Origin of the sequence: Sphaerisporangium fuscum, from assembly GCF_018531465.1 — a bacterium.
Taxonomy (GTDB): Bacteria; Actinomycetota; Actinomycetes; order Streptosporangiales; family Streptosporangiaceae; genus Sphaerisporangium; species Sphaerisporangium fuscum.
Window position 1 is genome coordinate 1 of the sequence record NZ_JAHDTF010000022.1, and the last position, 55,800, is coordinate 55,800.

Below are 55,800 nucleotides of genomic sequence, written 5' to 3' on the forward strand. Positions count from 1 at the left end.
GGGGTGCGCCTCGGGCGCGGGGGGGCCGTGCGGCGCGGCGCGCGCGTGGGCCGCGGCACCGTGACGGCGCCCCCCGCGGGCCGGTCCTCGACGGCCGTCGCGCTCTGCGCGCCGCCGACGTCCGGCGTGTACTCCTTGTCGATGCTCATTCCGGCTCCCGGATCCTCTCTGCCGCCCGCAATCTGGCCGACGCCGCCCGCGGGTTGCGCCCGACCTCTTCCTCGTCTGGGAGCTCCGCTCCCCTCGTCAACAGGCGGAACCGCGGCTGGTGCGCCGGCAGCGGGACGGGCAGCCCTGGCGGGCTGGTGTCCCTGGTTCGCGCCGTGAGGACCTGCTTGCTGAGGCGGTCCTCCAGTGAGTGGTAGGACAGCACCACCACCCGTCCCCCGACCGCCAGAGCGTCGAGGGCCGCGGGCAGTGCACTCTCGAGGGCTGTCAACTCCCCATTCACTTCGATGCGTAACGCCTGGAACGTTCTTTTTGCGGGGTTTCCCCCCGTGCGGCGGGTCGCCGCCGGGATCGCCTCGCGGACGAGCTCCGCAAGACGCTTGGTGGAGGTGACGGGATGCCCCGCGCGCTGGCGGACGATGAGCCGGGCCACGCGGGACGCGAAGCGCTCCTCGCCGTAGTCGCGCAGGATGCGGGTCAACTCCCCCTCGGAGTAGGTGTTGACCACGACCTCGGCGGTGAGCTCCTGCTCAGGGTCCATCCGCATGTCGAGCGGGGCGTCGTAGGAGTAGGCGAAGCCGCGCTCGGCCTCGTCGAGCTGCGGCGAGGACACGCCGAGGTCGAACAGGACGCCGTGGACGCGCGGGAACCCGGCGCGCTCGAGCACCTCGGGGAGCTCGTCGGAGACGGCCCTGACCAGCGTGGTGCGCGCGGCGTACGGGGCGAGACGCAGGGTGGAGCGCTCGATGGCGCTCGGATCCCGGTCGATGCCGACCAGGTGGAGATCGGGGTGGGCGGCCAGCAGCGCCTCGGCGTGGCCTCCCAGGCCGAGGTTGGCGTCGACGAGCACAGGGCCGGGACCGGCGAGCGCGGGAGCGAACAGCTCCAGGACACGCCGCAGCATCACCGGGACGTGCCCGCCCGGCTCGGCATGATTTTCGACATGCATGGTCCAACCCCCTTGCCGCCACGGTCGTGTCTTTTTCGAAACCCCGTGACACGTACCTGCTCGCGGATATGCGGCTTTCGTAGCGTCTTCTCGCCGGCGGCACTCCCCCACCAGGAAAACGGCTCGTCCGGCCAGGTCCCCATCCGCGTCCCCGCTTCACGCCCCGCCACCTGACACCGGGGAAGGTGCATCAGCTGAGCGGGCGCGTGGTGGCGCCGGGTGCGTCCCGGCACCGTGGGAGCGGGTGGAGACCTCGCCGAACGACGTTTTGGACCGACGAGTCGACCGTTTCTCAAAGAACTCCTGGCAGCACCTCCTCCGACAACTCGGAGAACGCCTGCTCTTGTTCGGCCAGGTAGGTGTTCCAGGCCGTCGCGTCCCAGATCTCCAGCCGGGTGTTGGCACCGATGACCACGCAGTCACGGCGGAGACCGGCGTATTCACGAAGACTCTGGGGAATGGTGATCCGCCCCTGCTTGTCGGGCGTCTCGTCGGAAGCACTGGCGAAGAAGACGCGACTGTAATCGCGGACGGCCTTGGCTGTCACGGGCGCCGTACGAAGCGCCTCGGTAATGCGCTGGAACTCCTCTACGGGAAAGACGTAGAGGCACCGCTCCTGGCCCTTGGTGATCACAAGACCCTCCGCCAGCTCCTCACGGTACTTCGCCGGCAGGAACAGTCGTCCTTTCTCGTCCAAGCGCGGTTGATGGGTGCCGAGGAACACCGGCCCCACCTCCCGTGCCTCATGGAACAGCTGGCGCTATCACCCCAGCCCCTCCACTGCGCACCACCATACTCCACTTCTCCCCACCGTCAACTGATTCAAAGCGTGTCGAGGCATGATCCTCTCCGCGTTTCCGCAGGTCAGAGCCGGTGGAGCGGAGTGGAGGGCGCGGGGGGCGGCTCCCACGCGCGCGGGCGTGTCGAAGCCCCCGCTTGACAGGGCCCGGACGGGCGGCGGGGCCGATCCGCCGGAAGCGGGGGAAGCGGGAGGCTCCGGTGGAGGAAAGTGGAGTGCCGCGGGCGGCCGGCATGTGTCACGGGATTCGGACGCGGGCGGCACCTGAACGCGACGCCCGAGAAGAACACTGGGGGCCCACGCCCCAAATATGGCGGAAAGTCGCCCGCGAACTCGCCGCACCGTAGTGTCGGTACGCACAATGAAGAAGGAATCGCAAAGCCCCCGCAATACGACCCCTGGCGTGGGGCTGCCGCACCCTCATGGAGGCCCGGTGGGAATAACCCACGACGTCGGACAGGAGCTGGAAGGTCTGGTCGCCACGGCGCACCGGATCCGCGAGGCGATCGAATCGGTCATCGAGGGAAAGGCCGACGTCGTCCGCCTGACCCTCACCGTTCTGCTGGCGGAAGGGCACCTCCTCATCGAGGACGTCCCAGGTGTCGGCAAGACAATGCTGGCCAAGGCTCTCGCGCGGTCGATCGACTGCCCGGTGCGCCGCGTGCAGTTCACGCCCGACCTGCTCCCGAGCGACATCACGGGTGTCAGCGCCTTCAATCAGCAGTCCCGGGAGTTCGAGTTCAAGCCCGGCCCGGTCTTCGCCAACATCGTCGTCGGCGACGAGATCAACCGGGCGTCCCCCAAGACCCAGTCGGCGCTGCTGGAGTGCATGGAGGAGCACCAGGTCACCGTCGACGGCCGCACCTACCGGCTCGAGGCGCCGTTCATGGTCATCGCGACCCAGAACCCCATCGAGATGGAGGGCACCTACCCTCTGCCCGAGGCGCAGCGCGACCGCTTCACCGCCAAGATCGCGATGGGGTACCCGGAGCCGGCCGCCGAGCTGGAGATGCTCGACGTCCACGGCGCCACCTCCCCGCTCGACAAGCTGCAGCCGGTCGCCACCACCGAGGAGGTCGCCGCGCTGATCGAGGCGGTGCGCGCGGTCTACGTCTCCCAGCCCATGAAGAAGTACGCCATCGACATCGTCACCGCGACCCGGCAGTCCCCCGACCTGCGCCTGGGCGCCTCGCCCCGCGCCACCCTGCACCTGGTCCGTGCCGCCCGCGCCCACGCCGCCCTCTCGGGCCGCGACTACGTCATCCCCGACGACCTGCAGGATCTCGCCGTCCCCGTGCTGGCGCACCGTCTGCTACCGAGCCTGGAGGCCCAGGGCCAGCGCCGCCGGCCCGAGCACGTCCTGACCGAGCTGGTGCGCCGCGTTCCCGTGCCCGAGGGCCGGGAGAGGAAGGGCGACGGGGCGGGAACCCGGTGATCGCCGGGCTGAGAGCGCTCACCTCGCGCGGGCGCTCGTTCCTCGCCTCCGGCCTGGCGGCCATGGTGTGCGCGTTCGCGCTCGGGGAGCACGACCTGCTGCGCGTCAGCGTGCTGATCATCACCCTGCCGCTGTTCGCCGCGCTGGTCGTCGCCCGCACCCGCTACCGGCTCAGCTGCGCCAGACGGCTGGACCCGGCGAGGGTGGAGGTCGGCTCCGACAGCACGGTGACCCTGCGCCTGGAGAACGTCACCCGGCTGCCCACCGGCCTGCTGCTGATCGAGGACACGGTGCCGTACGCGGTGGGCACCCGGCCGCGGTTCGTGCTGGACAGGGTCGAGTCGCGCGGCATCCGCGAGATCGACTACAAGGTGCGCTCCGACCTGCGCGGCAGGTTCCCCATCGGCCCGCTGTCGATACGCATCACCGACCCGTTCGGGCTGGTCGAGCTGACGCGGGCGTTCACCACCACCGACACGCTCATGGTGCTGCCGGAGGTCGTCAAGCTGCCGCACGTGCGGCTGTCGGGCGAGTGGACCGGCGGCGGCGACAGCCGCGCCACCAACGTCGCCGCCGCGGGGGACGACGACATCGGCCCGCGTGAGTACCGTCAGGGCGACGACCTTCGCCGGGTTCACTGGCGCTCCACCGCGCGGTACGGCGAGCTGATGGTCCGCCGCGAGGAGCAGCAGTGGCAGAGCCGGGGCGCCCTGCTGCTGGACACCCGCAGGCACGCCCACCGCGGCGAGGGCCCGCGCTCGTCGTTCGAGGTGGCGGTGTCGGCCGCCGCGTCCATCGGCGTGCAGCTCGCCCGCGAGGGACTCGGGCTGCGGCTGGTCACCGACCAGGGCGCCCACCACCTACCCGACGTGGGCGCGGGCCACGCGCTGCTCGACGCGCTCGCGGTCGTACGGCAGAGCACCTCCCGTTCGCTGGAGACGGGCGTCACGGCCCTGCGCCAGGGCGGCGGGGACGGCCTGATCGTGGCGGTCCTCGGCGACCTCGACGCCGAGGACGCGCAGGCGCTGGCCCGGCTGCGCCACGGCGGCGTCACCGGCGTGGCCGTCATGCTCGACGTGCGCAGCTGGCAGCAGGCCCCGGCCCACCACAGCGGAGGGGACGAGTCGTTCGAGGTCGCGCGGGCCGTGCTCGCCGGTTCAGGATGGCGCGTGGTCCGGCTCCCCGCGGGCGCCTCGCTCGCCGCGGTGTGGCAGGAGGCCGCCCGGAGCGCCCGGTTCACCGGGCCGGGGGAAACGATGACGGCAGGAGACGCGGCATGAGACTCCCGATGGCGGCGGGCCTGGCCACGGCGGCGGTGTCGATCACCCTCTATCCCCTGTTCCGGGGCGGCACGTGGTTCTGGGCCGGCATGGGCGCGATCCTCGTGGTCACCGCCGTGGCGACCCTGACCGCGCGCCACACCGTGCCGCGCTGGGTCGGCCCCCCTCTCGAACTGCTGGCGCTGTCGGTCTTCCTGACCCTGGTCTTCGCCCGCCGCCACAACTGGCTCTCGATCATCCCCACCAAGGACTCGGCGGTGACGCTGGCCCACCTGCTCGGGCGGGGGTTCACCGACATCCAGCGGTTCGCCGCCCCCGTGCCGGCCAACGCGGGCATCGCACTGCTGACCGCCGGCGGCGTCGGGCTGATCGCCGTGCTCGTCGACCTGCTCGCGGTGCGGCTGCGCCGCGCGGCCCTCGCCGGACTGCCGCTGCTCGCCCTGTTCACCGTGCCGGCGGCGGTCCTGACCGACCCGATCGGCTGGCCGGCGTTCATCATCGGCGCCCTGGGGTACGTCGGCCTGCTCGTCGCCGACGGACGGGAGCGCCTCAGCCACTGGGGGCGGGCCGTCCTGGTGCGCCGCTCGCGCAACACGAACGCGCGGTCCCAGACGGACACCGCGCCGCTGACGCTGACCGGCAAGCGCATCGGGTTCGCCGCGATCGCGCTGGCCATCGGCCTGCCGGCCCTGCTGCCCACCCTCCAGCCCAACCCCCTGTTCGGCTTCGGCGTGGGCGCGGGCAACGGCAGGGGCGGCAACACGATCACCATCGGGAACCCGATCGCGAGCCTGCGCGGCCAGCTCACCCAGCCGGCCAACGCGACCGTGCTGACCTACACCAACAACGACAACACCCCCCGCTATCTGCGGGTGTACTCGCTGGACACCTTCGACGGCGAGCAGTGGACGATGTCGCAGCCGGAGGGGCGGGTCGAGAACCGCGTGGCGGACGGCCCGATGCCGCCGGCCCCCGGGCTGTACAACACGATCCCCCTGAAGAACGTCCAGACCCACGTCACGGTGAGCGAAGCGGTCCAGAAGCTCAACTTCCTGCCGCTGCCCTACCCCGCCTCGTCGGTCCGGGCGGAGGGTGACTGGCGCGCCGACGAGAGCACCCTCATGGTGTTCGCCACGCGCGACACGGCGGGCGGCAAGAGCTACGACGTCGTGACCCAGGAGCCGCAGCCGACCGCCGACGACCTGGAAAACCTGGCGGAGCCGGCCGCCGAGGACATCAGGGCCCGCTACCTGCAGCTGCCCGGCGACCTGCCGGCACAGATCCCCGCGCTGAGCGGCCGGCTCGTCCGGGAGAGCGACACGCCGTACCAGAAGGCCGTCAAGCTCCAGCAGTGGTTCGTCAGCAAGGGCGGGTTCGTCTACGACCTTCGCACGCAGGGCAGCGGCAGCCAGGCGCTGCTCGACTTCCTCCGCAACCGCAGGGGCTTCTGCGAGCAGTTCGCCGCCGCCATGGCGGTGATGGCCCGCACGCTCGGCATCCCGGCCCGGGTCGCCATCGGCTACACCGGCGGCGCCAGCATCGGCGGCGAGTGGCAGGTCCGCACCCACGACCTGCACGCCTGGCCCGAGCTGTACTTCCAGGGGGCCGGCTGGCTGCGGTTCGAGCCCACGCCCGCCGGCGGCCTCGGCCAGGCGACGGCCCGCGTCCCCGACTACTCCGTCCCGCCGGTCTCGCCGACCACCCGGAACGACGAGAAGAGCTCGGACCCGACCGCCGGGCCCGACTCCGGCGGCCCCACCGGCAGGCTCCCCGGCAGGAGGCCGGTCAAGGACGACCCGGTCGTGGCCACCGGCCCGATCGTCGTGGACGAAGGACTGACCGTGCCGGCCAAGGTCGGCATCGGCGTCGGCGTACTGCTGCTGGTCGGGCTGATCCCCGCCGCCTGGCGGGCGGCCACCTGGTACCGGCGCAGGCGGATCTGGGCGCAGGTCGCCACGGCCCCGAGCTCTGCCGAGCCGCCGCCGGACGGCGCGGGGGCCCGGCCCGGGCGGCTCGCGGACGAACGCCTCGGGCAGGCCGTCCACGCCACGTGGCGCGAGCTCACCGACACGCTGTACGACCTCGGCCTCGGCCACGAGCCCAGCGAGAGCCCGCGCGCGCTCGGCAGGCGGCTCACCGAGCAGTACGAACTGGACGCCGACAGCGCGGCGTCGGTGGCGAGGATCGCCTCGGCGGAGGAACGGCTGCGGTACGCCCGCACGCCGGGCCCGATCGGCTCTCTGGCCGGCGACATCCGCCGTGTCCGCCGGGCCCTGCGGGCCACGGTGTCGCGCGGGCGGCGGCAGCGGGCCGTCCTGCTGCCGCCCTCGACGCTGCGCAGGCTGCGGAGGGCGGGCGAGAAGGTGCTGGACGGCTTCGACCGCCTGGAGAACCTCCGCCTGTGGCCCCGGCGGCGCGACGGCGGGGCCTCCGCCCCGCAGGCCGAGGAGCGCGTCCTCACCGGCTCACGCCGGTAGCGGCACACCGCCGGCGCCCGTCCCCCGGGCGCCGGCGGACGCACGCACGAATCCACGGTGGGGCGCCCGAACCGCGAGACGACACGCAGGCGCCCCACCGCCGCGCGGGCGGGTGGGGCGCCGGTCGCGATCATCGTGCTGGCGAGCCGTGCCTCGTCACGAGGATGATCGGAAACGACAGCGATGGTCCGGCCACGAAGTCGAAGAGGAGGATCACGGCGAGGGGGCCGCCGTGCCGTGCCCGGATGTCAGCGGTCGTGACCCCTGCGGCGCCAGCGTTCCTCCATGCGCTCCATGAAGCTCTGCCTGGGGGCACGCCGGCGGTCCGCACGCCCGTGGGCGCCGTGCCGGGCGTCGCCGAACCCGTTCATGCGTTTCCAACTGGACAGGCCCCACAGACACGCGGCGAGCATGACCACGAAGCCGCCCACACCGAGCGGGATGATCGGTGCCACGACGCCGACCATCAACAGGACGACACCGAGGACGAAGCCAATGGAGGCTTTCACAAGGCGGCGCTTGTAGTGGTTTCGTGGATCACTGATGCGTACGGTGTTGGCCCACTTCGGGTCCTCGGCGTAGAGGGCCTGCTCGATCTGGTCGAGCAAGCGCTGCTCGTGCTCAGAGAGCGGCACGGCGCCTCCCAAGGACGGCCCCTGGACGGGGAAGACGGCAACGGGCACCACAAGGTGTCCGGACCTCGCGGTCGGTTATCCCCAGAATACGAGGCTGTAGACGTAGGCGAAAGAAAACGTCCAACGCGGACCAAACCGGAGGTGACGTCATAGATCCGTTCCATCGAACGGAGGCCGAACGAGCGAGGCCGGGCGGACCGCCTCCGGGCCGAACCTTCGCATCGCCTTGTCCATCGCCAATTCGGCCTCCCGCCAGCCTGTTTCGCGTTCTCCGAGGCCGAGCTGGCGGGTCGCCGAGCTCGCCGGACGGAGGTTCTCGACCCTCACACCGACCAGCCGGAGCCGTACGCGCGCGAGCCCCGCGGCGCCGTACAGCTCACAAGCAGTGGCATATATCTCTTTCGCAACATCTGTCGGCTCGCGGAGCGTGCGCGACCGATTGATGGTGGTGAAGTCGGCCCGGCGGAGCTTCACGCTCACCGTACGGCCGACGTGACCGCCCGCGCGCAGCCGCGCGGCGACCCGCTCGGACAACCTGAGCAGCTCGCGGCGGATGGCCTCGGGATCGTCGACGTCGTGAGGGAAGGTCTCCTCGGCGCCGATGCTCTTGTCCGGGGTGTGCGGGGTGACCCTGCGCTCGTCACGCCCCCACGCCAGGGCCGCCAGATGCGCTCCTACGGCCCCGAACTCGCGCTGGAGGGTGGAGGGAGGGACCCGGGCCAGATCGCCCACCGTCTTGATTCCCAGCCTCACCAGGGCCTGCTCGGTGCGCTCGCCGACACCCCACAGGGCCGCGACGGGGAGCGGGTGGAGGAACTCCACCACCCCGTCGGCGGGGACGACGAGCAGCCCGTCGGGCTTGCAGTGGCGCGAGGCGAGCTTGGCGACGAACTTGGTGCTCGCGACGCCGACCGAGCAGGTGATGCCGTGGCGCTCGGCCACCTCGGCGCGGATCATCTGCGCGATGCGGGCGGGTGACCCGAGCCGGCGCTGGGCCCCGGCCACGTCGAGGAAGGCCTCGTCGGAGGCGATCGGCTCCACCTCCGGGGTGATGGAGTGGAAGATCTCCATCACGCTGCGGGAGACCTCGGAGTATTTGCCGTGGCTCGGCGGGATGACCACGGCCTGCGGGCACAGGCGGCGGGCGCGGGTCATCGGCATGGCCGAGTGGACGCCGAACCGCCGCGCCTCGTAGGTGGCGCTGAGCACCACGCCGCGGGCGCCCGGCGCCCCGATGATCACCGGCGTGCCCTTGAGCTCGGGACGCTCCAGCAGCTCGACGCTGGCGAAGAAGGCGTCCATGTCGACGTGCAGGATGGGACAGCCGGTGTCGTCGGCCAGGGGCGACGGCCGGGACGCCCGCCCCGGCTCCGACCGCAGGACCTGCTTGCGCGACACGACACCGATCCTATCCGAACAACCGTTCTATCCGAGCCTCCCGCGCCCATGCCCTCGCTCGTGCCTATGGCCTCGCCTTCGCTCGGCGGCGAGGGGCGCGGGGGCTCAGCGGTGGCCGAAGAGGTGGAGTTGGGTGGCTATGTCGCGGAGCACCGGGTGGTCGGCGGCGGCCTGCTCCAGCTCGATGAGCGCCTGCGCCGCCCCCGGCACGCCGTCGAGCAGGCGGCCCGGCACCAGATCGGCGAAGATGCGCACCCCCCTGACCTCTCCGGGGGTGAAGCCCGCCGCCGACAGCAGGCCGGCGAGCGCCTCGCCGCTGAACCGGCGGGGCGTCGGATCGTGCTCGCCCCACCGGCCGGAAGGGTCGGCCAGCGCCTGCCTGGCCTCGTCGAAGTGACCGGTCAGGGAGCGGTGGATCGCGGTCGCCACGGGGTTGGCCGCCAGGACGCTGATCATCCCTCCCGGCCGGAGCAGCCCCGCGACGGCGGCCAGCGCGCTCGCGGGGTCCTCGACGTACTCCAGCACGCTGTGGCACAGCACCAGGTCGGCGCAGCCCGGCTCCAGCAGCTCGCGAAGGTCGGCGGCGTCGCCCTGGATGCCCTTGACGCTCACCCCCGCCTCGGCCGCCCGCCGTTCCAGGGCCGCCAGGGAGTCGGGGCTGGGGTCGACCACGGTGACCCCGTGTCCGAGCTCGGCGAGCGGCACGGCGAAACCGCCGGTGCCACCTCCGGCGTCCACGATGTCGAGCCGCTCACTCCCGGTGGCGTCCGCCCGCTCGGCCAGCGCGGCCCGTAGCGCGTCCCACACCACGGCGGTGCGCACCGCCGGGGAAGTGGCGGCCTGGCGTGTGGCGCCTTCGGTGCGCAATTTCAGCTCGCCTCCCTTGAAGGATGTCGGTCTGGCCCAGCCTACGCCGTACCGCCCGTCCACGGCCGCGCCACCACCGCCGCGGACCCGGGGGCGACGACCCCTACGCGCCGATGCGGCGGCGCACCAGGGCCGAGAGCTGGTCGACGGCGACGACCAGCACCATCACCAGGATGAGGTGGGTGGTCATCTCGTCGAAGCGGAAGAGCTTGATCGACTGGTTGACCAGGAAGCCGATCCCGCCGGCGCCCACCAGGCCGAGCACCAGGGACGAGCGCACGTTGACGTCGAACCGGTAGAGCAGCAGGCCCACCAGCTGCGGCGCCACCGACGGGAGCACGGCGTGCGCGGCGACCTGGAGCCGGGAGGCGCCGTTGGTGCGCAGCGCGTCGCCGGGGCCCTGGTCGATCTCCTCCATCGCGTCGGCCCAAAGCTTGCCCATGACGCCGGTGTTGTGGAAGATCAGCGCCAGCACTCCGGCGAACGGCCCGAGCCCCACGGCGGTGACGAACACCAGCGCGAATACGACGTCCGGCACAGCGCGCAGGAAGGACAGCACCGATCGCGCGGCCTGGTAGACGCCCCGGCCCGGCGTGGTCGTCCGGGCCGCCAGGAGGGCGAGGCCGAGCGCGAAGGGTGCCGACAGTGTCGTGCCGAGCAGGCCGATGGCGAGCGTGACGAGGGTGGCGCCGATCCCGGGGGCCAGCACCCGCGACCAGGACAGGTCGGGCGGGAGGGCTTGCCCGAGGAAGTCCGCCATCCCCCGCCAGCCCTGCACGAGCGCCGCCGGGGAGAAGTCGGTGCCGCGCCAGGCGAGCACGTGGGCGGCCACCAGCGCCACGACGACGGCTGAGGTGACCGGCGAGGGGCGGGGCCGCCTGGGCGGCGCGAGCGCGGGGGCCGGCGGCGCGACGCGGGTGCTCATCGGCGCTCCCGCCCGGCCGTGCCGAGGGCGGCACCCGCCGGAGCTCCCTGGCCGGCACCACGGAGGCCGGGGACGGCCCGGGCCCCCTGATCGCTCCCATCGGGGACCGGGAGCGCCGGGGCCTGCTGACCGGTCCCACCCAGGACCGGGACCGTCCGGGCTTCCTGATCGGTCCCATCGGAGACCGGGAGCGCCGGGGTTTCCTGATCGGTTCCACCGGGGGCCGGGAGCGCCGGGGCTTCCCGTCCGGGGGTGGGGGCGTAGAGGGCCGCCAGGTCCGCCTCGGAGACGGCGCCGGGAGAGGTGTCGACGGCGACGCGGCCGCCGAGCAGGCCGACGAGGCGGTCGGCGTGCCTGCGCGCCAGGTCCGGCTGGTGGAGGACGGCGGCCACGGCGAGCCCCTGCTCGCGGGCCAGGCCGGCCAGCAGGGAGACGACCTGTTCGGCGGCGGCCGGGTCGAGGGCGGAGACCGGTTCGTCCGCCAGCACGACCGTCGCCCGCTGGCACAGCGCCCGGGCGATGGCGACCCGCTGCCGCTGTCCCCCGGACAGGCGCCCGGCGCGCTCGGCGGCGCGGTCGGCCATGCCCACCCTGTCCAGGCAGGCCATGGCCTCCTCCCTCAGCGCCCGGGGGAACAGGACGGGGGCGAGCGAGTGCCGGAGCGGCAGCCGTCCGAGCGCGCCGGCGCAGACGTTGTCGAGCACGGTACGCCGGTGGACCAGGTGGATCTGCTGGAACACCATGGCCGTGCTCCGCCTGACCTGCGCGGAGCGGGCGTCGCCGATCTCGTGCCCGTGGACGCGGATCGTGCCGCCGTCCGGCGTCTCCAGCCCGACGACGCAGCGCAACGCGGTGGACTTCCCGCTGCCGTTGGCGCCGAGCAGCGCGAGGAACTCCCCGGCGCGCAGGTCAAGGTCCAGCCCGGCCAGCACCGTCCTGCCGCCGAAGGACTTGCGCAGCCCCCGGATCGTGAGCGGCGCCTGCGCGAGCGCCGGGTCCGGCGGCACCGGGTGCGCGGAGCGCGACATCGTACTCAGACGTCCTTCTCGGTCAGGTTCATCGCGGCGGCGAGGTCGAACAGGGGCTTGTAGGTGCCGGTGGTGACGGACACGAGGGGGCCGGGCGGGTCCACGTCGAGGAAGGCGCCGACCTTGGCCACGTCGGACGGCGCGAGGCCGAGCAGGGCCTTGGCCACCGCGTCGCGGAACTTCGGGTCGAGCTCGCCGTGCACGGTGATCGGGTCGTTCGGGATCGGCTCGGACTTCCAGATCTGCCGGTACTTCGTCACGTCGATCTTGCCTTCCGCGGTCGCGGTGGCGAGCTGCTGGCTGTTGATCTCCGCGGCGTCGACCTTGCCGTTGACCAGGGCGAGCAGGGCCTCGGGGTGGCCGCCCGCGTAGTCGAGCTTCACCCGCGACTCGGCGAGACCCGCCTGCTTGAGGGCGTAGCGCGGCAGGGCGTCCCCCGAGGCCGATCCCGGGCTGGACAGGGCGAGGGACCGGCCCGCCAGCTGCTCGACCGAGGTGATCGGCGACGAGGCGGGCACCCAGATGCCGCCGGTGTAGGAGGTCAGGGCGCCCTTGGCGTCGGCGAACGAGGCGACGGCCTGCGCGTCCGCCTTCTGGTTGGCGAAGACGTAGCCGAGCGGCCCGAACTCGGCCAGTTCGAGCTGCCCGTTGCGCATGGCCAGCACCTCGGCGGAGTAGTCGTCCACGATCTTCAGCTCGACGGGGCAGTCCAGCTTGCGCTGCAGGGCGGCGGCGAGGACCTCGTAGGCGGGCTTGAGCTTGGCCGGGTCCTCGTACGGCTCGATGCCGAAGCGGATCCTGCCGCCGGGGCAGGTCGCCGAGGCGCCGGCGGAGGCGTCGCCGCCGCAGGCGGTGGCGAGCAGGGGCAGCGCCGAGGCCGCGAGGAGGGCGGCGGTCAGACGTCGTACACGCATGGTGTCTCTCCTGGGAGGGGTCGAGGGGGCGGATCAGCCGAGTCAGGTCAGCGCAGCAGGTCGTCGAGGACGTCGGGGGCCAGGCCGAACGCGGTGGTCATGCCGATGCCGGAGGTCACCGAGACGACGCGGACGCCGGGCATGGGCGTGGCGACCAGGAACGGCCGTCCGGCGGAGGCGTAGACGCCGCGCCAGCGCTCGCGCACCGTCAGGCGGCGGACGCCGAGCAGGCGGGCGGTCTCGGCCAGGACGAGCCGGTCGCGCTCCTCGTCGTTGAAGGGCTCAAGGGTGGTGGCGTAGGCGTGGGTGTCGCCGATGGTGAGGTCGCCGTCGGGGCGCTGGGTGAACATCAGGTTCAGCCCGACGCCGACCAGGTCAGGGTGCTCGGCCTCCAGCCGGGCGCGCAGCGCCGGCAGGGTCGGGCAGACGCCGAAGCCGTCGTACCGCAGGAACGAGTAGTTGGTCAGCACCGCCGGGTCGATCTTGCGGCCGTGCGGGTCGCGCACCCGGAGCATGTGCAGCGCGCAGCGCCGCACCCCGGCCTGTTCGGCGAGGCCGGGGAAGTGGCGGTCGACGTCGTGGCCGACGGCCACCACGACCCGCCCGGCCCGCAGCAGCCCCCGGCTGGTGCCGACCAGGCCGGGCTCGACGGTGTGGACCGTGGTCGCCCAGTGGAACCGCACCCCCTGGGCGGCGAGCAGGCGGGCGATCGCGTGCGCGGCCTCGCGCGGGTCGACGCGCACGTCCAGCGGCAGCAGCGCGCCGCCGGTCACGCCCGGACCGGCGGGCATCCGCTCGGCCACCTCGCGGGCGCCGAGCAGCTCGACCTGGCCGTCCCGGGCGGCCCGGAACTCCTCCAGGACCGCGTACTCGTCGTCGGCGCGGGCCACGACGAGGGTGCCGGTGTCGCGCAGCCAGAACCCGGCCTCGCCGGCCAGCCGCAGCCACTCCTTCCGGGCGGCCATCGCGTACCGCAGCGCGTCGCCGTGCTGGGCGGTGAAGCAGCCGTGCCCGAAGTTGCGCACCGAGGCGCCGGTGGCCCGCTCGTCGCGCTCGACGACGACCACCGACAGGCCACGGCGGACCGCCGCGACGGCGTGGGCCAGGCCGACGATCCCCGCGCCGACGACGACGAGGTCGGCGGAGCCGAGAACCCGCCCGACCGGCGGAGAACTTGTCATGACAAGCACGATGCCGAGCGACGGACGACACCGTCAACAGGCGGCGGCGGAATGTCACCACGCGTTCGCCTGCTGGCCATCTTCCCAGCTACACCGCTACTTCTCGGCGAATGACCCATTCCGTCCGGGTGGGGACTCCTGTATTGTCAAGCCACATGGACGGGCCCATGCACGAACGCATCGCATCCGATCTCCGCCGCCGGATCGCCTCCGGCGAGCTGCCGGTGGGCGCGGCCGTCCCTTCGGAGTCGCAACTGTGCGAGCAGTGGCAGGCGTCCCGGGGACCGGTCCGCCAGGCCCTCGCCGCCCTGCGGGCCGACGGGCTCATCGGCGGCGGGCGGGGCAAGCCGCCGGTGGTGCGCAGCCAGGCGATCTCCCAGCCGTTCGAGACCTTCCTGTCGTTCTCGCGATGGGCCGAGGGCATGGGACGCACGCCGGGTCAGCGCACCGTCGAGATCGCCCGGCGCCCCGCCCCGCCGGAGGCGGCCGACGCCCTCGGGCTCGACGAGGGCGAGCCGGTGGTGCAGCTCCTGCGGCTGCGGCTGCTGGACGGCCTGCCCACGATGATCGAGCGCACGACGTTCACCTGGGCGGCGGGCAGGCTGCTGTTCGACTACGACTGCGATTCGGGGTCGGTGTACGCCTACCTCAGCGGCCGCGGCGTCGACCTCAGCACGGCACGGCACGTGATCGACGCGGTTCCCGCCGACGAGACCGACGCCGCGCTCCTCGGCATCGCCCCCGGCGCGCCCCTGCTGCGCGAGCGGCGCCACGCCGGCTCGGCCCGGGGCGAGCCCGTCGAGTACTCCGACGACCGCTATCGGCCCGACCTCGTCTCCTTCACCATCGAGAACTCCCAGCAGGCGCACCCGTCCCTGCTGCGCAGTCCCAGCCCCGGCGATCCGCCCCGCGCCGACCTCGCGTGGCGGGCCGTCCCCTGATCCCGAGGACATCACCATGATCGAACTGGCGGTTCTGGACATCGCCGGCACCACCATCGAGGAGCACGGCGCCGTCTACGTCGCGCTCGAAGAGGCCGTGCGCGACGCCGGCGGCGACCCCGGTCCCGACGACATCCGGCGCTGGATGGGCTCCGGCAAACGAGAGGCGATCACCGCGCTCCTGGCCGGCGGCTCCGGCGCCGAGCCCGAGCCCGCCCTGGTCGACCGGGCCTTCGCCGGCTTCCGCGCCCGGCTGGAGGCCGCCTACGCCGAGCGGCCGCCCGCCCCGCTCCCCGGAGTGCCGGAGGCGATCGCCGCGCTGCGGGCCGGCGGGGTCAAGGTGGCCCTCACCACCGGCTTCGACCGTGACGTGACCGGCGCCCTGCTGGCGAGGGTCGGCTGGGACGACGGCGTGCTCGACGCCGTCGTGTGCGTGGACGACGTCGCGGCGGGGCGCCCGGCGCCCTACATGATCTTCCGGGCGATGGAGCTCACCGGCGTCCGCGACGTCGGCCGGGTGCTCACCGCGGGGGACACCGTGCGCGACCTGCAGGCGGGCACGAACGCCGGGGCGGCCGTGGTGGCGGGGGTGCTGAGCGGCAGCCAGGACGCCACCGCGCTCGGCGCGGTGCGCCACACCCACCTGATCGGCAGCGTGGCCGACCTGCCCGCGCTGCTGTCGCTCACCCCGGCCTGACGACCCCGGCCCCGGGTCCTCCGCGAAGGCCTCCCGCCCGGCGGGCAGGCCTTCGCTCCCCTGGGGAAGGCCCCCCGGCACGCGGGCAGGCATTCGTTTCCCGGGGAAGACCGCGCGGCACGCGGGCACGCGTTCGCCGCCCCCGGGCTTGGTGTTCCGGCGGAATCCGGGCCTCCCCCGGCCCGCTGACGGCGGTCAGAGGGCCAGGGAGGGCTTCAGCTGCTTGAAACGGGCGAGCAGGCCGTTGACGAACTGGGGTGACTCGTCGGTCGACAGCTCGGAGGCCAGGTGGACCCACTCGCTGATGACCACGGCCTCCGGGACGTCGGGGAGCCACAGCAGCTCGTAGGTGCCGGCCCGCAGCAGGTTGCGGTCGACCGCGGGCATGCGGTCGAGCGTCCACCCCTCGGCGTAGGTCGAGATCAGCTCGTCGATGCGGGAACGGTGCCGGTCCACGCCCTCGACCAGCGTCGAGGTGTACTCGTTGACCGGCGGCTCGGCCCGCTCCACGCGCTCGGCGAGCACGCTGGTCGCGGGCTCGTTACGCAGCTCCGCCTCGAAAAGGATGTCAAGTGCGCGCCTGCGCGCCTTACCCCGTGCGGACACCTCAGGCCCGGCCGAGGTACTCGCCGGTGCGAGTGTCGACCTTGACCTTCTCGCCGGTCGTGATGAACAGCGGAACCTTGATCTCGGCGCCGGTCTCCAGCGTCGCCGGCTTGGTGCCGCCGGTGGAGCGGTCGCCCTGCAGGCCCGGCTCGGTCTGGGAGATGGTGAGCTCGACGGCGGCCGGCAGCTCGACGTACAGCACGTTGCCCTCGTTGACGGCCACGGTGGCCAGGCCGTTCTCGAGGAGGTAGTTGGCGGCGTCGCCGACGGTGGGCCGCGAGACGTGCAGCATGTCGTAGGTCTCGGTGTCCATGAACACGAAGTCGTCGCCGTCCATGTACGAGTACTGCATCTCGCGCTTGTCGACGTTGGCCACCTCGACCTTGACGCCCGCGTTGAACGTCTTGTCGACCACCTTGCCGGAAAGGACGTTCTTCAGCTTGGTGCGGACGAAGGCTCCGCCCTTGCCGGGCTTGACGTGCTGGAACTCCACCACGCTCCAGAGCTCACCACCGTCGAGCTTGAGCACCAGGCCGGTCTTGAGGTCGTTGGTCGTCGCCACTCGTTTTCTCCTGCGTCTTCATGGTCGCGCTCGCTCGGCCGCCGTCCTGTCCCTAGAGGACGAGCAGCTCCTTTGTCGTGCGGGTGAGGAGCTCCGGCCCGCCGGCGCGCGTCACGAGAGTGTCCTCGATCCGGACGCCGCCCCTGCCTGGCAGGTAGACGCCTGGCTCGACGGTGATCGGAACCCGATCCTCAAGTCTACCGGCACCTGAAGAGCGCAGAAACGGGTCCTCGTGGATCTCCAGGCCGACGCCGTGGCCGAGCGGGTGCCCGAAGTGCTCGCCGTGCCCGGCGGCGGCGATCAAATCGCGCGCGGCGGCGTCCACCGTCTCGGTGTCCACGCCGGGGGCGAGCGCGTGCCGTCCCGCCCGCTGGGCCTCGCGGACGAGGTCGTAGAGCTCACGCTGCCAGTCCGCCACCGCGCCGAGGGCCACGGTCCGCGTCATGTCGGCGTGGTAGCCGCCGTACATGGCGCCGAAGTCCATGGTGATCAGGTCGCCGCGCTCCACCGGGCGGTCGGAGGGGGCGTGGTGGGGCACCGCGCCGTTCGGGCCGCTCGCCACGATCGAGTCGAACGCGGGCTTGTCCGCGCCGAGCTCCACCATGCGCGCCTCCAGCGCCTGGGCGATCCGCTTCTCGGTCATGCCGGGCGCGATCGTCCCCACCACGTCGGCGAAGGCGCGGTCGGTGATCTCGCAGGCGGTGCGCAGCGCGTCGATCTCGGCTTCGTCCTTCACCACGCGCAGGCGCTCCACCAGCCGCTCGACGGGGGTGAGGTCACCGCCGAGCCGGTGGTACTCGGCCACGGACATGTCGTGCGACTCGATGCCGGGGCGCCCGGCCGCCTGCACCAGGGCGCCCGCCACGTCACGCCGCTCGGTGACCTCGATGTCGTGGCAGACGCGGCGCGCCGTCTCGATGTACCGCGCGTCGGTGGCGAGCACGGCCGAGCCGTCGGCCCTCACCAGCACTGCGGCGTTGGAACTGACCAGCCCGGTCAGGTAGCGCACGTTGACGCCGCGGGTGACCAGCAGCGCGTCCACGTCGTACTCGCCCAGCATCGCGGCGAGCCGGGCGCGCCGCGTTCCATGATTGACGCTCATGTCCCAGACTGTACGGTCATGCTCCCTGCCGCAGCGTCGTGCCCGTCCCGTCCCCGGACGCCCGTCCCGTCCCGCCGCGGGCCGAGCGCAGGGGCAGCTCCCGCAGGAACAGCACCGCGAGGAGACCGAGCACGGCCGCCGGGACGCACGCCAGGAACACGGTCTGCATGGCGCGGGTGAAGGCCTCGGTGACGATGTGCCGCAGCACCGGCGGAAGGTGCCTGATCGCCTCCGGCGTGCCGAGGGCGGAGGCGTCGGCGCCGCCCGGCACCCGGCCGTGGACGGCGCCCAGCATGCCCGCGATCTCGTTCCTGACCCGCCCCGCGAGTACGGCGCCGAGGGCCGCCACCCCCACCGCGCCGCCGAGGTTGCGGAAGAACGACAGGCCGGAGGTGGTCACCGCCATGTCGCGGACCGGGGAGGCGTTCTGCGCGGCGAGGATGAGCATCTGCATGGTCATGCCGAAGCCGGTGCCGAGGATGGCCAGCTCGGTGCCGGCCATCCAGTTCGCGGAGCCGGCGTGAAGCAGGGAGAGCAGCGCCATGCCCGTGGCGACCAGGAGCATGCCCACGGCCGGGAAGATCTTCCATCGTCCGGTCCGGGTGACGACGCGCCCGGAGATCACCGAGGAGAGGAACAGGCTCACGACCAGGGGTGTGGTCATGATGCCGGACATGCTCGGGGTCATGCCCTTGACGATCTGGAAGTACTGCGGCGTGTAGATCATCACCCCGAACATCGCGATGCCGACCAGCAGCGACGCCGTGCTCGCCAGCACGAACGTACGGTCGTGGAACAGCCGGGGCGGCAGGATCGGGTCGGCCGCCCGCCGCTCGGCGGCGACCGACAGGCCGAACAGCAGTGCGGCGCCGGCGCCCAGGCCGTACGACCACGGGGAGCTCCAGGCGAACTCGTGGCCGCCGAACGACAGCAGCAGCATCAGGGCGGAGGCGCCGCCGGTGACGGTGAAGGCGCCCCACCAGTCGATGCGCGCGTCCCGGGTGTCGTGGTCGAGCCGCAGTACCCTCTGGATCACGGCGAACGCGACGACGGCGAGGGGGACGCAGACGTAGAAGCACCAGCGCCAGCCGAGCCACGGCGTGTCGACGATGAACCCGCCGAGCAGCGGCCCGCTGACGGTGGACACGCCGAACACCGCGCCGATGTAGCCGGAGTAGCGGCCGCGCTCCCTCGGCTCCACGATGTCGCCGAGGATGACCTGGGTCAGCGCGGACAGGCCGCCCGTGCCGAGGCCCTGCAGGGCGCGGGCGGCGATGAGCATGCCGATGTCCTGCGACAGCCCGGCGAGCACGGAGGCCGCGACGAACAGCCCGAGGGCGACCTGGAACATGCGCTTGCGCCCGAACAGGTCCGACAGCTTGCCCCAGAGCGGGGTGGAGGCGGTCATCGTCAGGAGGGTGGCGCTCGCCACCCACGACAGCTGCTCCTGCGCGCCGAGCTCGCCCACGATGGTGGGCAGCGCCGTACCGACCACGGACGTCGAGATCATCGAGGTCAGCAGGGCGAGCATCAGCCCGGAGAGGACCTCCAGGACCTGGCGGTGGGTGTAGGAACGCCGCGCGCCGGGCTCGTCGCGCGCCTTCTCCTGGATGTTCCCCTGCACCGGCGCGACCCCCCGAAACGGTTGTCTTTACCAAAATTTGTAGTAGTCGCTTGTTTACCTGTCAAACAACTACACTGAGTAATAAAGGGCGAAAAGGGGGATAAGTGGCAGCAGCGTCGACGCAGGCGAGCGATCGCGGCGTGGCGAGAAACCACGACACGGCAGAGGACCGCGACGTGGCGAGCGATCACGGGCCGGCTGAGGACCACGGCGCGCAGGGTGACCACGTCCCGGCGGAGCACCGCGGGGCGGTGAGGGATCGCGGGGCCACGACGCGCCGGATCCTCGCGGCCGCGCGCAACCTGTTCGCCGAGCATGGGTACGACCAGGTGACCGTTCGCATGATCGCCACGGAGGCGGGGGCCAACGTCGCGCTGATCAACCGCTATTTCGGGTCCAAGGCCCGGCTGTTCGCGGAGGTGCTGGTCAGCGAGTCGGCGATGGAGTCGCTCATCGAGGGCGACGCGGCCGGGCTCCCCCAGAGGCTGGGCGCCCACATGGCCCATCGGTTCAGCGCGGGCGCCACCGAACCCATCGTCCGGGTGATCGACCGCGCGGGCACCAGCCCCGAGATCAAGGCCGTCCTGCGCGACCGCGTCGAGTCGGTCATCGCCGCGCCCCTCGCCGAACAGCTGTCCGGCCCGCGGGCCAAGGAACGCGCCATGCTCGCCGCCGCGATCGTCCTCGGCGGCAGCTCCCTACGCCGCCTCCTCGGCCCCGAGGCGCTACGCGACACCGACCCCGCCTACCTGGAAGAACGCTTCACCGCCATCTTCACCGCCTGCCTGGCCCCCTGACCCCGCCACACCCAGCACCCCGGCTCCCCTGCACCCGGCGCACCCCTGCCGGCCCCGCCGTGCCCACCGTGCGGCGGCGCCGGTTCGGCGCGGCGGGATGGCGTCAGGGTTCGTCGATCAGGTCGGTTGCGCGGATCACCGCGGCGAGCGCGTCGGCGTCGCCGGTGCGCTGGTGGACGTCAAGGCAGGTATCGGCGAGCTTGATGACGTGTTCGTCCCCGTGGCCGACGGCGCGGGCGAACACCTCCTCCGGTGAGCCGAGGGCGCTGGGCAGGGTGTGTCTGGGCGCGGGTGTGGCAGGGGTGTAGGCCGCGGCCACGGCCGCACTGGCCGCCCACGCCGCGTGCAGGCTCACGATCCACTGGTCACGGGGCAGGGCGGGCAGGGTGCGCAGAACGGCCATCGGCGCGGTCGCGGCGTGCACCAGCATGACCGCCGAGCCGTGCGCGTTGGGGAGATAGTGCACAGCGGCGGCGGCCGTCAGGTCGGCCAGCAGGTCCCGGGCCTGCGCGGCATCGGTGGCGGGTCTCAACGCGGTGAGCGCGGCCGGCCAGCCGGTGAGACCGGTGAGCTGGTCGAGTCGATGGTTGATGCCCGCACTCTGGTCGGGAACACGCGGAACGGCGGCGAGGGCGGACGCCGGGTCAGCGGATCCGGAGGGCGCGGTGAAGGGGACCTGCTGCCAGCGTGCGGCCCAGTAGCCGAGGGCCTGGCCGAGCTCGGCCAGGCGCGGCGCGTCCTGGTGGTCCAGCAGGGCGTGAACCGCGTGGCCGGTGCGGATGACTCCGTGGGTCGCGCCGGCCGCGATGCCGGGCAGCAGTCGTGGCCACCACGTTTCCAGCACCGCCCGCCAGGGCTGTTCGGTCAGCTCACGTGCGAAGAACGCCAGCCAGTCACCGAGACGATGGGGGTCCCCCAGCGCCGCGCGCCAGTCGTCGGTGGTGATGGGCCAGGTGCCGCGGGGCAGATCGTCCAGCCGGCGCATGTAGTCGTCCAGCCAACGGTGGACCTGTCGCGCGTGTCCGCGCCTGATCATGGATTCCACCGCCATGGGGCCGTGATTGGTCAGCCAGCCTTCGAACTCCGGTCCGGTCCGGTGTAGCCGTTCGTAGGCCTCGTCCAGCGTGCCGTCGATGCTCATGGGCCCTGACGCTACCCACGCACCGGCTCGCGATCACTGGTCCAGAGGCTGAGATTCCCTCCCTCTTTGGTCCTAGGCAGTGTCGGCACGGCGGCTTGATATAAGACTCGCGGCACCGATGGTCCCGGCGGTGTTGTGGCGTCCGGTGCACGGGGCCGGGGCCCGGTGGGAGGCGACCGGGGTGGCGGGGACGCTCCGGAGCGTCCCCGCCGTCGGCGTCACCCTTCCAGCGACATGTACAGGCGGGTGCCCTCAGGCCGGTAGCCGACGCGTTCGTACACGCGGCGCGATCCCGCGCCCGAGTACTCCAGCCACACCGACTCCGCTCCCCTATCGAACATGGTCGTGGTGAGTGTGGCGGTGACGGCGGCGGCGATGCCCTGCCCGCGGAACGCGGGACGCGTGCCCACGCCCGCCAGCTCCGAGGTGCTCATCGCAGGCGCCGAGCACATGGCCGCGCCGGCGCAGGCGCCGCCCGGGGCCCGGACGAACCGCACCGCGCCGCCGTTCTCCTCGGTACGTCGCAACCGGGCCGCGCCCTCCGGCGACGGCGGGAACTCGTTGTCGAACGCCTCGGCCAGGGCTTCGTCGATCGAGAGGTAGTCCTGGTCGGTGGACGGGGTCTCGACGAGGGCCAGGGTGGCGGCCGGCGGCATCGCCAGCGTGGCCGGGGTGCAGACGAGGTACTCGTGCACCTGCTCAGTGGTGAATCCGGCGTCGCGGAGCGCGGCCTCCACGGTCGGCGCGGCGTCAGGCGCGAACTCGAGCCGGGGCTTCAGGCCGCGCTCGCGGAACGTCCCGATCAGCGCCGCGACGTCCCCGCTGGTCGGACGGGCGCCGGACACGGGGGTGGCGTAGTTGATGTACGGGCTGGTGCTGCTGGGGTCGATTCCCACGACGAAGCCACCGGTCTCGACGACCTCGGGACGACGACGGAGGTTGGCGACGGCGAAGCTCTGGACGTTGGTGCCCATGGTGATGTTGACCTCACGTTGATGACATGCCGGAGCGGGCTCCCTCCGCGCGCGAGGCGAAGCGGTGAGCCGCGCAGGCTTTCAGACCGGAACAGAGGGATGAAGCGGCGCGTCAGGCACCGCGCGTGGGGCCGCCGTGAGGAGACGACTGTGGCACCGATGGTTCGCCCGGTGCTGCCCGTGATGGAGCAGACCGGTCAGTGCCGACGGCGGCCGCTGAGGGACGCCGAGACCATGGACTTCAATCCTTTGCCTTGGATGCACAAATACTGCGAAGCGCTCCATACCCTCGCATCTCTCACGGCACGACCGCAACCTGAAATCTCGCCGGGAACGCAAGGCGAACGGCGAAGCATCTCTTGAAGTGGTCAAGAGCTGACGCTATAAATAGATCGTGCGTGAAGAGACGTCCGAGGACAGGTTCTTCCGTGAGCTTGGCGGCACCTGGGCCGAGCTGCGGCAGGCGTTCGCCCGGCACGTGGGGATGAACGCCCACCGGGTACAGCTGCTCGTCCGGCTGCGGCGTGAGGGTGAGACCAGCCACAGCGACCTGCGCCGGGCGATCGGCATCGACGGCGCGAGCGTCACCCGGCTGGTCAAGGAACTGGAGGCCGAAGGACTGGCCGGCCGCCGCCTGGACCCGGCGGACAACCGCTACACGCTGGCCGCGCTGACACCGGCCGGCGAGCAGGTGGCGGCCGACCTGGAGCGATCGCACCAGGAGTACCAGGAACGGCTGCTCGACGGCGTCAGCGCACAGGAGCAGGAGGTCGTGCTGCGCGTCCTACGGCGCGTCCGCGCGAACGTGACCGAACAGGAGAACCATGGCCGATGACGCGCGAGCCGCGGCGGAGCGGATGTACGCGGCGTTCAATGCCCACGACCACGACGCCGCCAAGGACATCTTCACGACGGACTTCTACAGTCATCCCTTGGACACCACCGGGCCGGACAGCGTGACCGCGTCCTGGCAACGGTTCCACGAGACGTTCCCCGAGGCCCGGGTCGTCGTCGAGGACATGATCGTCGAGGGGGACACGGTCGCCGTCCGCACGAGCGTGCGCGGCGTTCCCGGACAGGCACCGACCATGCTGGAGATGTTCCGGGTACGCGACGGGCGCATCGCCGAGCTGTGGGGCCTGTCGTCCTTGCGGCGAACCTGACCCGAGGACGCGGCCTCGGCGGAGGGCGCGTGGGGAGCCTCTGATCTCGCCTCCCGCCACCGCTGCGTCCCCGGTAACGAGGGCTACGACCGCCCGCGAGGCGTTCGTGAGCACCTCGCCGACGATCAGGCGAAGCGCTCGATCGTCACCGGTATCAACCCTTCGAGGCGCACGACGGCGGCCAGCTTGCGCAGCAGGACACCGAGAGTGTCGCTCGGCGGAGCGGTCAGACACACGGTCAGGTCGACGGATGAGGCCAGACCGGGACCCACGCGACGAAGCTCCCAGGCGTACAGGGCATCGGGCACGCGCAGCCGAGCCGTGCCGAGCACGCGAGCGCGCGGGTCGGCCGCGTCGTCGGCGGGTGTCATCGCCCACACCCGCTGGAGGTGCGCCACCCGGTCCTTGCGCAGCTCGCCTGCGAACAGGATCCGGTAGACGCGCTTCTCACGGAACCCCTCCGGCACCTCGGGAGGCGCGAAGGACAGCGGAGACGAGTTGGGCAAAGCCAGGTGGTCGTGGAAGCGCCCTCGTAATGTCGTTTCGTCCGGCAGCGCGCCCGCCCCCAGGCGGCGGTAGGCCGTCTCCGCGTCCGCTCTGCCGACCGGGACGATCCGGGCACGGAGCTTCGCATCCCTGCGAAGCTCCCGGCTGAAGGCCGCCGAACTCCACCATCCACCCTCCGCCGCGGTCCATACGGCGTTGGCCAGGCCGGTCGCGGTGTGGTCGTCGGCGAGCAGGAACTCCTCGACGGCGATGCCGTCCGGCCGTGCCGCCAGATCACCGTCCCAGACCTCGGGGTAGATCACGTAATAGTCCAGGACGGGCCCCGCCGTACGTACGGCGACCTGCGTCGTCTCCTCGACCGGACGCATTTCGGCGGTCAAGTGTGGCGTCCTCGCTTCCGAGCGGATCGATCAGTGCATGAACAGGCATATCAGGATCCTGAGCCTGGCCGCACGGACGCCTCACGTCCACCCCGTCAGCCGCTACGAACCGGCACTCACGTAGCCGCCCCCTGTGAGCACTCACCGAACAGCTCATCGGTCGAGGCCACGACGGCCGCACGCTCGGCCCATTGGTCGAGCTGGGCCAGGTCTGTGCAGGCGGTGATGCGGGCCCGCGCCCCCTCAGAGACCGGGATACCCCGGGCCCGCAGTACCGTCAGGATGGTCCTGACCTCCCCCTTGGCTTCCAGGACGGCCGCGGCTTCACGTTCGGGCAGGCGTGGGTCGCGGGGGTGTGGGTCAGGCGGTGAGGTCCTTGATTTTTTCGATGAGTTTGAGGCGGTCCTGGTGGGTGCCGGCGATGGGGGTGACGTTGAGGGTGGTGACGCCGGATTCCTTGAGGGCGGCGAGGCGGTCGCGGATGAAGCCCTCGGATCCGATCAGAGACATCTTCTCCAGCAGTTCCATCGGGACGGCCGCCGCGGCCTCGTCCTTCTTGCCCTCCAGGTACAGGTCCTGGATGAGCTCGGCCTCCTTCTCGTAGCCGTACCGGCGGGCGAGGTCGTTGTAGAAGTTCCTGCCCTTGGCGCCCATGCCGCCGATGTACAGCGCGGCCATCGGGCGGCCGAACTCCAGCAGGCCCGAGACGTCGTCGCCGATGGCGAGGGTGGCCTGGGCGATGACGTCGAGCTCGCCGAGGTCCCCGGCGCGCTTGGCCCTGCCCGCCGCGAGCGAGGCGCCCCACACGTCGGCGGCCTTCTCGGGCACGTAGAAGATCGGCTCCCATCCCTCGGCCAGTTCGGCGGTCAGCTCGACGTTCTTCGGGCCGATGGCCGCGACGACGATGGGGATGCGCTCCCGCACCGGGTGGTTGATCAGCTTGAGGGGTTTGCCGAGGCCGGTGCCCCTGCCGGCCGGCAAGGGCAGCGTGTAGTGCTTGCCGTCGTACGTCAGCCGCTCCCGCCGCCACACCTTGCGGCAGATTTCGATCACCTCGCGGGTGCGGCCCAGCGGCGCGTCGTACGGCACGCCGTGGAAGCCCTCGATGACCTGCGGGCCGGAGGCGCCGAGGCCGAGCACGAAACGACCGTCGGAGATGTGGTCCATGCCGGCGGCGGTCATGGCGAGCAGGGCCGGGGTGCGCGAGTAGATCGGCAGGATGCCGGAGGCGATCTGCAGCCGCTCGGTTCGCGCGGCGATGTAGCCCATCTGGCTCACCGCGTCGAAGGAGTAGGCCTCCGCGACGAAGACGATGTCGAGGCCGGCCTTCTCGTAGTCGGCCAGTTCGGCCACGGTCTCCTTGAACCCTCCGGCGTACTTGAGGGCCATGCCGATGCGCATCCCGCGTCCTTCCCGTCCAAGGCAAACCGAATGATGTTCCAGTTACTGGCAAGTAAGGCTATCGACTCGCGCTCCCCCGGCCAACCCCCGGCACCCCGATCTCCGACAGCCGCGCGAGATCGTCCGGCGTGTCGATGTCGGCGGGGTCTCCCACGTCGTCGCAGGGCACCGGCGTGACGAGGGCGGGGTGCGCGCGCAGGAAGGCGCGGGCGCCCACATCGCCGGTCGCGAGCCCGGCGACCTCGCCGAAGTGTTCCCTGCCGATCAGCACGGGATTGCGCGGCGCGCCTCCGTACGTCGCCACCGCCACCCCGGCGCCGTCCCGCCGCGCGCGCACCAGGCGCCGTACGGCCTCCGCGCCGATGAGCGGCTGGTCGGCCAGGGCGATCACGACCGCCTCCGCGGAGGGCGGCACGGCCGACAGCCCCGCCCGCAGGGACGACCCCATGCCGGTCGCCCAGTCGGGGTTGCCCACGGTGATCGCGTCCGGAACCTGGACGGTGACCGCGCCGAGGACCACCACGACCGGCGAGCACCCGCCCTCGGCCAGCAGGCGCGCCCCGCGGTCGACCAGGCGTTCTCCCCTGAACTCGACGGCCGCCTTGGGCACGCCGAGCCGGGATCCCCCGCCCGCCGCGAGCAGCAGCCCCGCGCAGGACGGCCCGGCCACCGTGCTCACCCCTGCTCGCTTTCGGAGGCAGCTCCGGGACGGCGCGATCCGCCGTCCCCGACCTCTTGGGGCCGGTACGGCGTGCCGTCCCCGCTCTCGTTCCCGGATGCCGGCGGCGGACCGGCGTGGTCGGAGCCGTGGATGCGCCCGCTGGTCTCGGTGAGGGCCATGCCGGAGCCACCCCAGCGGAGCTGGATGAGCTCGGCGGCGATCGACACCGCGGTCTCCTCCGGGGTGCGGGCGCCGAGGTCGAGGCCGATCGGCGAACGCAGCCGCGCCAGCTCCCGCTCCGGCACCCCGGCCTCCCGCAGCCGTTCGAGCCGGTCGGCGTGGGTGCGGCGCGAGCCCATGGCGCCGATGTACCCCGCGCGGGTGCGCAGGGCCACCTCCAGCAGGGGGACGTCGAACTTCGGGTCGTGGGTGAGCACGCAGATCACCGTGCGCTCGTCGACCGGGGTGACGGCGAGGTAGTCGTGCGGCCATTTCACGACGACCTCGTCGGCGTCGGGGAAGCGCTTGGAGGTGGCGAACACCGGGCGGGCGTCGCAGACCACCACGTGGTACCCGAGGAACTTGCCGATCCGCGCGACGGCGGCGGCGAAGTCGATCGCGCCGAAGACCAGCATGCGCGGCGGCGGGGCGAAGGAGTGGACGAAGACGGCGAGGTCGTCCAGCCGCCGCTCGCCCTCTGGACCGTACCGCCGTACGCCGGTGAGCCCCTGGGCGAGCATGCCGCGGGCGTCGTCGTCGACGGCGTCGTCGAGCCGGGCCACGCCGAGGGACCCGGCCGAGCCTCCCGGCCAGATGACCCGCCGCGTCCCCACCCGCCCGGGGACGGAGACGACGGTCGCCACGGCGACCGGCTCCCGCCGGCGCACCGACGCGGCGATCGCGCCGAGCTCGGGGAACGTCTTCCTCGACACCGGCTCGACGAGGACGTCGATGATGCCCCCGCAGGTCAGGCCGACGGAGAACGCGTCGTCGTCGCTGACGCCGTACCGCTGCAGCACCGGACGGCCGTCCACGACGACCTGCCGGGCCAGCTCGTACACCGCCCCCTCCACGCAGCCGCCCGACACGCTGCCCACCGCCTCCTCGCCGAGGACGGCCATGGAGGCGCCGGGCGGCCTCGGGGCGCTGCGGAAGGTCTCCACGACGGTGGCCAGGCCGAAACTCTCGCCGTCCTCCCACCACCGGACGATCTGCGACAGCACGTCACGCATGGGACAGCCTTTCCGCGAGCTCCTCGAAGGCGGCCAGGCTGTGCCCGGCGACGAACGCCCCGACGTGGGGCAGCGCCGCCCGCATGCCCCCGGTCAGCGGCTGGTAGCCCTCCTGTCCCTTGTGGGGGTTCACCCAGATCACCCGGTGGGCGAGCCTCGACAGCCTGGCCATCTGCCGCCCCAGGAGGGACGGGTCGCCGCGTTCCCACCCGTCGGAGGCGATCACGACGACGGCGCCGCGCACGCCGGACCGCCGGTCGAGGAACTCCTTGAGCTCCTCGCCGAGGCGGGTGCCTCCGCTCCAGTCGGGGATCGCGGCCGAGACCTCGCGCATCGCCCTGGCGGGGTCGCGGTGGCGCAGCTGCGCGGTGACGCGGGTGAGCCGGGTGCCCACGCTGAAGACCTCGGTGGCGCGCGCATCGCAGCGGACCAGCGCGTGGGCGAACCGTAGCAGCGTGTCGGCGTAGGGGGCCATCGAGCCGCTGACGTCGACCAGCAGGACGACGTGGCGCGGGCGCACCCTGCGGGCCTTGCGGCGCAGGCGGGCCGTCTCGCCGCCCCGGCGCAGGGTCTCCCTGATCGTGCGGCGCGTGTCGAGCCGGCCCCGGTGGGCGGGGGCGAAGCGGCGGGAGCGGCGCTGCTCCCTGCCCGCCCGCAGGATCGCGAGCAGGCGGTGGACCTCGGCGAGCTCGGCCGCCGTCAGGCGGGCGACGTCGCGCTGCCGGAGCACCTCGGTGGTGCTCGCGGTGGCGGCCACCGGCTCGCGTTCCGCGCTCTCGCGCCCGCTCTCGCCGCCGGGCGAGAGGGTGTGGCGGGTGACGGTCACCACCGGGACGGGGGTACGGCGGGTGGCGGCGGGCCGCTCGCCGCCGAAGTAGGCCGTGAAGCAGCGGTCGTACCGCGGGATGTCGTCCGGCCCCGCGCACAGGGTGAGGCGGCCCGCCCAGTAGACGGCGTGGCGGTCGGCGGCGCCGAGATGGGTCAGGGCGCGCAGGAAGCTCTGGGTGCGCTCATGGCAGGCCACGACCCCGGCCGCCCGCAGCGTGCGGACGAAGCCGGTCATCGTCGCGACGACGTCAGCCATGGCGGCCGCTCCGGTCGCGGGGGCGGGCCTGGTCACCGGCGGCGGTCACGGGGCGCGGCGAGAGGTCAGCCATGGCGGAGGAGTCCCTTCTGAAGGACGCTCTCCTGGTCCTCGCGGTACTTCAGGACGGCGCCGAGGGTGGCGGCGGCCAGGTCGGGGTCGAGGTCGCGGGCGCCGAGGGTGAGCAGGGCCTCGGCCCAGTCGAGGGTCTCGGCGACACCGGGCGGTTTGAGCAGGTCGGCGGCGCGCAGGCGCTCGGCGGCGCGGGCCACCTGCCCCGCGAGCGACTCGGTGCACTCGGGCAGCCGCCGCAGCAGGATCGCGACCTCCCGGTCGAAGCTCGGATGCTCCAGCCAGTGGTAGAGGCAGCGCCGTTTGAGGGCGTCGTGCACGTCGCGGGTGCGGTTGGACGTCACCACGACGACCGGCGGGGTTTCGGCGCTGATGGTGCCGAGCTCGGGGATGGAGATCGTGAAGTCGGACAGCACCTCCAGCAGGAACGCCTCGAACTCGTCGTCGGCCCGGTCGATCTCGTCGACGAGCAGCACCGCGGGCCGGGTCTCCAGGGCTTTCAGCAGGGGGCGGGCGATGAGGAACCGCCGGTCGTACAGCTCGCCCTCCAGCCGCGCGGCCTCGCCGGCTCCCGTGGCGCCGGTGGCCTCGGCGGCCTTGAGGTGCAGCAGCTGGCGGGCGAAGTCCCAGTCGTAGAGGGCCTGGGCGGCGTCGAGGCCCTCGTAGCACTGCAGGCGGATGAGCGGCGCGCCGAGGACGGCGGCGAGGGTCTTGGCCAGTTCGGTCTTGCCGACCCCGGCCTCTCCTTCGAGGAAGAGCGGCCGGCCCATCTTCAGCGCGAGGAAGCAGGCGGTCGCCAGCCCTTCGTCGGCGAGGTAGGCGTGCTCGCCCAGCAGCTCGGCGAGCGTGGCGGGAGTGGCGATCTCACGCTGGGTCCTGTCCTGCACTCCCTCAGGTTACGTCTCGGGCGGCGCGAGGTCCCTGGTGTGATCGGCCGAGGATCATTTCCGGGCGTCGAAGATGATCTCCACCCGGCGGTTCCTGGCCTGGTTCCGCTTCACGGGGTGGCCGTCCATGATGTCGGGCAGCTGGGGCCGTCTCTCGCCGAAGCCTCTGACCTGGAGGGTCACCCCCGGGAGCCTGCTCTGGAGGGCCTCGCGAACGGCCTGGGCCCGCCTCAGGGACAGGGCGTCGGTGTAGGCGCCGGTGCCCTGGTCGTCGGTGTGGCCCTCCACCCTGACCGCCCCGCCGGCCGACTCGGCCTGGATCTCGGCCGCGACCCGCAGCAGCCTCCGCGTCGCGCGCAAGGATCCCGCCGGGCAAGAAACCCATTGACTTGGTAGGTAATAGGGATAATTATCGACGTACGCGTCACGCCGAGGTCTGCGAGGTTCCCCCGATGCCCCCTCCCGTACTCGACGTCCAGGCGCCCGCCGAGGCCACCGGGCCCGCGGGCGCGTCCTCCCCCGGCCCGCCGCACCACCGGCCCTCCCGCCCACCCGGGCGTGCCGGAGCGTGGCGACGCTGGCTCAGCCCGCTGGCGGTCGTCGCCCTCTGGCAGGCGGCCAGCAGCACCGGCCTGCTGCCCCAGCGTCTCCTCGCCGCCCCCGCCACCGTCGCCGTGACCGCCGCGGACCTGATCGCCGACGGCACGCTGCCCACCGCGATCGCCGTCTCCCTCCAGCGGGTGGCGGCCGGCTTCGTCCTCGGCGGGCTCGCGGGCCTGCTGCTCGCGCTGGCCGCCGGGCTGAGCCGGGCGGGCGAGAACGCCGTCGACCCGATCATGCAGATGCTCCGCGCCCTGCCGTTCTTCGGCCTGATCCCGCTGTTCATCCTGTGGTTCGGCATCGGCGAGGCGCCCAAGGTGACCCTGGTGGCGCTCGCGGTGTCCTTCCCGCTGTACCTCAACACCTTCGCCGGCATCCGCGGGGTGGACGCCAAGCTGGCCGAGCTCGGGCGCACCCTCAAGCTGGGCCGGGCCGCCCTGGTGCGCCACATCGTGCTGCCGGGGGCGCTCCCCCAGACGCTGGTCGGCCTGCGGCAGAGCCTCGGCGTGGCCTGGCTGGCGCTCATCGTCGCCGAGCAGGTCAACGCCGACGCCGGACTCGGATTCATGATCAATGACGCCCGCGAGTTCCTGCGGACGGACGTGATCGTCGTGGGGCTGCTGGTCTACAGCGGCCTCGGCCTGCTCACCGACGCCGTCGTACGGCTGCTGGAAAGGAGGGCCCTGGCATGGCGACGCGGCTTCCTCGGCGGGTAGCCGGCACGGGAACGCCCCGAACGGAGGGCCGGCCATGACCGTACCCGTGGCCGGGGTCCGCGGGCTCACCCGGCGGTTCGGGGAGCGGATCGTCCTCGACGGGCTCGACCTGGACATCACCGGCGGCGAGTTCATCGCCCTGCTCGGCCGCAGCGGCTCGGGCAAGTCGACCCTGCTGCGCGCCCTCGCCGGGCTCGACGGCGGCGCCGAGGGCGTGGTGGAGGTGACCGGCTCGGTGGCCGTCGCCTTCCAGGAGCCGCGCCTGGTGCCCTGGAAGCGGGTGGCCGCCAACGTCGCCCTCGGCCTCACCGCGCCGGACGCCGCCGTCCGCGCCGGCCGAGCCCTGGAGGAGGTCGGGCTCGCGGCGCGGGCGGACGCCTGGCCGCTGACGCTGTCGGGCGGCGAGGCGCAGCGGGCGAGCCTGGCCCGCGCGCTGGTGCGGGAGCCGGAGCTGCTCCTGCTCGACGAGCCGTTCAGCGCGCTGGACGCGCTCACCCGCATCACCGTCCACCAGCTGGTGCTGCAGCTGTGGCGGGCCCACCGCCCGGCCGTGCTGCTGGTGACCCACGACGTCGACGAGGCGCTGCTCCTGGCCGACCGCGTGCTCGTGCTCTCCGAGGGGCGGATCGCCCATGAGGCCGCGATCACCGCGCCGCGGCCCCGGCACCGCGACCACCCCGAGCTCCTCGCCCTGCGCACCCGCCTGCTCGCCGCGCTCGGCGTCGTCGTCCCGCAGGAGGCATCATGATCACCAGAATGGCCCGGCTCCTCGGGGCGCTCGGCCTCACGGCACTGCTGGCCGCCTGCGCCGGCACCTCCCGGGCCTCGTCGGCGGAGGGTCCGGCGTCCGGCGTCGTCCTGCGCGTCGGCGACCAGAAGGCCGGGTCCCAGACGCTGCTGGCGGCGGCGGGCGAGCTCGGCAAGCTGCCGTACAAGGTCACCTGGGCGCAGTTCACCTCCGGGCCCCCGCTGCTGGAGGCCCTGAACGCCGGGAGCGTGGACGTCGGCGGGGTCGGCAACACGCCGCCGATCTTCGCCGCCGCGGCCGGATCGAAGATCAGGATCGTCGCGGCCGACCGGCAGAGGGGCGACAGCTCGGCGATCCTCGTGCCGTCCGGGACGGCGATCACGTCCCCCGCCCAGCTCAAGGGGAAGCGGGTCGCGGTCGCCAAGGGCAGCTCCGCCCACTACCACCTGCTGGCCGTGCTGAAGAAGGAGAACCTCTCCTTCGCGGACATCACCGTGAGCTACCTGCAGCCCGCCGACGCCCTGGCCGCGTTCACCTCCGGGCGCGTCGACGCCTGGGCCATCTGGGAGCCGTACAGCTCGCAGGCGCGGCTGCGGAACGGCGCCAAGGTGCTCGTCGGCGGCAACGGCTACGTCAACGGCTACGGCTTCCAGGTGGCCGGCCAGGCCGCGCTCGCCGACCCGGCCAAGACGGCGGCGATCCGCGACTACCTCACCCGCCTGGAGCGGGCCAAGCTGTGGGCCAACACCCACCAGGGCGAGTGGGCGAAGGTGTGGTCGAAGGAGACGGGCCTGCCGCTGGAGGTGGCCGCCGCCGCCACGGCCAACCGCGTCACCACGCCCGTGCCGATCGACGACGCCCTCCTCGCCTCCGAACAGCAGATGGCCGACGCGTTCACCGCCGCGGGCCTGATCCCCGGCACGATCACCTTCGCCGGTTTCGCCGACCGCCGGTTCAACGACCTCGTGAAGAAGGACACCTGACCATGGCCCTGAAGTTCCACTGGTTCCTGCCCACCTCCGGGGACAGCCGGGCGATCGTCGGCGGCGGCCACGGGCTGCGGCGCGGGCACGGGCACCCCACCGCCTCCGCCTTCCGGCCGCCGTCCGTCGAGTACCTCGGCCAGATCGCCCGCTCGGCCGAGCAGCTCGGGTTCGAGGCGGTGCTCACCCCGACCGGCACCTGGTGCGAGGACGCCTGGCTGGTCACCGCCGCGCTCACCCAGGTCACCACGCGGCTGAAGTTCCTGGTCGCCTTCCGGCCGGGCTTCCTGTCGCCCACCCTGGCCGCCCAGATGGCCGCGACCTACCAGCGGATCTCCGGCGGGCGGCTGCTGCTGAACGTCGTCACCGGCGGGGAGGGCGCCGAGCAGCGCCGGTTCGGCGACCACCTGTCCAAGGACGAGCGCTACGCCCGCACCGACGAGTTCCTCTCGATCGTGCGCGGCGCCTGGAGCGGGACGCCCTACGACTTCACCGGCGCCCACTACGAGGTGGAGGGCGCGACGGTGGCCGAGCCGCCCGTCCCGGTGCCGGAGCTGTACTTCGGCGGGTCGTCGGCGGCTGCCGGGCGGGTCGCGGCCAGGCACGTCCAGACCTACCTCACCTGGGGCGAACCGCCCGCGCAGGTGGCCGAGAAGATCGCCTGGGTGCGGGACCTGGCCGCCGAGGAGGGGCGGACGCTCAGGTTCGGCGTCCGGCTGCACGTGATCAGCCGGGACACCTCGGAGGAGGCGTGGGCGGAGGCCGCGCGCCTGCTGGCGGCCATCGACCCCGCCGACGTCCGCACCGCCCAGCAGACCCTGGCCCGCAGCGAGTCGGTCGGCCAGAAGCGCATGCTCGCCCTGCATGAGGGCTACCGCCGCGACGGCGGGGGCGTGCGCGACCTGGAGATCCACCCCGGCCTGTGGGCGGGGGTCGGCCTGGTACGCGGCGGTGCCGGCACCGCGCTGGTCGGCAGTCACGCGGAGGTCGCCGACCTCATCGAGGAGTACGCCGGCCAGGGCGTCACGGAGTTCGTGCTGTCGGGCCACCCCCACCTGGAGGAGGCCTACTGGTTCGGCGAGGGCGTCCTGCCCGAACTCCGCCGCCGCGGCGCCCTGGCCCGCACCACCGACCCGGTCCGCCTCACCGCCTGACCCGCGCGGCGCCTCCGGCCCTCTCCGGGCGCCTCAGCGGGAGGCGGGGGCGCCGAAGGCGTACTTCAGGGGCGGGACCACGGCCTGGGCGTCCGCGCCGCGGACCCACAGGCCGACCATGAAGGCCATCGTGGCCTCCAGCAGGCCCGCCCGGTCCAGGCCGCCGGCGTCGACCGGCTCGCAGCCGAGGTCGGCGACCAGGGCGCGGACGACGTGGAGGGCGCCCGGGTCGTCCCCGCACAACGGCACCAGCAGCGGTACGCCGTCGAAGACGGGTGGCGTCATGCGCCACACGTCCTCGTGGCAGAGGTTGAACGCCTTGACGACGTGCGCGCCGGGCGCCGCCGCGGCGACGCGTTCGGCCACCGACGGGCCGCCGGCGTTCTTGAGGGTGAAGGCGCCCGGCACGACGGCGTTGACGCAGTCGATCAGCACCCGTCCCCGCAGCGCCCCCTCGGCCGCGCCCGCCGCCGCGAGCACCTGCGGCACGCCGTCGTCGCGGACGGCGAGCAGCACGGCCTCGCCGAACCCGGCCGCCTCCGCCCAGGTGCCGCTCCTGCCGCCGAGCTTGTCCGCCAGCGCCGCCGCCTTCCCGGGGTCGCGGCCGCTCACCATGATTTCGTGCCCCGCGCGGGCCCAGTGCGTTCCGAGCGCGCTCGCCATGTTGCCCGCGCCGAGGATGCCGATGCGCATCCGTCCTCCTTCGCTCAGGGAAGATGTAGGACGAATGTAGGAAGCCCGATAGGCACCGTCCGGTGCGTGACGGGCGCGCCATGCTGGAGGTCCGGTGACCCACCACTCGCAGGCGGAGCCGGTGTTCGTCGCCGACTGCCGTGCCAGGCTCGCGTTCGACCTGCTCGCCAACACCTGGAACGCCGTCGTGCTGTGGACCCTGCGCCACGGGCCGCGGCGGCCGGTCGAGCTGCGCGAGCGCATCGGCGGCATCCGGCCCAAGGTGCTGACCGAGACGCTGCGCCGCCTGGAGTACAACGGCCTGGTGTCCCGCACGTCGTACGCCGAGGCGCCGCCCCGGGTGGAGTACGCGCTCACTCCCCTCGGCCGCACCCTGCTCGGGCCGATCGAGGCCTTCGGCGAGTGGGCGGCCGAGCACGGCGACGAGGTGCTCGACGCCCAGGACCGCGCCGAGGCCGCAGCCCGCTGAGCCGCGCGCGAGTGCCGCCGGTCAGTGGCGCTCGGGGGCCTCGCCGTACTTGTGGATCAGGGCGCGCAGCTCCAGGACCGCCTTGTGGGAGCGGGACTTCTCGGTGCCCTGGATGCCCATGGCGCCGACGCTGGAGCCGTCGGCGAGGTCGAGCTTGGGCCACGGCTCGCCTTCGGGCAGATTCACGCCGAGCACCTCCGGCCACTCGTACCGATGGACCTTGAGGGCGTTGACCACCGTGATGCCCCGCTCGTCGGCCTCCACCCGCAGCCGTCCCAGCAGGTGGAGGATGAACGCGACCAGGCATCCGAAGGCCACCAGGCCGATCTTGTCGGGCAGCTTGAACGGCGGGGGGAGCAGCAGGGCCAGCACGATCGAGCCGACGACCATCACGGCGGCGAAGCCGTAGGCCAGGATCCGGGCGCGCCGCGGGCGCCAGATGATCGGCAGGGGCGGCGGCGTCACGGTGTCAGGCACGGCTGCCCGCCCGGGGAGCGCGGCGGCGTGCGCGGCCGCCGGGGCGGGTGGATCGGCTGGGCAAAGGTCTCATTCCTCCAGGTCGCGAACGGCCAGCGCGGTCTCGATCGCCGCCACGGTGGCCTCGTACCCCTTGTCCTCGTGGCTGCCGGGCAACCCGGCGCGATCGATCGCCTGATCCAGGTTGTCACATGTGAGGACCCCGTTGCCCACCGGCGTGGACTCGTCCAGGGAGACGCGGGTCAGCCCGGCGGTCACCGAGTCGCAGACATAGTCGAAGTGGGCGGTCTCGCCACGGATCACCACGCCGAGCGCCACGACGGCGTCGCAGCGCCGGGCGAGCGCCTGCGCCACGACGGGGATCTCCAGCGAGCCCGCCACCCGGACGCTGACCTTCTGCGCGCCGCACTCCCGCGCCGCCTCCTCCGCCCGGGCGAGGAGCTGGTCGGTGATCCGCTCGTGCCAGCGGGCCGCGACGATGCCGACCGTCAGGCCCTTGCCGTCGACGGGGGTGACCGTGGGGCGTCCGGCGCCGCTCATCTGACTCCTTCGATCTGGTGGCCGAGCCTGTCGCGTTTGGCCGTGAGGTACTTGATGTTGTACTCGTTGGCCGCCACCGGCATGGGTTCACGGCCGAGGACCTTGATGCCGTACCCGTCCAGGCCGCGCAGCTTGGCGGGGTTGTTCGTCAGCAGGCGCACCGACTTGACCCCGAGGTCGGCGAGCATCTGCCCGGCGTTGGAGAACTCCCTGGCGTCCACCGGCAGGCCGAGCTCGAGGTTGGCGTCGACGGTGTCGCTGCCGTTGTCCTGCAGACTGTAGGCCTTGAGCTTGGCCAGCAGGCCGATGCCGCGCCCTTCGTGGCCGCGCAGGTAGACGATGACGCCCCTGCCCTCGGCGGCGACGGCCCGCATGGCATGGTCGAGCTGCACGCCGCAGTCGCAGCGCAGGGAGCCGAGCACGTCGCCGGTGAGGCATTCGGAGTGGGCGCGGACCAGGATGTTCTCGCCGTCGCCGAGGTCCCCGTAGACCAGGGCGATGTGCTCGCCACCGTCGATGCCGCTGGCGAAGCCGTACGCCCGCCACAGGCCGTACCTGTTGGGGATCTCGGTGACCGCGACCCGGGTGACGACCCGCTCGGTACGGCGGCGGTACTCGGCGAGCTGCTCGATGGAGACCAGCGCGAGGTCGTGCTCGTCGGCGAAGCGCCGCAGCTCGGGCAGGCGCGCCATGGTGCCGTCGTCGTTGACGATCTCGGCGAGCACGCCCGCCGGGGTGAGGCCGGCGAGCTTGGCCAGGTCGACGGCCGCCTCGGTGTGGCCGCGCCGGGCCAGCACGCCGCCCTCGTGGTAGCGGAGAGGGAAGATGTGGCCGGGCCGCACGAGCTCGTACGGCTCGGTGGCGGAGTCGGCGAGGGTGCGGATGGTCCTGGCGCGGTCGGCGGCGGAGATGCCGGTGGTGACGCCGTCGCGGGCGTCCACGCTGACGGTGTACGCCGTGCGCAGCCGCTCGCGGTTCTGCTGCACCATCAGCGGCAGGCCGAGGCGGTCGAGGTGGTCGCCGAGCATGGGGACGCAGATGACGCCGCTGGTGTACCTGATGGTGAAGGCGAGCAGCTCGGGGGTGGCCTTGGAGGCGGCGAAGATGATGTCGCCCTCGTTCTCGCGGTTCTCGTCGTCGACGACCACGACCGCCCGGCCCTGGCGGATGTCGCCGATCGCGCGCTCGATGGGGTCGAACCTGATGTCGCTCATGCGGCGCACACCTCCAGCCGGCGGACGTACTGCCGCCGCCACTCGCGGATCCCGAGCAGGACCATGACGAAGAAGATCCCGTACACCACACCGGAGACGTACAGGCCCGACCGGAAGGTCAGGGGGACGCCGACCACGTCGACGGCGATCCAGATCCACCAGAAGTCGATCAGCGCCTTGCTCTGGGCGTAGGTGGCGATGGCGCTGCCGACGAAGATGTAGGCGTCGGGCAGCGGCGCCCACGACCAGCCGGTCGCCTCGAAGAACAGCGCGACCAGGGCCGTGGCCACGACCATGACGCCGACCAGCGTGAGGCGCTCGCGCACGGTGCCGGGGCGTACGGCGAGGTCGTGGCCGGCGTCACGGACCCCGCGGGTCCAGCGGTACCAGCCGTAGAGGGCGAGCGCGCCGAACATCACCTGCTTCAGGGCGTTGCCGGTGATGTGCGCCTGCACGGAGGCGACCAGCAGCAGCACCGAGCCGGCGAGCTGCACCGGCCAGGTCCAGATGGTGCGCCGCATCGCGAGCCACACGGTGGCCAGCGCGAAGATGTTGCCGATCAGGTCGATCCACTTGACCTGCTGGCCGAACAGGGGGAACGTCGCCTCGGCCCAGTTCACGACGCCGCTCCGGGGACGTGCGCGCCGACGAGCTTCTCGACGTACTTGGCGATCACGTCGACCTCGAGGTTCACCGGGTCGCCCGGCTGCTTGAGGCCGAGCGTGGTGAGCTCGAGGGTGGTGGGGATGAGGCTGACGGAGAACGCCTCGTCGTCCACGCTCACGACGGTGAGGCTGATGCCGTCGACGGCGATGGAGCCCTTCTCGACGACGTAGCGGGCCAGGCCGGCGGGCAGGGCGATCCGCACGACCTCCCAGTGCTCGGCGGGCTCGCGTGACAGCACGACGCCGGTGCCGTCGACGTGGCCCTGCACGATGTGGCCGCCCAGGCGCTGGTCGGCGCGGACGGCGCGCTCGAGGTTCACCCTGGCGCCCGCCTGGAGGGATCCGAGGGAGCTGCGGTCGAGGGTCTCCTTCATGACGTCGGCGGTGAAGACCTCGCCGTCGTTGCCGACGACGGTCAGGCAGACGCCGTTGACCGCGATCGACTCGCCGTGGCGGGCGCCGGCGGCGACGACCTTGCCTCTGATGGAGAAGCGCGCGGCGTCGGGCAGCGCCTCCACCGCCGCGAGCTCGCCGAGTTCCTCGACGATTCCTGTGAACATCAACGCTCCTTGTGGGGTGCGGCCGGGGCGAGGAGCCGCGAGGCCGATCGGAACCTGCGTGAGGAAGCAACCCGCGGCGACCGGTCTGTCTTCCGCCGGGCGGCGGGACACGGGGAGGTCGTCAGGGGACGTGCGCGACCGGCGAAGGGAGCGTGTGAGGGGGCCGCGGCGCGGAACGCGCCCGGCACGGGTTCGGTGACGTGCGGCTGGTGCACCCGCCCCTCCTACTCGCCAGTAGCTTTGATGCCACGGCGGGCCCCGGGGTGATCGGGTGCGGCGACGCACCACTACAGACGTCCGGCGACGGATGTCACCGGACGCTCGCGCGCTTCCTCCCATCCGGACTTTCACCGTCGGTCCCGGAATTCCACCAGGTCCACCGGCCGATGGACTCGGCCGGGTCGCGGACTGTCACCGCCGGTTCGGAATTTCACCGACCCCGGAGCACGCTGCTCTGCCTATCAGTGTGCCACGCCGCGCAAAGCGGACGTAACCCTCCTCACCCCCTAGACTACCAAGCGCTTGCTCAATAGGGGTTCCCCCGACCCACCAGGCGCGGGACGATTCGTCGCGGTCAGGCGGTGGACATCAGGCGACGGGCACGGCGGGCGTCGGGGCTGTAGCGCAGGCCCGCGGGGATCACCTGGGTGCCGGTGTGCAGGGCCCTGAGCGTCAGGGTGGCCCACAGGTCCTCCAGAGGAGTGGCGGGCAGGCCGTACAGCCGGCGGGCCCAGCGCGGCAGCGTGGCGAACGCCAGGACGGTGATCAGCGGGAAGGCGGGCTTGAGCGGGGTCAGCCGCGCGGGCAGCGGGGCGTTGAGCGAGGCCCGGAGCGGGTGCACCGCCTCGGGCACGAAGTACAGGCCGGGCCGTTCGGCCTCGATGTAGGCCTCCATCTCGGCCACCGAGCCCGGCACCTCCTCCGGCCGCAGGCCGACCACCTCGGCCGCGCGCCGCCACTCGGCGACGAACCTGTCGGCGTCGGCGTCGCTCAGCGGCACCCCGGCACGGCGCGCCACGGTGAGGTAGGAGTCGACCTCGCCCACGTGCACCCAGCGCAGCGCGCCGGGGTCGTCCAGGCGGAACCGCTCGCCCCGGTCGGGGTCGTGGGCGGTGAGCGAGGCGTGGATCCTGCGAACGCGGGCGCCGGCCCTGGCCACCTCGGCCAGCGTCCCGTAGGTGCGCACCCGGACGAACTCGGTGGTGCGCTGGAAGCGCGCCCAGGCCTCCTCTGGGTCGAGGAGCGCGGAGTTCTGGACGACACCCCGCATCGCCCGCGGGTGCAGGCCCTGCATCAGCAGCGCCCGGAATCCTCCGACCAACTGGACCGGCTCGCCCATCACCCGCCAGGTCACCGACCGGGGACCGAACAGGCCGTGGTCCATGTGCACCTCCGGGGCTCGCACGTAAAGGATTACCCCCGCCACCATGGTGCACACCCGTTCCATCCCCTTTAGGACCTCTTAGCGGGCGAACGGGAGATTTCGTCATAGGCATGTCATGCTTGTGTCACAGAATCGTGACAAATCCAAATACACGAGACGTTCAGTGTCTCGCGCCCCATCGCCGCAGGTCAACGGGTTCAGGGACACAACCTTATTGACTTTCCGCAACGAACGACGAAATCGTGTCCAAGGATGCCTGCGAGAGATTGACCAACGGGTAATTAATTGCCAAGGTTCCCTCAAGTCTCGATTTACTGCGATCGATCTCTGGTGGCACCCGCACAATGACTCTCCCCTCACAGGCCGCACCCGAGGCCGGTTCCGGCCCCGCCGGAACCGCCCCCGACACGGCACCCGGCGCGGGCGGCTCATCCCTTGTCGGCCGGTCGCCCACGCAGCTGATGTGGCGGCGGTTCCGGCGCGACAAGACAGGTGTGGCCTCCGCCGTCATCGTGCTGTTCTTCATCGTGGTCGCCCTCGCGGCGCCGCTGATCTCCGCGGTGTACGGCAAGGACCCGTACACCACCTACGGGCTGGACACCCCGGGCCTGCTGAACGAATTCGGCTACCCGATCCTCCCCAACGGAGGGATCAGCGGCGACTTCTGGTTCGGCATCGAGCCGAGCCTCGGGCGTGACGTGTTCATGCAGATGGTGTACGGCATCCGCACCTCGCTGCTGATCGCGCTGACCGCGACGATCTTCACGACGATCATCGGCATCGTGATCGGCATCGTCGCCGGCTACATCGGCGGGCGCACCGACTACTTCATCGGCCGGGTCATCGACATCCTGCTCTCGTTCCCCTCGACGCTCTTCATCATCGCCTTCATGCCGGTGCTGGAGAACCTCATGGTCAAGCCCGACGAGGAGACGCCGACCTGGCTCCGCGCCACCGCCCTGATCATCTTCCTGACGGTGTTCGGCTGGGCCGGCCTGGCGCGGCTGCTGCGCGGCAACGTGCTGTCGCTGCGTGAGCGGGAGTTCGTCGAGGCCGCCCGGGTGACCGGAGCCCCGCCCACCAGGATCATCTTCAAGGAGCTCCTGCCGAACCTCTGGACCCCGATCCTCATCCAGTCGACGCTCCTGCTGCCGGCCCTGGTGACCAGTGAGGCCGCGCTGTCGTTCCTGGGCGTCGGCATGATCGAGCCGGTCCCCGACTGGGGCCGCATGTTCCAGCGCGGCACCGAGGTCTACCAGAACGACATCACCTACCTGATGTTCCCCGGCATCGCCCTCCTCGTCTTCATCGTCGCCTTCAACCTGCTGGGCGACTCGCTCAGGGACGCCTTCGACCCGAAGATCCGTCGCTGACCACCGCCGTCCCGCACCTTCACATATCTATGACCAGGAGTGACATGTCAGCACGAACGCGGTCTGCTCTGGCCGTCCTCGCCCTAGGCTCCCTGGCGCTCGCCACCGCGTGCTCCAAGGGGAACGCCGGAGCGCCGGCCACGGGTTCCGCCGCCCCCACCGCGTCGCAGACGAATATGACCGAGCTCTTCGCCCCGCCGAAGGTCTCGGTCGGCACGGCCGCGGACTCCAACGGCCCGGCCATCCCGCCGGAGGGCGTGGTCAAGGGCGGCACGGTCAACATGATCGACCGTGACGACTACCCCCACCTCGACCCGGGCCGGGTCTACGACAACGTGGGCGCCAACTTCCACCACCTCATCACCCGTGGCCTGACCGGCTACAAGCGGGTCACCAAGAACGAGTACAAGGTGGTCGGCGACCTCGCCACCGACGCCGGTGAGATGTCCGACGGCGGCAAGACCTGGAAGTTCACGCTCAAGGACGGCGTGAAGTGGCAGGACGGCAGCCCGATCACCTCCGCCGACGTCAAGTGGAGCGTCGAGCGGCTGTTCGCGTCGTTCATCACCGAGGGCCCGTCGTACATCCAGCAGTGGCTGACGCAGGAGGACTACAAGAAGTCCTACGCCGGCCCGTACGGCGGCAAGGAGCTCGACGGCATCGAGACGCCCGACGACAAGACCGTCGTCTTCCACTTCAAGGAGCCGCACGCCGACGCGGCCTACGCCTTCGCCATGGTGGGCTACGGCATCGTGCCCAAGGCCAAGGACACCAAGGAGAAGTACGACAAGGAGCCGGTCTCCAGCGGCCCCTACATCATCAAGAACCACGTCCTCGACAAGTCGATGGACCTGGAGCGCAACCCCAACTGGGACCCCGCCTCCGACCCGATCCGCGGCGCCTACCCGGACAAGTGGCACCTGGAGTTCGGCTTCCAGGCGCTGGCGGTGACCGACCGGTTCATCGCCGACGCGGGCGACGACAAGAAGACCTTCACCTTCTACACCCACGTCGCCGCCGAGCGCACCCAGCAGGTGCTGCAGAACCAGGCCCTGCAGTCGCGAGTGATGCGGCAGCCGTCGCCGTACGGTGACTACTACTACTTCAACCTCGACCGGGTGAAGGACGTCAAGATCCGGCAGGCGATCAACTACGCCTGGCCGACCCAGCAGATCCAGCAGATCAGCGGCGGCCCCGCCACCACGGTGATCAACACGACGATCCTCAACCCGAGCGTCGCCGGCTGGCAGGACTACGACGCGTTCGGCATGAAGCAGCACCCCCAGGGCGACATCGAGAAGGCCAAGGAACTGCTCGCCCAGTCGAGCAACCCGAAGCCCACGATCGTCTACGGGTACAACAACACCCCCACCGAGCAGCGCATCACGGTGGCCATCAAGAACCAGCTCGCCAAGGCCGGGATCAACGTGGTCGCCAAGCCGATGGACACCAAGACCTGGTACGACGCGACGTCGAAGGTCGACAACGGCCTCGACATGTACTGGGGCGGCTGGGGTGCCGACTGGCCCGGCGCGACCACCGTCTTCCCCGTCATCTTCGGGCCGGTCCGTGACGGCGGCTACAACCAGTCGCACCTGAACGACCCGACGATCAAGGCGGACATGCAGCGCATCCTGGGCATCGCCAACGTCGACGAGGCCAACAAGGCCTGGGGCGAGCTCGACAAGAAGATCATGGAGACGGTCACCCCGCTGGTCCCCGCGCTCAACGACGTGGGCATGCAGCTGCACGGCTCGCTGGTCGGCGGCGCCGAGATCGACCCGATCCAGTGGGTCGTCTCGCCGAACACCATCTTCGTGAAGCAGCAGTAGCACTCCCGGCTCCGGAGCGCCCCCGCGGGCGCTCCGGAGCACCCCCGATCGAGATCGACAGGCCATGCTTCGATTCCTGACTCGCCGGACCATCGGCGCGGCGGTGATCCTCCTGATCATCGCCGCAGTGACGTTCTTCCTCTTCTTCGCCATCCCCGCCGACCCGGCGCGGCTGGCCTGCGGCAAGGTCTGCCCGCCCGAGACGCTGGCGCAGGCGCGGCACAACCTCGGTCTGGACAAGCCGCTGTTCGTCCAGTTCGTCGCCTGGGTGGCCGGTGTCTTCGTCGGCCGCGACTACGAGGGACTGGGGCACTGCCCCGCGCCCTGCCTGGGGTTCTCGTTCGTCAACCGCGCCCCGGTGTTCGACACGATCATGGACCGCATGCCGGTCACGATCTCGCTGACCATCGGCGCCTCCGTCGTCTTCCTGCTCTTCGGCGTCGGCACCGGCATCATCGCCGCCCTCTACCAGGGCCGGCCGCTCGACAAGATCGCCAGCATCGCGTCGCTGATCGGCGCCTCGGTGCAGATCTACTTCGTGGGCACGCTGGCGATGTACTTCCTCGTCTTCCAGTGGCAGATCATCGAGATCCCGCACTACGTGCCGTTCACCGAGAACCCCGCGCAGTGGGCGTACGGGCTGCTGCTGCCCTGGGTGGTGCTGGCGATCATCTTCACCGCGAACTACACCCGCATGACCCGCTCCACGATGGTGGAGCAGCTGTCGGAGGACTACGTCCGCACGGCGCGGGCCAAGGGCATGTCGGGGCGCACCGTGATCATGCGCTTCGCGCTGCGCGGCACCCTCACCCCCATCGCGACGATCTTCGGCATTGACATCGGCACGCTCATCGGCGGGGCCATCATCACCGAGACGACGTTCAACCTCCAGGGCATCGGCCGGCTCTCCATCATGGCCGTGGTCGACTCCGATCTGCCGATGCTGATGGCGACGGTGCTCGTCGCCGCCGGCGCGATCGTCGTCTTCAACATCATCGTGGACGCGCTCTACGCCGTCATCGACCCGCGCGTCCGCCTCAGCTAGGAGCCACGCTTGACCGCCGTCACACTCACCGAGAGCCCCTCCGGCCGCCGGGGCGACTCCTTCCTGTCCGTGCAGGACCTGCACATCTCGTTCCAGACCGAGGACGGCGTGGTGAGGGCCGTCGACGGGCTTTCCTTCGAGGTGGAGAAGGGCACCACGCTCGGCATCGTCGGCGAGTCGGGCTCGGGCAAGTCGGTGACCAACCTGGCCATCCTCGGCCTGCACAGTCCCGCCACCACCACCATCGACGGCCAGATCTGGTTCGAGGACCAGGAGCTCGTCGGCGCGAGCCGCACGACCCTGGAGCGGCTGCGCGGCAACCGCATCGCCATGATCTTCCAGGACCCGCTGACGTCGCTGTCGCCGTACCACACCGTGGGCCGGCAGATCGGCGAGGTGTACCGCAAGCACACCGGCGCGAGCAAGAAGGAGGCCCGCGACCGGGCGGTCGAGATGCTGGAGCGCGTCGGGATCCCGCACGCCCGGACGCGGGTGGACGACTATCCCCACCACTTCTCCGGCGGCATGCGGCAGCGTGTCATGATCGCCATGGCCCTGGTGTGCGACCCCGCCCTGCTGATCGCCGACGAGCCGACCACCGCGCTCGACGTCACCGTCCAGGCCCAGGTGCTCGACCTGCTCAAGGACCTGCAGGACCAGATGGGCACGGCGATCATCCTGATCACCCACGACCTGGGCGTGGTCGCCCGGACCGCCCACCAGGTGCTGGTGATGTACGCCGGCCGGGCCGCCGAGCGGGGAACCGTGCGCGAGGTGCTCGGCGCGCCCCGGCACCCCTACACCTGGGGGCTGCTGTCCTCGGTGCCCAAGCTCCGCTCGTCGGTCGACGTCCCGCTCACGCCGATCCGGGGCACCCCGCCGAGCCTGCTCAACCGGCCCTCTGGCTGCCCGTTCCACCCCCGCTGCGACTACGTCCAACAGGCGGACCCGGGGCTGTGCACGGGCCAGCGGCCCGACCTCTCACCGGAGACCGGGCACGGGGACGCGTGCTACCTCACGCCGAAGCAGAAGCAGGAAATCTTCGCGCAGATCAAGGACCGACTGTGACAACGCCGCTGCTGGAACTCCAGGGTCTGACCAAGTACTTCCCCGTCATGGGCGGCTTCATCTTCAAACACGAGGTGGGGAAGGTGCACGCGGTCGACGGTGTCGACCTGACGGTCGAGGCCGGGCAGGCGGTGGGCCTGGTCGGCGAGTCGGGATGCGGCAAGTCCACCCTGGGCCGGCTCGTCTCCCGGCTGCACGAGCCCTCCGGTGGGAAGATCCTCTACCAGGGCCGTGACATCACCCACCACTCCCGGCAGCAGCTCAAGCCGATCCGGTCCGAGATCCAGATGATCTTCCAGGACCCGTACTCGTCGCTCAACCCCCGCCACACGGTCGGCACCATCATCAGCGGCCCGATGGAGATCAACGGCATCGAGCCGGAGGGCGGCCGGCGCAAGCGCGTCCAGGAGCTGCTGGAGATCGTCGGCCTGAACCCTGAGCACTACAACCGGTTCCCGCACGAGTTCTCCGGCGGCCAGCGCCAGCGCATCGGCATCGCCCGGGCGCTCGCCCTCTCCCCCAAGCTGATCGTCGCCGACGAGCCGGTGTCGGCCCTCGACGTGTCGATCCAGGCGCAGGTGGTCAACCTCCTGCAGCAGCTCCAGCACGACCTCGGCATCGCCTTCCTGTTCATCGCCCACGACCTCGCGGTGGTGCGCCACTTCTCGCAGCGCGTGGCCGTGATGTACCTCGGCAAGATCGTCGAGGTGGGCGACCGGGAGTCGATCTACCTGCGGCCCCGCCACCCGTACACCCACGCCCTACTGTCGGCGGTGCCCGAGGTGGAGCTCCCCGAGGACGGCGTCCACACCGAGCGCATCCGGCTCGCCGGGGACGTGCCCTCGCCGATCGACCCGCCCTCCGGCTGCCGGTTCCGCACCCGCTGCTGGAAGGCCCAGGAGAAGTGCGCCAACGAGGAGCCGCCGCTGATGCAGATCAGCGGCAACCACGACGGGCACCTGACCGCCTGCCACTTCCCCGAGGAGCCCACCACCCGAGGCGACGACGTCGTCCTCGACCCGGCCCTGGCGTGAAACCCGGTTCCCTCTGATCGTCCGGCCGCCGTAGGTTGGGAGCGTCCCGTCAACCGGTGGAGGTCGCAAGTGACAGTGCTGGGCGGCAAGAAGGCCGTGGTGACCGGAGGATCCCGCGGGATCGGCCGGGCCATCGTCGAACGGCTCGCGCGCGACGGCGCCGAGGTGGTGTTCGGCTACGCGCGCGACGCCGAGGCGGCGGCCGAGGTGGAGAAGGCCGTGGCCGGCGCGGGCGGCACCGCGTACGCCGTCCGGGCCGACCTCGGCGAGCCGGGCGCCGCCGAGCGGCTGATGGAGACCGCCGAGGAGCGGCTCGGGGCGGTGGACATCCTGGTCAACAACGCCGCCGCGAGCTTCACCCCCGCGCCGATCGCCGAGACCGACGAGGAGCTGTTCGACCGCGTCATGGCGGTCAACGCCAGGGCGACCTTCCTCACCATGCGGCACGCCGCCCGGCTCATGCCCGACGGCGGCCGCATCGTCAACATCTCCACGCTCAACACCCTGCGCGCGGCGCCGGGCATCGCGCCCTACATGGCGAGCAAGGGGGCGATCGAGCAGCTGACCGCCGCGGTGGCGCAGGAGCTGGGGCCGCGCGGCATCACCGTGAACACCGTCTCCCCCGGCGCCACCGACACCGACCTGCTGCGCGGCACCAACCCCGAGGAGGCCCTCACCATGGTCGCCTCCATCACCCCGCTGCGCCGCCTCGGACGTCCCTCCGACATCGCCGACGTCGTCGCCTTCCTGGCCGGCCCCGACGGCCACTGGATCACCGGCCAGAACATCAGGGCCACGGGCGGCCTGTCCTGACCTCGCCGTCCCTACAGAGACGTGCGGGCGGGGGTCGAGGACGCCGAAGACCTGGTGCAGACGGCGCTCGAACGCGCCCACCGGAGCCGGGATCGGATCCGGCTCGTGGACGACCCCGAGCCCTACGTCCGGCGCATCATCGGCAACACCTTCATCAACCGTGCCCGGCGGCGGCCGATGGACCTGGGCGACAAGTACGCGACCGCGTGGAACCGCAGCGGAAGCAGCAGGACGGCTACCGCGTGGAGATCTACGTGTACGAAGGCGACGCCGTCCACGAGGCGGACCGGTTCTGGAAGGACCGGAGCGAAGCGACCAAGAAGATCTTCGGGCAGGGAACCGGCTGGGTGCGGCGGCAGTGGGTCGGCGAGGACGGCGGCGCCGGCACCCCTTCCCTCTTCATGAGCCTGGGCGACGACCGGCGGGTGGAGATCATGCTCAGCCCTCCGTACGCCAAGAAGATCGGCACGGAGAAGGCCATCGAACGGCTGCTCGTCAGGATCGCCACCGGCCTGACGGCCGACGACTGACCCGGCTCCCGCGCCCGTCCGTCAGCTCCAGGCGCGCTCGGCCTGGGCCCTGAGATCCTGGACGGCGCGGGCCGGGTCGTCGGCGCCGTAGACGGCGTTGCCGGCGACGAAGACGTCGGCGCCGGCCTCGGCGCACCGCTCGATGGTCTTGGCCGAGACCCCGCCGTCGACCTGGAGCCAGATCTCGCCACCATGCTTGGTGATCAGCTCACGCGCCCTGCGGATCTTGGGGAGCATGATGTCGAGGAAGGACTGCCCGCCGAACCCCGGCTCCACCGTCATCACCAGGAGCATGTCGATCTCGCCGAGCAGATCCTCGTAGTCCTGGACGGCGGTGGCGGGGCTCAGCGCGAAGCCGGCCCTGGCCCCCGCCGCACGGATCTGACGCAGCGTGCGCACCGGGGCCTTGGCGGCCTCGGCGTGGATCGTGACGCTGCCCGCCCCGGCCTCGGCGTACGCCGGCGCCCAGCGGTCGGGGTCCTCGATCATGAGGTGGCAGTCGAGCGGAAGCTCGGTCGCCTTCAGCAGCGACTCGACCACCGGCAGCCCGAGGGTGAGGTTGGGCACGAAGTGGTTGTCCATGACGTCGACGTGCAGCCAGTCGGCGACGCCCGCGACCTTGGCGGCGACGTCGGCCAGCCGCGCGAAATCAGCGGTCAGGATGCTTGGTGAGATCTGTACGGCCATGATGCCGCCAGTCTAGGGCCCCGCTTTCCGGGGAACCGCCCGGCACACCCGTCAGCGGCCCGGCTCCGGGACGGGGCCGAGGGCGCATGCTGCGCGAGCTCGGCCTTCGCGACCGTACCCGGCTCGCCCTGTGCGTCAGGCGGCCCTGACCTCGCCGCCGGCGGAAGCGTTTCGTCAGCGGGCGGTCTCGTAGACCTTGACGGCCATCGGGCCGGCCGGGTCGAAGACGACCTTGATCCAGTTGGCGCGGTCGTGTCCGGTGCGCTTGAGCCTCTTCAGGGCGGCGTACATGTCGAGCGGGGTGCAGCGCGTGGTGCCGAGGCCGTTCTTGTCCGCCTTGCTGACGTCGCCCAGCACGCCGCCGTTGCCCGAGCAGGTCGCGGAGGTGCGGTAGAACGTCATGCCCTCGGTGTAGTCGATCCTCAGCGGGCTGCCCGCCGTCTTCTTGTTCACCGTGGTGGGCTGCACGGTCAGGGAACTGGCGGTGAAGCCCGTGACCTGGGCGAACGAGGTGAGCAGCTTGGGGCGCTCCACGAAGGCGAGCAGCTCGCGGACCTGCGAGACCGCGCCGGTCGCCGGGTCGTAGGCCACGCGGACGGGGAGGGCGCCGAGCTTCAGCGTGTCGGTGAGGTCGGAGGCGTGGCAGCGGGTGGCGCCCAGGCGCACACCGTCCATGTTGACGTGCCCCTCGGTCTCCTTCAGGTCGCACGCCGTGGTGATGCGCCGGTAGTCGACGGAGGAGCCGAAGGTGAGCTTGAGGGTCTTCGCGGGCCGGACGGCGCCCAGCCAGTACGCGGCGAACCGATCGGCGGTGCCGAAGGCGGCGCTTCGCACACTGACCGTCAGGCCACCCGCCGCACCAGGCCGGGCCACCCCGTAGGCGACCTGGCTCTCCGATCCCGCCCGACCCGCGGCCGAGGCCGGCGCGACGGCCAGTCCGCCGAGCGCGAGGGCGGCGGCGGCGGCCGTCATGACGATGCGCAAGGGTTCCTCCCAGGAGATCGATCCGTACGCCTGGTTGGAGTCCCACGAAGGCCGCAGGGTTGTCGTGATCTCGGTCACACCCGAGGCGGTGCCGCCGCTCTGGTCCGCATGATCAGCGCCGCGATGGAGTACGTGCAGGGGACGTCGCCGTCGTTGGCGTAGGCGTGGACGGCGTCGGCGGCGAAGTAGACCGAATCCCCCTCGCCGAGCAGCAGGGTCGTCTCCCCGACGGTCAGGCGGAGGGTTCCCGACTCGACGACGACGTACTCGTGGGAGCCGGGCGCGTAGGCCGGGTATCGCCCGGCGTCGAAGTGCGGTGGCAGCGTGGAGCGGATCCACTCGAAGTTGACCCCGGGCACGACGGGCGTGAGGACCGTCCGCCGCCACCCTCCGGGTTCGTGGACGACGTCCTGCTCGGCGGCGCGGCGCACGATGACGCGCTGGTCGTCGGGCCGGGCGACGAGCTGGGCGAGGGAGACGCCGAGCCCGTCGGCGACCCGGGAGAGCACGACGATCGTGGGGGCCTTCTGACCGCGCTCGACGGAGGAGAGCATGCTCACGCTCACGTCGGCCGCGTCGGCCAGCTGCTGAAGCGTGAGCGAGCGGCCATGCCGCAGCTCCTGGATGCGCCTTCCCAGCGCCAGAAGATCCATATTACACTATAATAATAGACAATTTCACTATAGTGAAAGCGTAGGGGACATGCCTGACATCCGCCCCGCCCGGCCGCCCGACCTGAAGGCCGACGACACGCACGCCGCCCCCCGGCCTGAGCTACGGCGGGCTCTCGTCGCCCTGTGCGCCACCGAGATCACCAGCTGGGGAGTCCTCTACTACTCCTTCCCCGTGGCGCTCGACGAAGTGACACGTGACACCGGCTGGTCGACGGCGGCGGCCATGAGTGCGTTCTCGGCCGGGCTGGTCACCAGCGCGGTGGCGAGCACGCCGGTCGGACGGATGCTGGACCGCCGCGGCCCGCGCACGGTGATGACCATCGGGTCGATACTGGGCACCGCCGGGCTCGTCGCGGTGGCCACCGCGCCGGGACTGCCCTGGTTCGTCGCCGCCTGGGTGCTGACCGGCCTGGCGCAGTCGATGCTGCTGTACCCGCCGGCCTTCGCCGCGATCACCACGTGGTACGGTCCCGACCGCATCCGTCCCCTCACCACCCTGTCGCTGGCCGGCGGGCTGGCCAGCACCGTGTACGCCCCGCTGACCGCTCTCCTAGTGACCCATCTGGGCTGGCGATCCGCCTACCTGGCGCTGGCCGTGCTCCTCGCGGCCGTGACCCTCCCGCTGCACGCCTTCTGCCTGACTCCGCCCTGGCCCGCCCGGCCGGCCCGGTCACGCGTGCGGGACGTGGCGCACATCCGCGAAGTGGCGTCGAGCCCGCCGTTCCTGCTCCTGGCCGCCGCGCTGGGGCTCGGCGCGCTCGGCCTCTACGCCGCCACGACCAACCTGGTCCCCCTGCTCGTCGCCCGCGGGACGGACACGACCACCGCCGCCGTCGCCCTCGGCCTGTGCGGCGTGGGGCAACTCCTCGGGCGGCTCGGCTACCCCTGGCTCACCCGCAGGACCGGCCCGCGGGGGCGTGCCGCCGCCGTACTGGCCGCCGGCGCGGGCGCCGTCGCCGCGCTCGCCGCGATCGACGACCCGTTTCCGCTGCTGATCGCCGTGGTGGTCGCGGCGGGCGCCGTTCGGGGCGTCTACACCCTGCTCCAGGCCACCGCTGTCAGCGACCGGTGGGGGGTGCGCCACTTCGCCACCCTCAACGCCCTCGCCACCGCACCGGCGGGCCTCGCCACCGCCCTCGCACCGGCGGCCGGGGCCCTGCTCGCCGCGCGCCTCGGCTACCCGGCGGCGTTCTGGCTGCTGGCCGTGGTCACCTTGGCGGGAGCGGCCCTCGCGCTACGGCGTCAGGGTGGTCACGCCGGCGAGGGCGACCGCCGCGATGAGCGCCGATGACAGGGCGCCGAGGGCGACGGCCCGGCGGCCGGTGCGCAGCAGCGCGCGCAGCCTGACCGCCGACCCCATCGCGAACAGCGCGGCGCCGAACAGCAGGGTCTCCGCCGTCTTCAGCGGCGCCAGCAGGGCGACCGGCACGGTGCCGAGGCTGCGCAGCACGACCATGGCGAGAAAGCCGCCGACGAAGAGGGGCACCACGGGCGGCTTGCCACCTGTGCCCGGCGCGGCGGTGCGGCGCCGCCACAGGCCGACACCCGCGATGAGCGGCGCCAGCAGGACCACCCTGGTCAGCTTCACGACCACGGCCGCCGTCAGCGCGGCGGAGCCGGCCGTCTGGGCCACGGCCACCACCTGCGCCACCTCGTGCACGCTCGCGCCGGCCCAGATGCCGAAGCCCTCGGGGGAAAGGTGGAGGAAGGCCTGCGCCAGCGGCAGGACGGCGAGCGCGAGGGAGCCGTACAGGGTGACCAGCGCGACGGCGGTCATGACGTCCTCCTCCTCGCCGCCGGCCACCCCCTCCATGGCGGCGACGGCCGCCGCGCCGCAGATGGAGAAGCCGGTGGCGACGAGCAGCGACAGTCCGCCGCCGAGCCCGAGCCGGCGGCCGAGCCACCACGTGCCGGCGAAGGTGACGGTGACGGTCAGCAGGACCAGCAGCAGCACCGGGAGGCCGAGCGCGAGGACGTCGGGCACGGCCAGTTGCGCGCCGAGCAGCACCACACCGAGCCGGAGCAACCGCCGGGCGGCGAACGCCAGGCCCGGCCGCAGGGCCGTCACGCCGGGTGCGAGGTTGCCCATCAGGGCGCCCAGGACGATGGCGGCCATCAGCGGGCTCACGGCGGGCAGCAGCGCGTTGACCGCGGTGGCCACGGCGACGCCGGCGGCGGCCACCAGCAGCCCGGGCAGGACGGAGCCGGCGGTCGCGGCGCGCGCCGGGCCGGTGACCCGCGTCACGGCGCGATCGCTTCGACGACCACCGGACCGAACGACGGCATGCCGCGGCCGTTCAGAGAAGCGGACGCCCCGGCCCCACGCCCCTCCCGGCGGGCCCGAGGGGTGGACGACCCGATGCCGTGATCACCCCGGCGGGCCGGCGGAATGGACGGTGCCAGGCGACGCCCCTCCGGGCGGGCCGGAGAAGCGGACGGCCTGATCCCCCACCCCTTCCCGCGGGTTCGTGGGGTGGATGGTCCGGTGCCGCGGTCGCGCCGGCGGGCCGGCGGTGTGGAGCCTGTCATGCGATCGATCGTCCCGAGGCGCCGGGCACCCCGGTAGCCGCCGATTCCGCAACGGCTCATACGGTTGGTGCATGACCCCACGCTGGCCCGATCTGGCGAGCCTCGAACTGCTGCTCCTCGTCGCCGAGCAGGGCAGCCTCGGTAAGGCGGCCAAGCTCCACGGCATCACCCAGGCCTCGGCGAGCCGCCGGCTCGACACGCTGGAGCGGGAGCTCGGCGTCCCCCTGCTGCACCGCTCCACCACCGGCTCGCGGCTCACCCCGCAGGGCCGGGTCGTCGTCGACTGGGCCCGCTCGGCCCTGGCGGCGGCGGACGACCTGGTCGCCGGGGTGCGGGCACTGCGCCGGCAGCGCGACGCCTCGGTACGGGTGGCGGCGAGCATGACCGTCGCCGAGTACCTCATGCCGGGCTGGCTCGCGGCGCTGCGCCGCGCCCTGCCCGAGGTGGAGGTGGGGTTGCGTGTGGTCAACTCGGGTGTGGTGTGTCGGATGGCACAGGACGGCGACATCGACGTGGGGTTCGTCGAGTCGCCGTCCATCCCGCAGGGCCTGGCGTCCCGGCGCGTCGCCCAGGACCGGCTCGTCGTGGTGGTCGCGCCCCGGCACCCGTGGGCGCGCCGTCGCGCGCCCCTGGCGTTCGCGGACCTGGCCGCCACCCCGCTGGTGGTGCGGGAGCTCGGCTCGGGCACCCGCCTCGCCCTCGACCGCCTCCTGGCCGGGCGGGACGTCGCCGCGCCCGCCTTGGAGCTGTCGTCCAACGCCGCGGTGAAGGTGGCGGTGGAGGCGGGCGTCGCCCCGGCGGTGCTCAGCGTGCTGACCGTCGCCTCCGAGCTGCGCGAGGGGCGCCTGGTCGAGGTACCCGTTCCCGATCTCGACCTGCGCAGGCCGCTGCGGGCGGTGTGGCGGGGGCGTACGCGCCTGTCCGGCGCCGCCGCCGAACTGGTTCGCCTCGCCCGGGCCTCGGACTCCGCCGGGGCCACCTGAGCACGACCGCCCGCAGGTCCGGCGCCGGGAGGCGTGAGAGTAAGGCCGTCGCCGCCCGGCGGCCCCCAGGGCGGCGACGGCGGTCTGCGGGGTCAGGAGGCGGATGTGGCGATGGGCGCGATCTTCGGGTCGGCGACCCGGATGTAATCCTCGGTGGCCAGCGCCATCGAGCGGTCCAGGCGGGCGGCGTTGAAGAACAGCTCCGGGGAGGCCAGCAGACCGGGGTCGGCGACCAGCTCCAGGTCGGGGTGGTAGCTGAACGGCAGCACGGTGCCGCTCACACTGCCCGCCAGCGCCTCCGCCTTCTCCTTGGCGGCGAAGGACGCGTACGTCCCGCCGAACAGCGCCTTGACGGCCTCCAGGTCGAGGCGGGCGTTACCGGCGACCACGGCGAGGACGTACCGGGTGGTCTTCTTGCCGATCTTGACCATCACGATCAGGCACTTGGCGGCCTGGCCGACCGGGTTCCCGCGCATCGCGCTGACCAGATCGGTGCGGCCTTCCGGCTCGTGGTCGATCAGCCGGTACCGCGCCCCGGCGGCGTCAAGGTCCTTGATCAGCCGCTCGTGGACCTCCGGCACGGCCTCGTGGTCACCAGTCACCGCTCAACGCCTCCTTGGCCGCCGCTATGCGCTCTTCGTCGCGCTGGTAGAACACCCACTGCTTGATCTTCTTGCTGCGCAGCAGCCCGGCCTGGCCGAGCACCTTCAGATGCTCCCCGCAGGTCGGCTGGCTCACCCCGAGCTTCTCGGCGATGAACAGCGAGCAGACCCCGTCGCGCACCAGGTCGCCGTCGCGCTGGGGCGGGAAGTGCCGCTCGGGGTCGCGCAGCCACGAAAGGATCAGCAACCGCTTCTCGTTGGCCAGCGCCTTGGCAAGATCGGCTTCAAGCACAAAGGCATTATGGCAATTTGCTAATTACCTGTCCAGCGCATCCCGTCCGGACGCCGGAGGCGCGTCTCACGCCGTGAGCGGATCGCGTCGCAGCACGACCTTGGTGGTCCTGGCCGAGCCCTCGACCGCGTCGCCGCGCGGCTCCACCCCCTGGTGGCCGCCGCGATCAGCGGCTGACGCGGTCCCCGGAGCCGTTCACGTGCGGCCCCGCCGCCCTCCGCGCGGTCACCTGGCCGTGTGCGCCCAGTCGGTCTCGTAGTACTTCACCCGGTGGTCCTCGCCGACGAAGCGCATGCCGGCGGCCAGCATGACGCGCTGGGAGGCGACGTTGCCGAGGTCGGCGTCGCCCTTCACGCACGTGACGCCGTTGGCCCGGGCGAACTCCAGCAACCGGCGCAGCGCCTCGGAGGCGTATCCCCTGCCCCGTACGGACGGCACCAGGCCGTACCCGATCGTGACGGTGCCCTGCTCGTCCGGGGGCCTGTGGAAGCCCAGGCCCCCGATGACGTACCCGTCCTCGCGGCGGCGGATCTCGTAGACGCCGAACGGCCCCGGGTCGCCGGCGGTGGCGCAGTGCTTCAGAAAGTCCGCCGCGTCCTTCACGTCACCGTCCGTGGGGTACTCGGGCGCCCACAGGTCGCCGTCCCCCGGCTCGCGGGCGACGGTCCGCTCGGCCTCGGCGACGGTCATCAGGTGGAGGACGAGCCGCTCGGTCGTGAGATCTTCCATGACACGTGGGATACCAGGAAGACGGGACGAACCGCATGCGGTTTTCCGCCCCGTTCGTCCCTCCATGTCGCCCTCGCTAGGACCGCTTGCGGAGCAGGGCCAGGAACATCGCGTCGGTGCCGTGCCGGTGCGGCCAGAACTGGGCGTACGGGCCGTCACCGAGGTGGTCGACCTCGGGGAGGTGGTCGCGGGCGTCGAGGGTCTCGGCGTCGCCGCGGCGCCCGACGACGTCGGCGACCACGGTCCGGGTCTCGGCCAGGTGCGGCGAGCACGTCACGTACGCCACGACGCCGCCCGGGCGCGCGGCGTCCAGGGCCGTGCCGAGCAGGCGGCGCTGCAGGGCCCCGAGCTCGGGGACGCTCTCAGGGGAACGCCGCCAGCGGGCCTCCGGACGGCGGCGCAGGGCGCCGAGCCCGGTGCACGGCGCGTCCACCAGGACCCGGTCGAACACGCCCTCCCGCCACGCCGGCTCGGTGCCGTCGGCGGTGATCACCCCCGCCTTACGGGTCGCCCGCCAGACCAGCCGCGCGCGGTG

Annotated in this window: 59 protein-coding genes, 1 pseudogene and 1 riboswitch (1 of these 61 only partly in view); of the genes and pseudogenes, 23 read left to right on the forward strand and 37 right to left on the reverse strand. The window is 72.2% G+C overall.

Features of this window, described 5'->3' with window-relative positions; genetic code table 11:
• Positions 1–145: 145 nt before the first annotated feature.
• Both rsmH and mraZ read right to left on the reverse strand, forming a co-directional pair.
• Positions 146–1,117 carry a 16S rRNA (cytosine(1402)-N(4))-methyltransferase RsmH gene (gene rsmH, locus KIK05_RS26630; protein WP_214413591.1) on the reverse strand — a complete coding sequence of 324 codons (972 nt, stop codon included), beginning with the start codon at positions 1,115–1,117 and terminating at the stop codon, positions 146–148.
• Positions 1,118–1,409: 292 nt separating this feature from the next.
• Positions 1,410–1,841 carry a division/cell wall cluster transcriptional repressor MraZ gene (mraZ, locus tag KIK05_RS26635; protein WP_214413592.1) on the reverse strand — a complete coding sequence of 144 codons (432 nt, stop codon included), beginning with the start codon at positions 1,839–1,841 and terminating at the stop codon, positions 1,410–1,412.
• Positions 1,842–2,277: 436 nt separating this feature from the next.
• Between mraZ and KIK05_RS26640 the strand changes: the two genes are divergently transcribed.
• From KIK05_RS26640 to KIK05_RS26650, 3 genes are read left to right on the forward strand one after another with little or no spacing between them, the layout of a single operon-like run.
• Positions 2,278–3,351 carry an AAA family ATPase gene (locus tag KIK05_RS26640; protein ID WP_214413593.1) on the forward strand — a complete coding sequence of 358 codons (1,074 nt, stop codon included), beginning with the start codon at positions 2,278–2,280 and terminating at the stop codon, positions 3,349–3,351.
• On the forward strand, positions 3,348–4,631 hold the full coding sequence (locus tag KIK05_RS26645; protein WP_214413594.1) for a DUF58 domain-containing protein: 1,284 nt from the start codon (positions 3,348–3,350) through the stop codon (positions 4,629–4,631). Before KIK05_RS26640 ends, KIK05_RS26645 begins: the two co-directional genes overlap by 4 nt.
• Positions 4,628–7,108: a transglutaminaseTgpA domain-containing protein gene (locus KIK05_RS26650; protein ID WP_214413595.1), complete on the forward strand. Its 2,481-nt coding sequence runs from the start codon at positions 4,628–4,630 to the stop codon at positions 7,106–7,108. The genes KIK05_RS26645 and KIK05_RS26650 overlap by 4 nt, the downstream gene beginning before the upstream one ends.
• Before the next feature lie 248 nt (positions 7,109–7,356).
• Here KIK05_RS26650 and KIK05_RS26655 read toward each other — a convergent pair whose 3' ends face one another.
• The 7 genes from KIK05_RS26655 to KIK05_RS26685 form a co-directional block, all read right to left on the reverse strand.
• Positions 7,357–7,743, reverse strand: a complete 387-nt coding sequence (locus KIK05_RS26655; protein ID WP_214413596.1) for an SCO2097 family morphological protein — start codon at positions 7,741–7,743, stop codon at positions 7,357–7,359.
• A gap of 147 nt (positions 7,744–7,890) precedes the next feature.
• Complete coding sequence (locus tag KIK05_RS26660) at positions 7,891–9,141, reverse strand: DNA polymerase IV (RefSeq protein WP_214413597.1); 1,251 nt, start codon at positions 9,139–9,141, stop codon at positions 7,891–7,893.
• 105 nt (positions 9,142–9,246) lie between these two features.
• The gene (locus KIK05_RS26665) at positions 9,247–10,008 is read right to left on the reverse strand and encodes a methyltransferase domain-containing protein (RefSeq protein WP_214413598.1); all 762 of its coding nucleotides are present in this window, start codon (positions 10,006–10,008) and stop codon (positions 9,247–9,249) included.
• Between the two features lie 103 nt (positions 10,009–10,111).
• A complete protein-coding gene (phnE, locus tag KIK05_RS26670; RefSeq protein WP_214413599.1) occupies positions 10,112–10,933 on the reverse strand; it encodes a phosphonate ABC transporter, permease protein PhnE in 822 nt (273 codons plus the stop codon).
• Complete coding sequence (locus tag KIK05_RS26675; RefSeq protein WP_214413600.1) at positions 10,930–11,961, reverse strand: phosphonate ABC transporter ATP-binding protein; 1,032 nt, start codon at positions 11,959–11,961, stop codon at positions 10,930–10,932. The genes phnE and KIK05_RS26675 overlap by 4 nt, the downstream gene beginning before the upstream one ends.
• 5 nt (positions 11,962–11,966) lie before the next feature.
• Positions 11,967–12,875, reverse strand: coding sequence for a phosphate/phosphite/phosphonate ABC transporter substrate-binding protein (locus KIK05_RS26680; protein WP_214413601.1), 909 nt, complete (start codon positions 12,873–12,875; stop codon positions 11,967–11,969).
• 47 nt (positions 12,876–12,922) lie between these two features.
• On the reverse strand, positions 12,923–14,056 hold the full coding sequence (locus KIK05_RS26685) for a TIGR03364 family FAD-dependent oxidoreductase (RefSeq protein ID WP_214413602.1): 1,134 nt from the start codon (positions 14,054–14,056) through the stop codon (positions 12,923–12,925).
• 155 nt (positions 14,057–14,211) lie between these two features.
• Between KIK05_RS26685 and KIK05_RS26690 the strand changes: the two genes are divergently transcribed.
• Positions 14,212–14,997 (forward strand): GntR family transcriptional regulator, encoded by a 786-nt coding sequence (locus KIK05_RS26690; RefSeq protein WP_214413603.1) that lies wholly within the window; start codon positions 14,212–14,214, stop codon positions 14,995–14,997.
• Between the two features lie 16 nt (positions 14,998–15,013).
• On the forward strand, positions 15,014–15,694 hold the full coding sequence (locus KIK05_RS26695) for a phosphonatase-like hydrolase (protein WP_214413604.1): 681 nt from the start codon (positions 15,014–15,016) through the stop codon (positions 15,692–15,694).
• A 195-nt stretch (positions 15,695–15,889) separates the two neighbouring features.
• On the opposite strand, the gene nusB is transcribed toward KIK05_RS26695, so the two are convergent.
• The 4 genes from nusB to KIK05_RS26715 are packed head-to-tail and all read right to left on the reverse strand — an operon-like array spanning position 15,890 to position 19,588.
• Entirely contained in the window at positions 15,890–16,300 is a 411-nt protein-coding gene (gene nusB / locus KIK05_RS26700; RefSeq protein WP_214413605.1) for a transcription antitermination factor NusB, read from the reverse strand.
• 1 nt (position 16,301) lies between these two features.
• A complete protein-coding gene (gene efp, locus KIK05_RS26705; protein ID WP_214413606.1) occupies positions 16,302–16,862 on the reverse strand; it encodes an elongation factor P in 561 nt (186 codons plus the stop codon).
• Between the two features lie 52 nt (positions 16,863–16,914).
• The gene (locus KIK05_RS26710; protein WP_214413607.1) at positions 16,915–17,964 is read right to left on the reverse strand and encodes a M24 family metallopeptidase; all 1,050 of its coding nucleotides are present in this window, start codon (positions 17,962–17,964) and stop codon (positions 16,915–16,917) included.
• Between the two features lie 16 nt (positions 17,965–17,980).
• The gene (locus tag KIK05_RS26715; RefSeq protein WP_308250129.1) at positions 17,981–19,588 is read right to left on the reverse strand and encodes an MDR family MFS transporter; all 1,608 of its coding nucleotides are present in this window, start codon (positions 19,586–19,588) and stop codon (positions 17,981–17,983) included.
• A 176-nt stretch (positions 19,589–19,764) separates the two neighbouring features.
• Between KIK05_RS26715 and KIK05_RS49035 the strand changes: the two genes are divergently transcribed.
• Complete coding sequence (locus KIK05_RS49035; RefSeq protein WP_308250130.1) at positions 19,765–20,385, forward strand: TetR/AcrR family transcriptional regulator; 621 nt, start codon at positions 19,765–19,767, stop codon at positions 20,383–20,385.
• Between the two features lie 103 nt (positions 20,386–20,488).
• Here the strand turns inward: KIK05_RS49035 and KIK05_RS26725 are convergent, their stop codons facing one another.
• Positions 20,489–21,526 (reverse strand): questin oxidase family protein, encoded by a 1,038-nt coding sequence (locus KIK05_RS26725; RefSeq protein ID WP_214413608.1) that lies wholly within the window; start codon positions 21,524–21,526, stop codon positions 20,489–20,491.
• A 218-nt stretch (positions 21,527–21,744) separates the two neighbouring features.
• Positions 21,745–22,500: a GNAT family N-acetyltransferase gene (locus KIK05_RS26730; RefSeq protein ID WP_214413609.1), complete on the reverse strand. Its 756-nt coding sequence runs from the start codon at positions 22,498–22,500 to the stop codon at positions 21,745–21,747.
• 394 nt (positions 22,501–22,894) lie between these two features.
• On the opposite strand from KIK05_RS26730, the gene KIK05_RS26735 reads away from it, so the two are divergent.
• Positions 22,895–23,335, forward strand: coding sequence for a MarR family winged helix-turn-helix transcriptional regulator (locus KIK05_RS26735; protein WP_214413610.1), 441 nt, complete (start codon positions 22,895–22,897; stop codon positions 23,333–23,335).
• Positions 23,325–23,663 (forward strand): ester cyclase, encoded by a 339-nt coding sequence (locus KIK05_RS26740; RefSeq protein ID WP_214413611.1) that lies wholly within the window; start codon positions 23,325–23,327, stop codon positions 23,661–23,663. Before KIK05_RS26735 ends, KIK05_RS26740 begins: the two co-directional genes overlap by 11 nt.
• Before the next feature lie 125 nt (positions 23,664–23,788).
• On the opposite strand, the gene KIK05_RS26745 is transcribed toward KIK05_RS26740, so the two are convergent.
• From KIK05_RS26745 to KIK05_RS26775, 7 genes are all read right to left on the reverse strand, one after another.
• Entirely contained in the window at positions 23,789–24,550 is a 762-nt protein-coding gene (locus tag KIK05_RS26745) for a hypothetical protein (protein WP_214413612.1), read from the reverse strand.
• Between the two features lie 360 nt (positions 24,551–24,910).
• Entirely contained in the window at positions 24,911–25,951 is a 1,041-nt protein-coding gene (locus KIK05_RS26750; RefSeq protein WP_214413613.1) for an LLM class F420-dependent oxidoreductase, read from the reverse strand.
• Between the two features lie 58 nt (positions 25,952–26,009).
• Positions 26,010–26,630: a nucleotidyltransferase family protein gene (locus tag KIK05_RS26755; protein ID WP_308250131.1), complete on the reverse strand. Its 621-nt coding sequence runs from the start codon at positions 26,628–26,630 to the stop codon at positions 26,010–26,012.
• Positions 26,627–27,844, reverse strand: a complete 1,218-nt coding sequence (locus KIK05_RS26760; RefSeq protein ID WP_214413614.1) for an XdhC family protein — start codon at positions 27,842–27,844, stop codon at positions 26,627–26,629. Before KIK05_RS26760 ends, KIK05_RS26755 begins: the two co-directional genes overlap by 4 nt.
• The gene (locus KIK05_RS26765; protein ID WP_250563503.1) at positions 27,837–28,928 is read right to left on the reverse strand and encodes a vWA domain-containing protein; all 1,092 of its coding nucleotides are present in this window, start codon (positions 28,926–28,928) and stop codon (positions 27,837–27,839) included. The genes KIK05_RS26760 and KIK05_RS26765 overlap by 8 nt, the downstream gene beginning before the upstream one ends.
• Positions 28,929–28,993: 65 nt before the next feature.
• Positions 28,994–29,887: an AAA family ATPase gene (locus KIK05_RS26770; RefSeq protein ID WP_372455610.1), complete on the reverse strand. Its 894-nt coding sequence runs from the start codon at positions 29,885–29,887 to the stop codon at positions 28,994–28,996.
• Between the two features lie 54 nt (positions 29,888–29,941).
• A complete protein-coding gene (locus KIK05_RS26775; protein ID WP_214413615.1) occupies positions 29,942–30,247 on the reverse strand; it encodes an OmpA family protein in 306 nt (101 codons plus the stop codon).
• A 92-nt stretch (positions 30,248–30,339) separates the two neighbouring features.
• On the opposite strand from KIK05_RS26775, the gene KIK05_RS26780 reads away from it, so the two are divergent.
• Genes KIK05_RS26780 through KIK05_RS26795 form a run of 4 tightly spaced genes read left to right on the forward strand, consistent with a single transcriptional unit; the run spans position 30,340 to position 34,088 of the window.
• On the forward strand, positions 30,340–31,203 hold the full coding sequence (locus tag KIK05_RS26780) for an ABC transporter permease (protein ID WP_214413616.1): 864 nt from the start codon (positions 30,340–30,342) through the stop codon (positions 31,201–31,203).
• 34 nt (positions 31,204–31,237) lie between these two features.
• Positions 31,238–31,951: an ABC transporter ATP-binding protein gene (locus tag KIK05_RS26785; protein ID WP_214413617.1), complete on the forward strand. Its 714-nt coding sequence runs from the start codon at positions 31,238–31,240 to the stop codon at positions 31,949–31,951.
• On the forward strand, positions 31,948–32,934 hold the full coding sequence (locus tag KIK05_RS26790) for an ABC transporter substrate-binding protein (RefSeq protein WP_214413618.1): 987 nt from the start codon (positions 31,948–31,950) through the stop codon (positions 32,932–32,934). The genes KIK05_RS26785 and KIK05_RS26790 overlap by 4 nt, the downstream gene beginning before the upstream one ends.
• 2 nt (positions 32,935–32,936) lie before the next feature.
• Complete coding sequence (locus KIK05_RS26795) at positions 32,937–34,088, forward strand: LLM class flavin-dependent oxidoreductase (RefSeq protein ID WP_214413619.1); 1,152 nt, start codon at positions 32,937–32,939, stop codon at positions 34,086–34,088.
• A gap of 33 nt (positions 34,089–34,121) precedes the next feature.
• Here KIK05_RS26795 and KIK05_RS26800 read toward each other — a convergent pair whose 3' ends face one another.
• Positions 34,122–34,781 (reverse strand): NADPH-dependent F420 reductase, encoded by a 660-nt coding sequence (locus tag KIK05_RS26800; protein WP_214413620.1) that lies wholly within the window; start codon positions 34,779–34,781, stop codon positions 34,122–34,124.
• Between the two features lie 94 nt (positions 34,782–34,875).
• Here KIK05_RS26800 and KIK05_RS26805 point away from each other — a divergent pair, with 94 nt between their 5' ends.
• Complete coding sequence (locus tag KIK05_RS26805; protein ID WP_214413621.1) at positions 34,876–35,250, forward strand: winged helix-turn-helix transcriptional regulator; 375 nt, start codon at positions 34,876–34,878, stop codon at positions 35,248–35,250.
• Positions 35,251–35,271: 21 nt separating this feature from the next.
• On the opposite strand, the gene KIK05_RS26810 is transcribed toward KIK05_RS26805, so the two are convergent.
• From KIK05_RS26810 to KIK05_RS26835, 6 genes are all read right to left on the reverse strand, one after another.
• Entirely contained in the window at positions 35,272–35,727 is a 456-nt protein-coding gene (locus KIK05_RS26810; RefSeq protein ID WP_214413622.1) for a PH domain-containing protein, read from the reverse strand.
• A 69-nt stretch (positions 35,728–35,796) separates the two neighbouring features.
• Positions 35,797–36,267, reverse strand: a complete 471-nt coding sequence (gene ribH, locus KIK05_RS26815; protein WP_214413623.1) for a 6,7-dimethyl-8-ribityllumazine synthase — start codon at positions 36,265–36,267, stop codon at positions 35,797–35,799.
• Entirely contained in the window at positions 36,264–37,481 is a 1,218-nt protein-coding gene (locus KIK05_RS26820; protein ID WP_214413624.1) for a bifunctional 3,4-dihydroxy-2-butanone-4-phosphate synthase/GTP cyclohydrolase II, read from the reverse strand. The genes ribH and KIK05_RS26820 overlap by 4 nt, the downstream gene beginning before the upstream one ends.
• A complete protein-coding gene (gene pnuC / locus KIK05_RS26825; protein WP_214413625.1) occupies positions 37,478–38,101 on the reverse strand; it encodes a nicotinamide riboside transporter PnuC in 624 nt (207 codons plus the stop codon). Before pnuC ends, KIK05_RS26820 begins: the two co-directional genes overlap by 4 nt.
• A complete protein-coding gene (locus KIK05_RS26830; RefSeq protein ID WP_214413626.1) occupies positions 38,098–38,706 on the reverse strand; it encodes a riboflavin synthase in 609 nt (202 codons plus the stop codon). Before KIK05_RS26830 ends, pnuC begins: the two co-directional genes overlap by 4 nt.
• A 321-nt stretch (positions 38,707–39,027) precedes the next feature.
• Positions 39,028–39,158: riboswitch (FMN riboswitch) on the reverse strand.
• Between the two features lie 122 nt (positions 39,159–39,280).
• Entirely contained in the window at positions 39,281–40,111 is an 831-nt protein-coding gene (locus tag KIK05_RS26835; RefSeq protein WP_308250132.1) for an oxygenase MpaB family protein, read from the reverse strand.
• Positions 40,112–40,434: 323 nt separating this feature from the next.
• Here KIK05_RS26835 and KIK05_RS26840 point away from each other — a divergent pair, with 323 nt between their 5' ends.
• The 8 genes and pseudogenes from KIK05_RS26840 to KIK05_RS49045 all read left to right on the forward strand — a co-directional run bounded on the left by KIK05_RS26840 (position 40,435) and on the right by KIK05_RS49045 (position 47,785).
• Positions 40,435–41,463 (forward strand): ABC transporter permease, encoded by a 1,029-nt coding sequence (locus KIK05_RS26840; protein ID WP_214413627.1) that lies wholly within the window; start codon positions 40,435–40,437, stop codon positions 41,461–41,463.
• A 44-nt stretch (positions 41,464–41,507) separates the two neighbouring features.
• Entirely contained in the window at positions 41,508–43,295 is a 1,788-nt protein-coding gene (locus KIK05_RS26845) for an ABC transporter substrate-binding protein (protein WP_214413628.1), read from the forward strand.
• A gap of 64 nt (positions 43,296–43,359) precedes the next feature.
• Positions 43,360–44,340, forward strand: a complete 981-nt coding sequence (locus tag KIK05_RS26850; protein ID WP_214413629.1) for an ABC transporter permease — start codon at positions 43,360–43,362, stop codon at positions 44,338–44,340.
• Positions 44,341–44,349: 9 nt separating this feature from the next.
• On the forward strand, positions 44,350–45,408 hold the full coding sequence (locus tag KIK05_RS26855; RefSeq protein WP_214413630.1) for an ABC transporter ATP-binding protein: 1,059 nt from the start codon (positions 44,350–44,352) through the stop codon (positions 45,406–45,408).
• A complete protein-coding gene (locus tag KIK05_RS26860) occupies positions 45,405–46,442 on the forward strand; it encodes an ABC transporter ATP-binding protein (RefSeq protein ID WP_214413631.1) in 1,038 nt (345 codons plus the stop codon). Before KIK05_RS26855 ends, KIK05_RS26860 begins: the two co-directional genes overlap by 4 nt.
• A gap of 69 nt (positions 46,443–46,511) precedes the next feature.
• Complete coding sequence (locus KIK05_RS26865) at positions 46,512–47,255, forward strand: glucose 1-dehydrogenase (RefSeq protein WP_308250133.1); 744 nt, start codon at positions 46,512–46,514, stop codon at positions 47,253–47,255.
• 21 nt (positions 47,256–47,276) lie between these two features.
• A pseudogene (locus KIK05_RS49040) lies at positions 47,277–47,417 on the forward strand (sigma factor); the annotation flags it as partial.
• 44 nt (positions 47,418–47,461) lie between these two features.
• A complete protein-coding gene (locus KIK05_RS49045; protein ID WP_308250150.1) occupies positions 47,462–47,785 on the forward strand; it encodes a hypothetical protein in 324 nt (107 codons plus the stop codon).
• 21 nt (positions 47,786–47,806) lie between these two features.
• Here KIK05_RS49045 and rpe read toward each other — a convergent pair whose 3' ends face one another.
• The 3 genes from rpe to KIK05_RS26885 form a co-directional block, all read right to left on the reverse strand.
• Positions 47,807–48,472 carry a ribulose-phosphate 3-epimerase gene (gene rpe, locus KIK05_RS26875; RefSeq protein ID WP_214413633.1) on the reverse strand — a complete coding sequence of 222 codons (666 nt, stop codon included), beginning with the start codon at positions 48,470–48,472 and terminating at the stop codon, positions 47,807–47,809.
• Between the two features lie 174 nt (positions 48,473–48,646).
• A complete protein-coding gene (locus KIK05_RS26880) occupies positions 48,647–49,534 on the reverse strand; it encodes a hypothetical protein (RefSeq protein ID WP_214413634.1) in 888 nt (295 codons plus the stop codon).
• Positions 49,531–50,109: a helix-turn-helix domain-containing protein gene (locus KIK05_RS26885; RefSeq protein ID WP_214413635.1), complete on the reverse strand. Its 579-nt coding sequence runs from the start codon at positions 50,107–50,109 to the stop codon at positions 49,531–49,533. The genes KIK05_RS26880 and KIK05_RS26885 overlap by 4 nt, the downstream gene beginning before the upstream one ends.
• Positions 50,110–50,158: 49 nt before the next feature.
• Here KIK05_RS26885 and KIK05_RS26890 point away from each other — a divergent pair, with 49 nt between their 5' ends.
• Positions 50,159–51,421, forward strand: coding sequence for an MFS transporter (locus KIK05_RS26890; protein ID WP_214413636.1), 1,263 nt, complete (start codon positions 50,159–50,161; stop codon positions 51,419–51,421).
• Here the strand turns inward: KIK05_RS26890 and KIK05_RS26895 are convergent.
• The gene (locus KIK05_RS26895) at positions 51,365–52,375 is read right to left on the reverse strand and encodes a YeiH family protein (RefSeq protein ID WP_214413637.1); all 1,011 of its coding nucleotides are present in this window, start codon (positions 52,373–52,375) and stop codon (positions 51,365–51,367) included. The genes KIK05_RS26890 and KIK05_RS26895 overlap by 57 nt on opposite strands.
• 355 nt (positions 52,376–52,730) lie before the next feature.
• Here KIK05_RS26895 and KIK05_RS26900 point away from each other — a divergent pair, with 355 nt between their 5' ends.
• Positions 52,731–53,642, forward strand: a complete 912-nt coding sequence (locus KIK05_RS26900) for a LysR family transcriptional regulator (protein ID WP_214413638.1) — start codon at positions 52,731–52,733, stop codon at positions 53,640–53,642.
• A gap of 92 nt (positions 53,643–53,734) precedes the next feature.
• On the opposite strand, the gene KIK05_RS26905 is transcribed toward KIK05_RS26900, so the two are convergent.
• From KIK05_RS26905 to KIK05_RS26920, 4 genes are all read right to left on the reverse strand, one after another.
• Complete coding sequence (locus tag KIK05_RS26905; RefSeq protein ID WP_214413639.1) at positions 53,735–54,244, reverse strand: YbaK/EbsC family protein; 510 nt, start codon at positions 54,242–54,244, stop codon at positions 53,735–53,737.
• Complete coding sequence (locus KIK05_RS26910; protein WP_214413640.1) at positions 54,234–54,536, reverse strand: ArsR/SmtB family transcription factor; 303 nt, start codon at positions 54,534–54,536, stop codon at positions 54,234–54,236. Before KIK05_RS26910 ends, KIK05_RS26905 begins: the two co-directional genes overlap by 11 nt.
• Positions 54,537–54,761: 225 nt before the next feature.
• Complete coding sequence (locus KIK05_RS26915) at positions 54,762–55,265, reverse strand: GNAT family N-acetyltransferase (protein ID WP_214413641.1); 504 nt, start codon at positions 55,263–55,265, stop codon at positions 54,762–54,764.
• 76 nt (positions 55,266–55,341) lie between these two features.
• On the reverse strand, positions 55,342–55,800 hold the 3' portion of the coding sequence (locus tag KIK05_RS26920) for an RsmB/NOP family class I SAM-dependent RNA methyltransferase (RefSeq protein WP_214413642.1). The gene runs 957 nt beyond the window's last position; only the last 459 of its 1,416 coding nucleotides appear in the window; its start codon lies beyond the right edge, outside the window; the stop codon is at positions 55,342–55,344.

Coding starts and splice junctions, on each gene's coding strand:
- rpe (WP_214413633.1), bottom strand. CDS start 48,472: ATGGCCGTACAGATCTCACCAAGCATCCTGACCGCTGATTTCGCGCGG.
- ribH (WP_214413623.1), bottom strand. CDS start 36,267: ATGAGCGGCGCCGGACGCCCCACGGTCACCCCCGTCGACGGCAAGGGC.
- KIK05_RS26840 (WP_214413627.1), top strand. CDS start 40,435: ATGACTCTCCCCTCACAGGCCGCACCCGAGGCCGGTTCCGGCCCCGCC.
- KIK05_RS26820 (WP_214413624.1), bottom strand. CDS start 37,481: ATGAGCGACATCAGGTTCGACCCCATCGAGCGCGCGATCGGCGACATC.
- KIK05_RS26680 (WP_214413601.1), bottom strand. CDS start 12,875: ATGCGTGTACGACGTCTGACCGCCGCCCTCCTCGCGGCCTCGGCGCTG.
- KIK05_RS26780 (WP_214413616.1), top strand. CDS start 30,340: ATGCCCCCTCCCGTACTCGACGTCCAGGCGCCCGCCGAGGCCACCGGG.
- KIK05_RS26675 (WP_214413600.1), bottom strand. CDS start 11,961: ATGTCGCGCTCCGCGCACCCGGTGCCGCCGGACCCGGCGCTCGCGCAG.
- KIK05_RS26730 (WP_214413609.1), bottom strand. CDS start 22,500: ATGGGCACCAACGTCCAGAGCTTCGCCGTCGCCAACCTCCGTCGTCGT.
- KIK05_RS26915 (WP_214413641.1), bottom strand. CDS start 55,265: ATGGAAGATCTCACGACCGAGCGGCTCGTCCTCCACCTGATGACCGTC.
- KIK05_RS26785 (WP_214413617.1), top strand. CDS start 31,238: ATGACCGTACCCGTGGCCGGGGTCCGCGGGCTCACCCGGCGGTTCGGG.
- KIK05_RS26795 (WP_214413619.1), top strand. CDS start 32,937: ATGGCCCTGAAGTTCCACTGGTTCCTGCCCACCTCCGGGGACAGCCGG.
- KIK05_RS26710 (WP_214413607.1), bottom strand. CDS start 17,964: ATGAGCGTCAATCATGGAACGCGGCGCGCCCGGCTCGCCGCGATGCTG.
- KIK05_RS26690 (WP_214413603.1), top strand. CDS start 14,212: ATGGACGGGCCCATGCACGAACGCATCGCATCCGATCTCCGCCGCCGG.
- KIK05_RS26685 (WP_214413602.1), bottom strand. CDS start 14,056: ATGACAAGTTCTCCGCCGGTCGGGCGGGTTCTCGGCTCCGCCGACCTC.
- KIK05_RS26845 (WP_214413628.1), top strand. CDS start 41,508: ATGTCAGCACGAACGCGGTCTGCTCTGGCCGTCCTCGCCCTAGGCTCC.
- rsmH (WP_214413591.1), bottom strand. CDS start 1,117: ATGCATGTCGAAAATCATGCCGAGCCGGGCGGGCACGTCCCGGTGATG.
- KIK05_RS26760 (WP_214413614.1), bottom strand. CDS start 27,844: ATGCGTGACGTGCTGTCGCAGATCGTCCGGTGGTGGGAGGACGGCGAG.
- KIK05_RS26885 (WP_214413635.1), bottom strand. CDS start 50,109: ATGGATCTTCTGGCGCTGGGAAGGCGCATCCAGGAGCTGCGGCATGGC.
- KIK05_RS26640 (WP_214413593.1), top strand. CDS start 2,278: ATGAAGAAGGAATCGCAAAGCCCCCGCAATACGACCCCTGGCGTGGGG.
- KIK05_RS26695 (WP_214413604.1), top strand. CDS start 15,014: ATGATCGAACTGGCGGTTCTGGACATCGCCGGCACCACCATCGAGGAG.
- KIK05_RS26750 (WP_214413613.1), bottom strand. CDS start 25,951: ATGCGCATCGGCATGGCCCTCAAGTACGCCGGAGGGTTCAAGGAGACC.
- KIK05_RS26765 (WP_250563503.1), bottom strand. CDS start 28,928: ATGGCTGACGTCGTCGCGACGATGACCGGCTTCGTCCGCACGCTGCGG.
- KIK05_RS26790 (WP_214413618.1), top strand. CDS start 31,948: ATGATCACCAGAATGGCCCGGCTCCTCGGGGCGCTCGGCCTCACGGCA.
- KIK05_RS26725 (WP_214413608.1), bottom strand. CDS start 21,526: ATGAGCATCGACGGCACGCTGGACGAGGCCTACGAACGGCTACACCGG.
- KIK05_RS26800 (WP_214413620.1), bottom strand. CDS start 34,781: ATGCGCATCGGCATCCTCGGCGCGGGCAACATGGCGAGCGCGCTCGGA.
- KIK05_RS26900 (WP_214413638.1), top strand. CDS start 52,731: ATGACCCCACGCTGGCCCGATCTGGCGAGCCTCGAACTGCTGCTCCTC.
- KIK05_RS26740 (WP_214413611.1), top strand. CDS start 23,325: ATGGCCGATGACGCGCGAGCCGCGGCGGAGCGGATGTACGCGGCGTTC.
- KIK05_RS26830 (WP_214413626.1), bottom strand. CDS start 38,706: ATGTTCACAGGAATCGTCGAGGAACTCGGCGAGCTCGCGGCGGTGGAG.
- KIK05_RS26650 (WP_214413595.1), top strand. CDS start 4,628: ATGAGACTCCCGATGGCGGCGGGCCTGGCCACGGCGGCGGTGTCGATC.
- KIK05_RS26890 (WP_214413636.1), top strand. CDS start 50,159: ATGCCTGACATCCGCCCCGCCCGGCCGCCCGACCTGAAGGCCGACGAC.
- KIK05_RS26850 (WP_214413629.1), top strand. CDS start 43,360: ATGCTTCGATTCCTGACTCGCCGGACCATCGGCGCGGCGGTGATCCTC.
- phnE (WP_214413599.1), bottom strand. CDS start 10,933: ATGAGCACCCGCGTCGCGCCGCCGGCCCCCGCGCTCGCGCCGCCCAGG.